Annotated in this window: 49 protein-coding genes and 1 pseudogene (2 of these 50 running past the window's edge); 31 read left to right on the forward strand and 19 right to left on the reverse strand. The window is 70.9% G+C overall.

Annotated elements, in window-relative coordinates; genetic code table 11:
• The 3 genes from AB0G52_RS20765 to AB0G52_RS20775 form a co-directional block, all read left to right on the forward strand.
• A protein-coding gene (locus tag AB0G52_RS20765; protein WP_361337750.1) for a radical SAM protein crosses the window boundary here: on the forward strand, nt 1–1,013 show its 3' portion. It extends 148 nt beyond the left edge of the window; 1,013 of the gene's 1,161 nt are visible here — the last part of the coding sequence; the start codon falls outside the window, past its left edge; it ends in the stop codon at nt 1,011–1,013.
• On the forward strand, nt 1,010–1,222 hold the full coding sequence (locus AB0G52_RS20770) for a hypothetical protein (protein ID WP_361337752.1): 213 nt from the start codon (nt 1,010–1,012) through the stop codon (nt 1,220–1,222). The genes AB0G52_RS20765 and AB0G52_RS20770 overlap by 4 nt, the downstream gene beginning before the upstream one ends.
• Nucleotides 1,223–1,345: 123 nt before the next feature.
• The gene (locus AB0G52_RS20775; protein ID WP_361337753.1) at nt 1,346–2,155 is read left to right on the forward strand and encodes an aminoglycoside phosphotransferase; all 810 of its coding nucleotides are present in this window, start codon (nt 1,346–1,348) and stop codon (nt 2,153–2,155) included.
• 120 nt (nt 2,156–2,275) lie between these two features.
• On the opposite strand, the gene AB0G52_RS20780 is transcribed toward AB0G52_RS20775, so the two are convergent.
• The 6 genes from AB0G52_RS20780 to AB0G52_RS20805 form a co-directional block, all read right to left on the reverse strand.
• Nucleotides 2,276–3,235 carry a hypothetical protein gene (locus AB0G52_RS20780; protein WP_361337755.1) on the reverse strand — a complete coding sequence of 320 codons (960 nt, stop codon included), beginning with the start codon at nt 3,233–3,235 and terminating at the stop codon, nt 2,276–2,278.
• Between the two features lies 1 nt (nt 3,236).
• A complete protein-coding gene (locus tag AB0G52_RS20785; RefSeq protein ID WP_361337757.1) occupies nt 3,237–7,409 on the reverse strand; it encodes an AAA domain-containing protein in 4,173 nt (1,390 codons plus the stop codon).
• Between the two features lie 533 nt (nt 7,410–7,942).
• Entirely contained in the window at nt 7,943–8,710 is a 768-nt protein-coding gene (locus AB0G52_RS20790; RefSeq protein ID WP_361337759.1) for a nuclease-related domain-containing protein, read from the reverse strand.
• A gap of 468 nt (nt 8,711–9,178) precedes the next feature.
• Nucleotides 9,179–10,588: an MFS transporter gene (locus AB0G52_RS20795; protein ID WP_361337813.1), complete on the reverse strand. Its 1,410-nt coding sequence runs from the start codon at nt 10,586–10,588 to the stop codon at nt 9,179–9,181.
• Nucleotides 10,585–11,193, reverse strand: coding sequence for a helix-turn-helix domain-containing protein (locus AB0G52_RS20800; RefSeq protein WP_361337761.1), 609 nt, complete (start codon nt 11,191–11,193; stop codon nt 10,585–10,587). Before AB0G52_RS20800 ends, AB0G52_RS20795 begins: the two co-directional genes overlap by 4 nt.
• A 174-nt stretch (nt 11,194–11,367) precedes the next feature.
• Complete coding sequence (locus AB0G52_RS20805) at nt 11,368–12,372, reverse strand: cytochrome c oxidase assembly protein (protein WP_132890460.1); 1,005 nt, start codon at nt 12,370–12,372, stop codon at nt 11,368–11,370.
• A gap of 372 nt (nt 12,373–12,744) precedes the next feature.
• Between AB0G52_RS20805 and AB0G52_RS20810 the strand changes: the two genes are divergently transcribed.
• The 10 genes from AB0G52_RS20810 (at nt 12,745) to AB0G52_RS20855 (ending at nt 26,861) form a co-directional block, all read left to right on the forward strand.
• Complete coding sequence (locus AB0G52_RS20810; protein WP_132890382.1) at nt 12,745–13,407, forward strand: hypothetical protein; 663 nt, start codon at nt 12,745–12,747, stop codon at nt 13,405–13,407.
• Nucleotides 13,408–13,656: 249 nt separating this feature from the next.
• Nucleotides 13,657–14,631 (forward strand): phosphate ABC transporter permease subunit PstC, encoded by a 975-nt coding sequence (gene pstC, locus AB0G52_RS20815; protein WP_361337763.1) that lies wholly within the window; start codon nt 13,657–13,659, stop codon nt 14,629–14,631.
• Between the two features lie 2 nt (nt 14,632–14,633).
• Entirely contained in the window at nt 14,634–16,106 is a 1,473-nt protein-coding gene (pstA, locus tag AB0G52_RS20820) for a phosphate ABC transporter permease PstA (RefSeq protein WP_132890384.1), read from the forward strand.
• Entirely contained in the window at nt 16,106–17,803 is a 1,698-nt protein-coding gene (locus AB0G52_RS20825; protein ID WP_132890385.1) for a substrate-binding domain-containing protein, read from the forward strand. The genes pstA and AB0G52_RS20825 overlap by 1 nt, the downstream gene beginning before the upstream one ends.
• Nucleotides 17,800–20,397: a hypothetical protein gene (locus AB0G52_RS20830; RefSeq protein ID WP_165939425.1), complete on the forward strand. Its 2,598-nt coding sequence runs from the start codon at nt 17,800–17,802 to the stop codon at nt 20,395–20,397. The genes AB0G52_RS20825 and AB0G52_RS20830 overlap by 4 nt, the downstream gene beginning before the upstream one ends.
• A gap of 158 nt (nt 20,398–20,555) precedes the next feature.
• Nucleotides 20,556–22,553, forward strand: a complete 1,998-nt coding sequence (locus AB0G52_RS20835; protein ID WP_132890386.1) for an Ig-like domain repeat protein — start codon at nt 20,556–20,558, stop codon at nt 22,551–22,553.
• 75 nt (nt 22,554–22,628) lie between these two features.
• Nucleotides 22,629–23,543 (forward strand): sortase, encoded by a 915-nt coding sequence (locus AB0G52_RS20840; RefSeq protein ID WP_132890387.1) that lies wholly within the window; start codon nt 22,629–22,631, stop codon nt 23,541–23,543.
• A gap of 104 nt (nt 23,544–23,647) precedes the next feature.
• A complete protein-coding gene (gene pstB / locus AB0G52_RS20845) occupies nt 23,648–24,451 on the forward strand; it encodes a phosphate ABC transporter ATP-binding protein PstB (protein ID WP_132890461.1) in 804 nt (267 codons plus the stop codon).
• Between the two features lie 218 nt (nt 24,452–24,669).
• Complete coding sequence (locus AB0G52_RS20850; RefSeq protein ID WP_132890388.1) at nt 24,670–24,933, forward strand: hypothetical protein; 264 nt, start codon at nt 24,670–24,672, stop codon at nt 24,931–24,933.
• 131 nt (nt 24,934–25,064) lie between these two features.
• Nucleotides 25,065–26,861, forward strand: a complete 1,797-nt coding sequence (locus AB0G52_RS20855) for a phosphatidylglycerol lysyltransferase domain-containing protein (protein ID WP_132890389.1) — start codon at nt 25,065–25,067, stop codon at nt 26,859–26,861.
• A 240-nt stretch (nt 26,862–27,101) separates the two neighbouring features.
• On the opposite strand, the gene AB0G52_RS20860 is transcribed toward AB0G52_RS20855, so the two are convergent.
• From AB0G52_RS20860 to AB0G52_RS20875, 4 genes are all read right to left on the reverse strand, one after another.
• Complete coding sequence (locus AB0G52_RS20860; RefSeq protein ID WP_132890462.1) at nt 27,102–28,520, reverse strand: HAMP domain-containing sensor histidine kinase; 1,419 nt, start codon at nt 28,518–28,520, stop codon at nt 27,102–27,104.
• A 36-nt stretch (nt 28,521–28,556) separates the two neighbouring features.
• Nucleotides 28,557–29,300, reverse strand: a complete 744-nt coding sequence (locus tag AB0G52_RS20865) for a response regulator transcription factor (RefSeq protein WP_207921796.1) — start codon at nt 29,298–29,300, stop codon at nt 28,557–28,559.
• 157 nt (nt 29,301–29,457) lie between these two features.
• Entirely contained in the window at nt 29,458–30,060 is a 603-nt protein-coding gene (locus AB0G52_RS20870; RefSeq protein WP_132890390.1) for an FMN reductase, read from the reverse strand.
• A complete protein-coding gene (locus tag AB0G52_RS20875) occupies nt 30,057–31,163 on the reverse strand; it encodes an LLM class flavin-dependent oxidoreductase (protein ID WP_132890391.1) in 1,107 nt (368 codons plus the stop codon). Before AB0G52_RS20875 ends, AB0G52_RS20870 begins: the two co-directional genes overlap by 4 nt.
• Before the next feature lie 185 nt (nt 31,164–31,348).
• On the opposite strand from AB0G52_RS20875, the gene AB0G52_RS20880 reads away from it, so the two are divergent.
• From AB0G52_RS20880 to AB0G52_RS20895, 4 genes are all read left to right on the forward strand, one after another.
• On the forward strand, nt 31,349–32,782 hold the full coding sequence (locus tag AB0G52_RS20880; RefSeq protein ID WP_132890392.1) for a DUF4157 domain-containing protein: 1,434 nt from the start codon (nt 31,349–31,351) through the stop codon (nt 32,780–32,782).
• 110 nt (nt 32,783–32,892) lie between these two features.
• The gene (locus AB0G52_RS20885) at nt 32,893–33,228 is read left to right on the forward strand and encodes a YnfA family protein (protein WP_132890393.1); all 336 of its coding nucleotides are present in this window, start codon (nt 32,893–32,895) and stop codon (nt 33,226–33,228) included.
• Nucleotides 33,229–33,370: 142 nt separating this feature from the next.
• Nucleotides 33,371–34,129 (forward strand): SDR family oxidoreductase, encoded by a 759-nt coding sequence (locus AB0G52_RS20890; RefSeq protein WP_132890394.1) that lies wholly within the window; start codon nt 33,371–33,373, stop codon nt 34,127–34,129.
• Complete coding sequence (locus AB0G52_RS20895; protein ID WP_132890395.1) at nt 34,126–34,320, forward strand: hypothetical protein; 195 nt, start codon at nt 34,126–34,128, stop codon at nt 34,318–34,320. The genes AB0G52_RS20890 and AB0G52_RS20895 overlap by 4 nt, the downstream gene beginning before the upstream one ends.
• 12 nt (nt 34,321–34,332) lie before the next feature.
• Here the strand turns inward: AB0G52_RS20895 and AB0G52_RS20900 are convergent, their stop codons facing one another.
• On the reverse strand, nt 34,333–35,526 hold the full coding sequence (locus AB0G52_RS20900) for an RtcB family protein (protein ID WP_132890396.1): 1,194 nt from the start codon (nt 35,524–35,526) through the stop codon (nt 34,333–34,335).
• Nucleotides 35,527–35,754: 228 nt separating this feature from the next.
• On the opposite strand from AB0G52_RS20900, the gene AB0G52_RS20905 reads away from it, so the two are divergent.
• The 3 genes from AB0G52_RS20905 (at nt 35,755) to AB0G52_RS20915 (ending at nt 39,099) form a co-directional block, all read left to right on the forward strand.
• A complete protein-coding gene (locus AB0G52_RS20905) occupies nt 35,755–36,609 on the forward strand; it encodes a DUF3558 domain-containing protein (protein ID WP_361337768.1) in 855 nt (284 codons plus the stop codon).
• Between the two features lie 132 nt (nt 36,610–36,741).
• Entirely contained in the window at nt 36,742–37,644 is a 903-nt protein-coding gene (locus tag AB0G52_RS20910; RefSeq protein ID WP_361337769.1) for a DUF3558 domain-containing protein, read from the forward strand.
• 99 nt (nt 37,645–37,743) lie between these two features.
• On the forward strand, nt 37,744–39,099 hold the full coding sequence (locus AB0G52_RS20915) for a DUF2637 domain-containing protein (protein ID WP_361337816.1): 1,356 nt from the start codon (nt 37,744–37,746) through the stop codon (nt 39,097–39,099).
• A gap of 61 nt (nt 39,100–39,160) precedes the next feature.
• Here the strand turns inward: AB0G52_RS20915 and lysS are convergent, their stop codons facing one another.
• Nucleotides 39,161–40,903, reverse strand: a complete 1,743-nt coding sequence (gene lysS / locus AB0G52_RS20920) for a lysine--tRNA ligase (RefSeq protein ID WP_361337770.1) — start codon at nt 40,901–40,903, stop codon at nt 39,161–39,163.
• 311 nt (nt 40,904–41,214) lie between these two features.
• On the opposite strand from lysS, the gene argS reads away from it, so the two are divergent.
• Nucleotides 41,215–42,975, forward strand: coding sequence for an arginine--tRNA ligase (gene argS / locus AB0G52_RS20925; RefSeq protein ID WP_361337772.1), 1,761 nt, complete (start codon nt 41,215–41,217; stop codon nt 42,973–42,975).
• Between the two features lie 66 nt (nt 42,976–43,041).
• Here argS and AB0G52_RS20930 read toward each other — a convergent pair whose 3' ends face one another.
• A complete protein-coding gene (locus AB0G52_RS20930) occupies nt 43,042–43,482 on the reverse strand; it encodes a peptidoglycan-binding domain-containing protein (protein WP_132890402.1) in 441 nt (146 codons plus the stop codon).
• 261 nt (nt 43,483–43,743) lie between these two features.
• Between AB0G52_RS20930 and AB0G52_RS20935 the strand changes: the two genes are divergently transcribed.
• The 6 genes from AB0G52_RS20935 (at nt 43,744) to AB0G52_RS20960 (ending at nt 50,201) form a co-directional block, all read left to right on the forward strand.
• The gene (locus AB0G52_RS20935; protein WP_361337774.1) at nt 43,744–44,574 is read left to right on the forward strand and encodes a peptidoglycan-binding protein; all 831 of its coding nucleotides are present in this window, start codon (nt 43,744–43,746) and stop codon (nt 44,572–44,574) included.
• Nucleotides 44,571–45,434 (forward strand): XRE family transcriptional regulator, encoded by an 864-nt coding sequence (locus tag AB0G52_RS20940; RefSeq protein WP_132890404.1) that lies wholly within the window; start codon nt 44,571–44,573, stop codon nt 45,432–45,434. Before AB0G52_RS20935 ends, AB0G52_RS20940 begins: the two co-directional genes overlap by 4 nt.
• 76 nt (nt 45,435–45,510) lie before the next feature.
• Entirely contained in the window at nt 45,511–46,035 is a 525-nt protein-coding gene (locus AB0G52_RS20945; RefSeq protein WP_132890405.1) for a PadR family transcriptional regulator, read from the forward strand.
• Nucleotides 46,032–46,718, forward strand: a complete 687-nt coding sequence (locus AB0G52_RS20950) for an ABC transporter ATP-binding protein (RefSeq protein WP_132890406.1) — start codon at nt 46,032–46,034, stop codon at nt 46,716–46,718. The genes AB0G52_RS20945 and AB0G52_RS20950 overlap by 4 nt, the downstream gene beginning before the upstream one ends.
• The gene (locus AB0G52_RS20955; protein WP_361337777.1) at nt 46,715–48,967 is read left to right on the forward strand and encodes an FtsX-like permease family protein; all 2,253 of its coding nucleotides are present in this window, start codon (nt 46,715–46,717) and stop codon (nt 48,965–48,967) included. The genes AB0G52_RS20950 and AB0G52_RS20955 overlap by 4 nt, the downstream gene beginning before the upstream one ends.
• A gap of 31 nt (nt 48,968–48,998) precedes the next feature.
• Nucleotides 48,999–50,201 carry an acetylhydrolase gene (locus AB0G52_RS20960; RefSeq protein WP_361337779.1) on the forward strand — a complete coding sequence of 401 codons (1,203 nt, stop codon included), beginning with the start codon at nt 48,999–49,001 and terminating at the stop codon, nt 50,199–50,201.
• A gap of 50 nt (nt 50,202–50,251) precedes the next feature.
• Here AB0G52_RS20960 and AB0G52_RS20965 read toward each other — a convergent pair whose 3' ends face one another.
• A complete protein-coding gene (locus tag AB0G52_RS20965) occupies nt 50,252–50,479 on the reverse strand; it encodes a hypothetical protein (RefSeq protein WP_132890409.1) in 228 nt (75 codons plus the stop codon).
• Nucleotides 50,480–50,604: 125 nt separating this feature from the next.
• Nucleotides 50,605–51,003, reverse strand: a pseudogene (locus AB0G52_RS20970) (ATP-binding protein); the annotation flags it as partial.
• Nucleotides 51,004–51,115: 112 nt separating this feature from the next.
• Here AB0G52_RS20970 and AB0G52_RS20975 point away from each other — a divergent pair.
• The 3 genes from AB0G52_RS20975 to AB0G52_RS20985 are packed head-to-tail and all read left to right on the forward strand — an operon-like array spanning nt 51,116 to nt 53,005.
• On the forward strand, nt 51,116–51,943 hold the full coding sequence (locus AB0G52_RS20975) for a helix-turn-helix transcriptional regulator (RefSeq protein WP_361337781.1): 828 nt from the start codon (nt 51,116–51,118) through the stop codon (nt 51,941–51,943).
• Nucleotides 51,940–52,185, forward strand: a complete 246-nt coding sequence (locus AB0G52_RS20980; protein WP_361337783.1) for a DUF397 domain-containing protein — start codon at nt 51,940–51,942, stop codon at nt 52,183–52,185. Before AB0G52_RS20975 ends, AB0G52_RS20980 begins: the two co-directional genes overlap by 4 nt.
• A gap of 46 nt (nt 52,186–52,231) precedes the next feature.
• Nucleotides 52,232–53,005, forward strand: coding sequence for a DUF4253 domain-containing protein (locus AB0G52_RS20985; protein WP_361337785.1), 774 nt, complete (start codon nt 52,232–52,234; stop codon nt 53,003–53,005).
• Nucleotides 53,006–53,017: 12 nt separating this feature from the next.
• On the opposite strand, the gene AB0G52_RS20990 is transcribed toward AB0G52_RS20985, so the two are convergent.
• The 3 genes from AB0G52_RS20990 to AB0G52_RS21000 form a co-directional block, all read right to left on the reverse strand.
• Nucleotides 53,018–54,223 carry a hypothetical protein gene (locus tag AB0G52_RS20990; RefSeq protein ID WP_132890414.1) on the reverse strand — a complete coding sequence of 402 codons (1,206 nt, stop codon included), beginning with the start codon at nt 54,221–54,223 and terminating at the stop codon, nt 53,018–53,020.
• 147 nt (nt 54,224–54,370) lie between these two features.
• Nucleotides 54,371–55,177, reverse strand: a complete 807-nt coding sequence (locus tag AB0G52_RS20995; RefSeq protein WP_361337787.1) for an ATP-binding cassette domain-containing protein — start codon at nt 55,175–55,177, stop codon at nt 54,371–54,373.
• Between the two features lie 30 nt (nt 55,178–55,207).
• Nucleotides 55,208–56,425 carry a PLP-dependent aminotransferase family protein gene (locus AB0G52_RS21000; RefSeq protein ID WP_361337789.1) on the reverse strand — a complete coding sequence of 406 codons (1,218 nt, stop codon included), beginning with the start codon at nt 56,423–56,425 and terminating at the stop codon, nt 55,208–55,210.
• 263 nt (nt 56,426–56,688) lie between these two features.
• Between AB0G52_RS21000 and AB0G52_RS21005 the strand changes: the two genes are divergently transcribed.
• A complete protein-coding gene (locus tag AB0G52_RS21005; RefSeq protein ID WP_132890417.1) occupies nt 56,689–56,943 on the forward strand; it encodes a hypothetical protein in 255 nt (84 codons plus the stop codon).
• 159 nt (nt 56,944–57,102) lie between these two features.
• Here the strand turns inward: AB0G52_RS21005 and AB0G52_RS21010 are convergent, their stop codons facing one another.
• Nucleotides 57,103–57,671, reverse strand: partial view of an SAM-dependent methyltransferase gene (locus AB0G52_RS21010; protein WP_132890418.1) — the 3' portion only. 334 nt of this gene lie beyond the right edge of the window; only the last 569 of its 903 coding nucleotides appear in the window; its start codon lies off the right edge, out of view — the gene reads right to left on this strand; it ends in the stop codon at nt 57,103–57,105.

Here is a 57,671-nt window from a genome sequence, read left to right on the forward strand (position 1 = left end):
GGGCCGCCGGCGCGGAAGGCCGATCCGTCCCGGACTGGCTGGCCGACGCGGCGCGGGAAGCGTGGGGGACCGAGCTGCCCGCGTCGCCGGTCGGGAACGTCGTGCTCGTCCGCGAGCGGTCCCGGTACGGGTACGGCAAGGCGTCGTGGGAGATCAACCTCGGCTGTGATTACGACTGCGAATTCTGCTACCTCGGGGAGAAGCGATTCGAGGGCCTGGACTGGGCCGGTAAGCAGGCGCTACTGCAGACGCTGAGGGACGCCGGGGTCTTGTGGTTGCAGATCACCGGCGGTGAGGCGCTGATCGACCGCGAGTTCGGCGCGGCGTACGAGTACGCCCACCGGCTCGGGATGATGGTCCAGGTCTCATCCAATGGCTCCTCGCTGCGGAAGGAGCCAATCCGGGACCTGTTCGCCCGCCACCGGCCATACCGACTGACCCTGAGCGTCTACGGTGCCACCGCCGAGACGTATGACAAGGTGACGCGGAACCGCGGGGCGTTCGGCCGGTTCCTGATGGGCCTGGACGCCGCCCGCGAGGACAGGCTGCCGGTCCGCCTGAACGTGATCGTCTCGGACGACAATGCGCACGAGACAGAAGCGATGGTGCACCTCGCGAAGTCGTATGGCTTCCCGCACCAGGTCTTCACGAACATGTCGCCCACCATCGACGGTGAGGCGAACCCCCTGGCGACGCAGGCACTGGGGCATCTCAAGGCCCGGAGCGTCTTCACCGGCTGCAACGCCGGCCACACGTTCTTCCACGTCAACCCGCACGGCATCGCGTCGATCTGCAAGGTCGGCCGCGACCCGAGCGTGAACCTCATCACCGAGGGCGTCGAAGCCCTCCCCCGACTCGGCGCGGTCGCCGAGTCCCTACAGCTCCGCACCGGTGGATGCTCCGGCTGCACGAAGGTCAGCACATGTCGCACGTGCCGACCGCTGGCCAGGCTCTACCAGGAGGCGGGGGACCGACGAGAGCTCTACTGCCAGCATGGAGGTTACGGATCATGACTCCGCCCACCGCAACCCTGACCTCGCCCAGCGAGCCGGTGCTGCTCACCATCGGCCGCCGCCCGACGGACGGCCCGACCGGTGTTCTGCCGGTGCCGCTGACCACCGCGTTGATCAAGGACGACGAATTCGAGATCGTCTCCGACCTGGACGAGGCTGCCGAGGGCGCCGAGTGCAGCTGCTCGGCCGGTGACGACCAGCCCTACTAGATCGACCACGGGTGGCGCCCGTACCGCCATCCTGTTCCACCCCTTGAGTGCCGCCCCGGCCGTACTCTGGACGGGGCGGCACTCCCCCGCGCCTGAGCACCCCATGAGGAACCGCGCGTGTCCATGTCCCGCATCCCCTTCGAGCAGCTCCCCGCCGGCATCCGCCAGGCCATCGCCGACAAAACCGGCGCCGTCCACCAGACGGCCACCGCGCAGGGCGGCATGAACTCCGGCATCGCCTCCGTCCTGGAGACCGAAAGCGGCAGGGTCTTCGTGAAGGGCATCCCGACCGACAACCCCCAGGTCGGTGCACAGCGCCGCGAGGCGGCGATCGCCCCGCATCTTCCGGCGTCCTGCCCACGCCTGTACTGGCACCTGGAGTTCGATGGCTGGAGCATTCTCGGTTACGAGGTGGTCGACGGCCGCCACGCCGACTACGCGCCCGGCTCACCCGACCTGCCGCTCGTGGAAGCCGCGCTCACCGAACTACAAGCAGTCACGGCCCCGGCCGACGTCGGGATCAAGGACGCTGTCGACCGATGGGCGGACTACGCCCCGCCGGGCTCCCTGCACTATTTCGAGGGCAACGCTCTCCTACACACCGATTTCGCCCCAGACAACGTTCTGATCACCGGTGACCGTGCGCGGCTCATCGACTGGGCCTGGCCGACCCGAGGGGCGGCCTGGATCGACCCCAGCGCCCTTCTCCTCCAGCTCATGGACGCCGGGCATTCCGTGGAGGAGGCGCTCACCTTCGCTAGTCGGTTTCCGTCCTGGCGGGACGCAAAGGCCGAAGCACTCGCAGCGTTCAGCTCCGCCACGGCGGCACTGTGGCAGGAGATTGCTGAAGTAGACCCGGCGCCCTGGAAGTTGCGAATGGCGGAGCAGGCGACGACGCTCGCGTCATCCGGGGCAGTATGCCGTAGACGCTAGGTGCTGGTATCGGGGACGGTTCAGGCGGACGCGCCAAGCCACGACACGGGTATCGTGCACGCGGCATCAGCCGTTGTTACTCCGCGCTTCTCCGCCCACGCTGGATTGGGCACCCATGGTTCAAGTGCCTGCCGTTGTTCCCCCACCCGGACGGCGACGAGCGACAGAGGCAGGCGTTGGTCGTTGCGCGGCGGTATTGGGATTGCGACCACGAGCTTGGTCTGCCGACGCACGTGGAGAAGGAGGAGCAGGAGGCGTTGCCGCCGTTGCCGCGAGATCGTTCAGCGTGGCATTCACGACCGGCCAGCACATGTCGAGCGTGTCGCGGTTTGGGCTGTGTCCGTTCTGTTTTTCCGCCAGGGGATGCACGAGATTCCTACACTGCCGGATAAGCTCCGAGGCCAGTTTGGCATCATGCTCGATCCATTCGTTGTCGTACGCGAAGTCCAGGAAGTCTTTCAGCCCCATGTTCCGCATCGGCTTCGGCATGCGTACGCCAGCGGCGCGGGTCTGCGCGGCATGCGCGAGCACCCCCTCCAGCAGGCTGCCCAGCATGATGACTGCCGACGTGTAGGCGCCGTGGTGGTAGCAGATGCGTGCCTCATCCAACCGGAGTTGCACGGTGGCGGCGAGTTCCGGGTCGCTCACCACCTCCGTCACAGAGACCTTCAGCTCGACTTGCCGCAGCTGACGTACCTCGTCCTCGAAACCGGCTTCGCAGCGGACGAGGACCGGTTGGCCTCCGTCCTCACCGACGCGGCGACCATCGAGCACGAGTATCTCGTTGAGCCGCTTCAGCATGGCCTGGTACTCCTGCTGCTGGTTGTAGTACTCAAGGCGATTCGCCAGGCGAAGGACGGCTCGCCTGGCGTCATCCGTACCGTCCTCCTGTCGCTCCCTGAGGAGATCCAAGGTCCACTTGTGCCTCGGTGTGCCGTCGTACTCCGGAACGTCGTCCCAACCCGCCCGCTGGAAGAACGCGGCTATCTCGTACCCCTTCCGATAGAGCAGCGGCGTCTCGTCTCCACAGATCAGGTGGGCGATCTCCGTCAGCGTGCTGTCGTCGAAGATCTCGTTCACATCAGGCTCCTTCGAGAGAGACGGACGCATCCTCATCGAGCATGGCGTCGAGTTCATCGCTGGTGAGGTCGGCATCGTCCATCTCTACTGGGGACCAAGTGCTCCCCGAGTCGCCCTGGACCTCCTCGGTGACTCCAGGCCGGATTCCCAGAGCGTCAAGGCGCTTCCACAACGGAGTCAGCGAATCCTCCGGAGATAGGGCGAACTCGCTGCTGCGTATCCGCCAGAACTGCCATCCGGCCCGGCGCAGTTCGCGCTCCCGCTCGTAGTCCTCGCGGATCTGGTCGGGGGTGGAGTGATACGGACTGCCGTCGCCCTCCACGGCGAGGCGGCCCGTCTCTCCGACGACGACGAGGTCGATGCGTTTGCCGCTGACCTTCCACTGGGGGACGACGTGGTAGCCACGTGCCTTGATCCTGCGGAAGACCCGCTGCTCGAAGAGGGACTCGAACGGATCGCACGGCTCGTCGGGCGAGACGGCGGACAGGCCGGGAGAGGTGCCCTGGAGTTCCGGCGGCGCCTGCATGTAGGTGAGGAGGGAGTGGCGCAGGTCCCTGCTGTTCAGCTGATCCGGTGTGACGGAGGTGAACAGCCACATCTGGTCGCGGGCCCGGCTGGCGGCCACGTTGAACCGCCTTCCGTCACCTGGGCCGTTCACGAGCCGTATGTTGTGGGCGTCGACGACTAGCGAGAGCAGGATGACGTCCCGTTCGTCTCCCTGGAACTGTTCGGCCGTGCCGACACGGATGTTGTGCCGGTCCCGGATCGGGGAGTCGATCCGCGTGTCGATGAGGTTCTCCAACAGCCTTGTCTGGAGTCCGGAACGGAGCACGATGACTCCGAAACTCCGTTTCGCGTACGCCTCGTCCTCCGCGAGTTCCAGCAGCTTGGCGACGATGCGTTCGGCCTCGGGCCGGTTGACCAGAGTCTCTCGCCGTCCCTCGCAGTGGCCTTCCTGGACATGGACGACTTCGAGGGGTCGCAGCCGGTCCGCTCCGTACTGGCGCAGCGGCACGAGTTCGTTGTCGGGATAGAACTGGGCGGAGGACCATTTGATGATCTCCGGCATGCACCGGAAGTGCTCGGTGAGCCGGATCGTCTCGCTGAAGCGCGCCGACAGCAGGTCGTAGAGGTTGGACTTGGGGCTGAGCCCGTCCCGCTGCCAGTCGGTGAGATGCGGCAGGAGCGAGTCGAGAAGTTCGTTGAGCCGCTCGTGCTTGCCACCCGTGTAGAACGGGACACACTGTTTGTCGTCGCCCACGACGATGATCCTCGGAGCGAGCCACAGCAGCATCAGCCCGTCCAGACCGACCTGGCTCGCCTCGTCCACGATGACGACGTCGAAGGCGTCCGGCTCGGGATCAATCATTTCGGCCACCTGCTTGATCGGCATGACCCATGCCGGGACCGCGCCACGCGCGTCACGCATCGCGGAGCGGGCGGCCTTCAGGTGCCGTTTGCCGAGTGCCGTCATTCCCCTGCCCGCGTTCGCCGTGGCCGACGCGTAGGCGCTCAGTGCCTGTTTCTGTCCGGCCGTCATCCGGTCCAGGCAGTGGTACAGCGCCCGGTCGGCCGCCAGTTGGGTCACGGTCCTCCGCAACTGCGCCTCGGTTGCTTGCAGTTCTCCTTCCAGCTTGGCTTCCCTGCCAGGTGCCAGCATCGTGTCCTGGAAGGTGCGCGCTCGCCGCCACGCCCAGGCTCCGTTCAGGTCCATGAGGCGGGTCTCCCAAGCCGTCTCCGCCGGGGACTCGGCGAAACGCCGGGCCAGTTCGGGATGGTCCTCGGACAGCCGGTCCAGGAGTTTGCGGGCCTGACGGCGATCGGCCTCCCGGTGGAACGCCTCGGACAGCGCGTCGATCGCGGACGTGTACGCCCGCGGATCACGGGCGGTGACGGCCCGGTGCACCTCCGCCAGTTCGGCCACTCCGCGGGCATCAGGCCGCGGCAGCTGCTCGGCGATGGAACGCAGCCTCTCCTCTGCCGCACGGGCGCGGAGCAGTTGTTCCGCACCGTTCGCCGAGGTACGGACATCGTCCCACTGCTGTGCCGTGCGTACGGTGGCCTTGATCCGGGCCCTGAGCAGGACGTCGTGCAGCTCACGTACGGAGTGGGTGAACCTGTCGACCGCGCGGAGCGTCGGCACCCGGTCCATCAGCTGCGACAGAGCCACCTCCGTGGAGCCGTCGGCCCCGGGCACGCCGACGCTCTGCCAGCGCTCGTTCAGTTGCCGGACGCACTGGCGAGCCGCAAGATGGGCCACCAGAGCGGAGATCTCCTCCGGCGTGCTGGGCTGCCGTCCGTCCACCCGGCAGTCCCGCAAAAGGACTTCGGCTTCCTTCTGCACCGGCTTCAGAGCCAGCTTGCGCAGCTTTCCGCCGCCGCGCAGGTACTGTGCGAGGTCCTTCCCAGCGGCGATCAGACGCGCTTCCTCGGCAAGCGCCACATCGGGTATGTCGAGCACGGTGAAGGGCAGGTGCTGAAACACGCTCTGCACCTCTGCGGCACGGGCGGACGACTGGCGTACTCCCTCCCACAACTGCTGTCGCCGACCTGCCATCCCGTCCTGCAAGGCGGTCGTGGTCCACTCCTCGGGCGGCCAGGCGGCCGGGTCTCCCGGCAGGCCCTCGCTCTGCAGCGCGTGTTCCGCCGCGTCCAGCAGTTCGACCAGCGTCGTAATCAATTCGCTTCCCTGATCGGCGAGTTCGAGGGCGAGCGGGTCGGACGACAGTCCGGTACAGGCGCGCAGAGCGGCGTCCAGGGCGTTGACCGCCTCTTCGAACAACACGGGGGCGACGAAGTCTGCGGGGTCTGGGCAACGGGCGGCATACTCATCAAGCACTCCGGCTCCGTGCCGGGACACCAGACCCAGCAGACGTTGTGCCTCGTCCTGGCTCAGCGAAGGTTCTCGGGGTGCCGAAGCGGGCAAGGCGGGCATCCAGTCGTACTTTGGTGCACCGGCAGTGACGGTCTCCACGATCCCCGCGAGCCGCCCCCGGTAACCGGGTGCCACGTCAGGGTGTTCGTACCACTCCGCCTCACGAACAGCGCGGAGTTCGTCACGGAGCCGCGCGCAGGTGTCCGACAGATCCGAGCGCAGCGCCTCATGGTTCTTGATCCTCGCGTCGAGACGCTCCTTCGACTGGGTGGCACTGAGCTGGGAGAGCGCACGCACGGATTGTTCCAGGTCGTCGCTGCCGTCCTGACGCCGGTCGCCCTGGAGGACACAAAGGCTGCGCAGTTCGGCCGGCAGTTGCTGTCGGAGGACCTTCAGCGCTTGGCCCTTCTCGCTCGTCACGAGCACCCGCTTGCCGTCTGCCAGCAAGGCACACACCAGGTTGGCGATGGTGTGTGTCTTTCCGGTGCCGGGCGGTCCCTGGACGACGACGCCCGTATCGGTCTGAAGGCGCCTCAGTACATCCCGTTGGGCTTCGTTCGACAGCAGCGGAAACAGCGGGTCGGGGCCGAGCGCGGGCGGCACGTCACGCCCCCCCGCCGTACCCCACAGCCTGCGGTCCTCCGCTTCCAGCTGGTACAGCAACTGGGCCAGACCCAGGGGAGCGACGGCACCGGGCTGGGCGAGGCGGTTCGCGATGCCGTCGTAAAAGTTCACGAGGGCGCCCTGGCCGCGCTGGCGGAGAATGATCGCCGGCGCGAACCCGAGCGTGGGCACCGGCAGCATCGGGTCGACGGACGGGCGGCCACAGCCACGGTGGAACGCCGCCGCGCGATCGGTGCCGAACGCCCTCTCCGACCAGTCGGCGAGCATGTCCTGGCAGTCACGGGACAGCGGATGAAATCCGTCCGCATCGACACGGTCCCGCAGCGGGCTCAGCAGACGGGTGCTGTAGCCCTCGTCCGCGCCGAGGAACTCGCCGTCTTCTAGCCGCGCGGGGTCTCCGGGTGCGAGTGCGACGGTGATGGACATGTCCGCCGAATTCACGGTGAGAACCAGCGGCGCCGTCAGAATGTGCCGGGCGATACGCGCGGACGGGCGTGCGGCCCCGATGGTCAGGAATCCGGCTCCCAGTACCGCCTCGTATTCCTCGCCGTCCTGCTGAATCCTGGTCGCCATTCGGTACAGCTGCTGATGGAGTTCCCGGTACGGCCGGTCGACGAGCTCTTTTTCCGACCACTTGCGCCACGCGTCGAGCCATCGCCCGTAGGCGCGCAGCACGTCGTGCGCGTCCTCCCGGCGGATCTCGAAGACCTCGAACAGGTCTCCGTTCTCGTCCTCCTGCCAGCCCTGGCCCGGTCCCGACTCGGCCAGCGGCGGGGCTTCTGGCGTCGCAGTGGCGGCGGCCTCAGGGTCGACCCACCCCGCCAGCACCTCGGGCAGGACAGGAGCCGGGCGCGGCGGGCGGTGGGCCACCTTGAGCAGCGTCTGGTCGCTGTCGGGGCGTTGCCGGAGCTTGTCGTCCGGCAGCCCGGAGAGCCAGAGAACCTCCGGATATTTCTGCCAGTCCCGCACCGGCTTGTACGACCCGCGAACAATTTCGCGCATGTATTCGATGAGTTGGCGCGTTCGGTGGACCGCCTCCGGATCATTCGCACGGAGTGCAGAGTGAAGAGACATCTATCCCCCCAGATCATGGCTCGACAGAAAGCCTTCCAGGATGCAGGAGAGAAGCGGCGCCCTCAACAGGGACCGGCGAGTAATGACGCGAACAGGCCACATTCCGCGAAAGTTGGCTGTAACTCGGCCAACCGTCAAGAGCGAATCCACGTACGGCGATCACGTGCCGCCTCGTACACCGCCTCGACCTGGTCCGGTCGCCAGGCGGTCTTGAGGTGCCTGAACGCAGCTATGTCGCGCTCCTGAAGGACACGCACGTCCCGGAGCGACGGCACCACCTGGAGCCGCGCCGCCGCGACGAAGGCGAGCACCGGCTGAACCTCGACGGGAAAGCCGCACGCAGTCGTCAGCGCGGCAGCGGCCCGTCGCGCCTCGGCTCGGCTCTTTCGCACGTAGGGGTACGACCGGCCGCCTATGCGGACAGCATCGTCGCCCACCCAGACGCTCGCTCCACGATGGCGCTTGGTGTTGAAACAGAAGGCTCCGCCCGGACCGATCAGGACGTGGTCGATGTCGACGTCACCGCCCAGGGGTATGGAATGCAGCGCTCGCCAGTCTCCTCGCCGCGCCAGCCGCTCCAGCTCCGCTCCCACTCGGCGCTCGCCCGCCAGTCCTGCGCGCCAGCTGTCCACCTCCAGACGCCGACCGGACAGCCTGGCCAACGCCCACCGCCAGAAGCCGGGCGTTAGCTCGTCCACCTTCATCTGCAGCGCGTCTCCCGGGCTGTTCCCGGCAAGGTCGTCTTCAGAACGCAGCGCCTTGTGCACTACTGGCGAAGAAGAAGCAGTGAGATAGGGCGCAAGGACATCAAGTACCGCGTCCCGCTGTTCCTCAACCAGAAGCTCCAGATACCCCGTGCGGCGATCGAAGCATGCGACCTTCTTGCCGTCCGACTGATTCACGTAGAGACGGTCATGTCCGTAGCGCTTCCATACGGAGACCTGTAAGCCGCTCACGCGCCCCCCGTTTCGCATCCCATCAAAGGCCAATGACCATGTGACCAGGATCAGAAACAGCGAGCAAGACAGCCTCACGTCTGCGCTGAGCAGGCTGGTGGCCGAGATCGGCGCTTGCCTGCCGGTTCTGCAGACAGGGCGAGGGCACATCCAGGGCACATGAGCCTGGGAAACGGCGTTGACCTATGAGAACTACCGAGAGGAGTTTCCCCAGGTCAACGCACATCCCCCCGCGAAACCCCAGGTCAGCCCCCTCCTGCCCCCAATCGCTGCACGAGTGGCAGGACTTCTCGCACCGGCTGCATGAGGCGGGGCACCAGCCGTACTGCCTGGTGTGGCCGTGAGCTGAGTTTTCTTCCGAGGTGGGCGGGCGAGGTCTTCGGACCTCGCCCTTTTTGGGTACGGGCCGCGGTGCTATCCGTGGGGGTCGGGCAGCGGTGCCTGCGCGAGGGTGGGGGTCGGGGCGGTCGCCGGGGTCTCCGGGGTGTTGCGGGCGCCCAGTACGAGCAGGGCCATCAGGCCGGCGGCCAGGTAGAGCACGGCCTGCGCGTTCAGCAGCGGCACCGGGCCCAGGTGGTCGGCGAGCAGGCCCGCGAGGGCCATGCCGATGGCCTGCGCACCGTTGGACACGGTGGAGAAGAAGCCGAGGGCCCGGCCCAGGTGGTCGGCGGGGACCCGCTGCTGGACCATCCCGAGCACCCCGGCGTAGTAGACGCCACCGGGCAGGCCGACCACGGCGAACAGTGCGACGTACACGCCGAACGCGGTCGTGACCATCGGGGCGTTCCAGATCAGCAGCGCCAGTCCGGAGAAGGACAGCGCTCCCCAGGTGATCAGCGGCCTCGGGTGCACGCGGGTGCCCAGGAAGCCCAGCGCCAGGCCGCCCGCGACGCCGCCGATGCCCTGGATGCTGCGCAGCAGGCCGATCTCGGCGTCGGTGCCGTGCAGGGTGGTCGCGACGAAGACGACGAACAGGACGACGAACAGGCCCTGTCCTATGGCGCAGAGGATGGCCGCGAGGAAGGACACACGCAGGCGGCGGTCGTCGGTGATCACCGCGACGCCTTCGCGCCAGTGCCGGAACATCCGGCCGGGGCCCCCGGCAGCCGCGGGGTCGGCCGCCTCGGCGCGCTGGGCCCTCTCGTCGGCCGCCGAGCCCGCGGACGCCGACGTGGCCATCGGTCCGGCCGGCGCGCTCCCGGTCGCGGCCGCCTCCGGCCCGGGCCGGACCGGCGCGCGTTCGGGCCGGCGGATCCGGCTGACCACGCCGGCCGTCAGGAGCAGGCCGACGACCGAGCCCGCCGCCACCGGGCGCAGTCCCCCGGCGACCACGATGCCGCCGAGCAGACTGCCGCCCAGGCGGCCGAGGTTGGAGTTCAGGACGACCAGGTTGCTGGCCGCCGCGCTCTGCCCGGGCTCCACGAGGTCGGGCAGCAGCGCGTTCTTCGACGTCAGGACGGACTGCGCGCACACCGCGCGCCCCGCGATCACCGCGTAGACGAGCCACAGCTGGCCGCCGGAGGTGACCGGAAGGAGCAGGGCCGCCAGGGCCGCGTGCAGCAGCGTGCAGACGAGCAGCAGCTTCTTGCGGTCGTACCGGTCCGCGGCGATCCCGGCGAGGGAGCCGACGAGGACGCCCGGGGCGAGTTCGATCAGGAAGGCGAGGGACGTCGTCATCGCCGACTCGGTCATGCGGTAGACGAAGATCGGGATGGCGGTGACCAGCATCCAGTCGATCGTGTCGTCGAGCAGCCCGGCCGCCCATAAGGTGCGGAAGCGCGGGTTGCGTATCGGGGAGTTCGCGGAGTTCCGGACGGGGGTCAGCTCTGCTCCTTGGGCCGGCGGAACGCCTGGACGCTGAAGCTGATCTCGGCCGCGTCGGGCGGCACGTCACGGCGGTTGGCGATGATGTACGGGCGTACCAGCAGGTCGATCACCGAGGTCAGGTGGAGGAGTTCGTCCGGCGTGAGGGCGAGCGCGTAGGAGTCGAACACCGCCGCCCGCTGCCACGGCTCCTCCAGTGAGCCGAAGTCGGCAAGGAAGTGCCGCACGAGTCGGGTGAGTTCGCCCAGCTCGGCCCCGACGACCGCCGAGTGGGCGGCGAGCGACTCGGGGCCCTGGCCGTCCGGCAGGAAGTCGAAACCGGTGGCGACCGCGCGCCACGGCCGGTCACGGGCGTCGGAGCCGTCCTCCGCCTCGACGCGCTCCACCAGTCCGTACCGGTGGAGCAGGCGGAGGTGGTAGCTGCAGTTGGAGGCCGAGTCGTCGACCGCCTCCGCGCAGCGGCTCGCGGTGTCCGGTCCCTTCCGCATGAGGTGGTGCAGCAGGCGGAGGCGCAGGGGGTGCGCGAAGGCGCCCAGGACGCGCACATCGGTGATCGGGACCCGTCCGGGGCCGGCGACGGAGTCCGCTCGGGACGTGAAAGACATCTTTCAATACTGCGTCGGGACACCACCGGGCACAAGGCAGCACCCTCGGGACACGGTCGCATGAGCGTCGCTATGGGGCGATGTGCGCCTACCTGCTCGCGTCGGGATCAGGACTTTCGGCCGACCTGAAATATATGTTTCAGGTCCCGGGATTTTTCCCAGCCTGCCGCGCCCTCACCGGTCGCCGTGCTGGCGGCGGATTCGGGAGGCGACCTCGTTCTCCTCCGTCTCCCACCAGGGGCGGACCCGGTCGGTGACGGGGGCGGGGGCGGTGGGGGCGGCCGGCTCCGATGCGGTCGGGGCGGGGACGGCCGCGGCCGCCGCCAGTTGCTGCTCGTCCAGGCGGCGGTCCAGGGCCGCCGTCTGCACCCGTTCCGCCCGCGCCCACTGGAACAGGATCGTCAGCAGGAACGGCAGCGCGACCAGCTCGGCGATGCTCAGCATCGCGCCGCCGCCGATCTGCTGGTCGTGCAGGACGTCGGGGGCCCAGGCCGGATGGTGGTGGAGGTACCACGCGCCCGCGATCAGCGTCCCGTGGGTCATCACGACGACCCCGGGGATCGCGTCGATCACCCCGTCCAGGAAGACCAGGCCCGCCCGCACCGGGTGGCTGCACCACGCCGGCAGCGTCTCCTCACGGGTCAGCACCGGTACGACGAAGAGGCAGCCCGCCACCAGCAGGTGCAGGTACATCAGCTCGTGCAGCCAGCCCACCCGCAGCGCGGTCGCGAAGTACGGCGTGAAGTAGACCGTCAGCTCGGTGGCGAGCACCAGCGCCGTGCTGACCAGGGGGAAGGTGAGCAGGCGGAGCACGCGGCCGGTCATCGCCCGGCGGACCCCGGCCGCCGCCTCCGCCGGCAGCGCCTCCACCGCGAGCCGGAGCGGGTCGCCCAGGGCGAGGCCGAGCGGGGCCACCAGGTCGAGCAGGATGTTCTGCACGGCCGCGGGCCAGAACAGCACGTGGTCGTAGACGGCGAGGCTCGACATCGTCGCCACGACCAGCGCGCCCAGTCCGAGGAACGCGAAGGCGGCGGTCCGGGCCGGGGACCAGACTCCGCCCCGGCCGCGCACCCGCAGCACGCCCCAGCCGTACAGCCCGCCCAGGGCCACGACCAGCAGCAGCGCGGGTACGTCCAGCTGCCACGACGTCAGCAGCCGACCGGCGGTCAGCTCGGCCATCCGGCTCACGGGTCCACGCTCCTTCACTCCGGGACGAAACGGGTCAGGTCAGGCCAGGCCCACTGCGCGACGCTATACCTGGGCCGCCCGGAGCCGGCACCGGGGTGCGTGCTCGGCCGACACGATCACCGGAACGGGTTGCCGGGCCGCCGTCCGCGTCACCGTTTCCGTGCCGCGTCACAGTTCTGTGCCGGGCCGAGGTGATTCTTGTTCACTTTCGTTCGGGTGTACCTAAGGTGATCGACACGGCCTGGAGATCCGACCGTCTCCGCCGTCCCGGGGGCCGCACCGGCACCCCGGGGACGCACGTCCGGGGACACGGGGACACAGGAAACACGGGGGTCTTTCTTCACCATGGGGGAACGTTTCGTCATGCCACGACGACTGTCTGCGTGGCCCATCGCCGCTCTGCTCGCCGCCGTCGGGATCGCCGCGGGGGTGGTGGTCGGCGCACCGGGGCTGGAGACGGTGGTGGGGTGCGGGACCTCGGGGGACCTGTATCCGTCGCAGACCGCGAAGGACTGGGTGACGTACGCCGACCATGTCGTCGTCGCCAGCCCGACCGCGGAGCGGGAGACGAACCGGCGGACCTACGCCAAGGGGGCCGTGGCGTCCGCGACGGACCGGCTGGTGAGCTTCCGTACCGACAGCAGGCTGTGGTCGCGCAGCTCGCCCCGGCACGCCCTCGGCGCCGCATTCGACATGGTCGCCCCCGGCTGGGAGGTCTATCGGTCCAGCGGCGCCCGCGTGGCCGAGACGGCCACCGACGCACCCCGTCTCCAGGTCGGCCACACCTACCTGCTCGCCCTGCGCTGGCACGAGGGCGGCTGGGCCGTCCTCGGCGAGGGCGCGGCCGTGCCCTTCGACGACCACACCGCCGACCGGGGCGAGTGGTGCGGGCGGGTACTGAGCGAGCAGGACGTCGCCGAGGGCGAACGCTTCTCCCGAAAGGACGACCACAGCCTGGAGAAGGCACTGCTGGGCCAGGGAGAACAGTCCGCCAGAGACGCCCTGACCCGCGCAGCCGACGACTGAACCCCGGCGTTTCCCGGGTCTCGCCCCGGGCGGTCCCCCCGTGCACGGACACCCACATCTCCCCCACCTAAATGGCATGGACTGTTCACACGTTCTCCACTTCTGACGGGCTGGAGCGCAAGGAACCGGCCATTGACTCTGCGGCGCGGCTCCCGGATTCGGAGCCGCTTGGGGAGAACCGTTTCCGTTTAGGGGGGCACAGTGGTGTCCGCGCTCGAGGGTTCCGCAGGGGCGGAATCCGAAAGACCCGTGCCCAGGCGGCTGTCCGCCGCCCGGGGGCTCGGGGACCGGATGTTCCGGGTCCAGTTGACGGCCGCCGGCGTCGTCGTCCTCGCCATCATGGCCGCGGTGGGCCTGTTCCTGCTGCTCCGCGCCGGGCAGGCACTGCGGACCCGGGGCGTCTGGGCCTTCCTCAGCACCGCCCAGTGGCAGCCGGACGTCCACCGGTTCGGCATCGCGGCCGTGCTCACCGGCACCCTGCTGATCGCCACCGTCGCCGTCACGATCAGCGTGCCGCTGGCCATCGGGACCGCCCTGTTCATCTCGGACATCGCGCCCCGCCCGCTGCGCCGCACGCTCGTCTCCCTGGTCGACCTGATGGCCGCGGTGCCGTCCGTGGTCTACGGCCTGTGGGGGCTGTTCTTCCTCCAGAGCCACGTGATCGGCCTGTCCAGGTGGCTGTCGGACTGGCTCGGGTGGATCCCGTTCCTGCACGTCGACGGCGCCCGGCCCGGCGAACCGCTGGCCTCCGAGAGCGTCTACACGGCGTCCACGTTCGTCGCCGGGATCGTCGTCGCGCTGATGGTCGCGCCCATCCAGTGCTCGGTGATGCGCGAGGTGTTCACGCAGGCGCCGGCCGGTGAACGGGAGGGCGCCTACGCGCTCGGCGCCACCCGCTGGGGCGTGATCCGCGCGGTCGTGCTGCCGTACGGCATGGGCGGGATCATCGGCGGCACCATGCTGGGCCTGGGCCGCGCGCTCGGCGAGACCATCGCGGTCTACCTGATCATCTCCCCGGTCTTCACCATCCAGCCGCACATCCTGCAGACCGGTTCGAACTCCGTCTCCTCCCTCATCGCCCTGCACTACGGCGATGCCTCCACGTTCGGCATGTCGGCGCTGATGGCCGCGGGCCTCGCGCTGTTCCTGCTCACCCTGGCGGTCAACTTCACCGCCTCCTCGATCGTGGCCCGGTCACGGTCCGGCGCACAGAGCGAGGCGTGACGATGACCGTCGTAGACCTTGAGAAGGGCGCTCCCCAGGACGTCCCGCGAGACACGTCCGGGACGGCCACCGGGGACACCCACGCGGACACCTCCGCAGACACCACCGCGAACACCTCCGCAGGCACCCCGCTCGCCCCGCCCATCGCGTTCCCCGACGTCCCGCGCCGGATCGGCGGGCTGACCCGCTCCGGTGTGCTGTCCCTGCTCGGCGCCGCCGCCTCCGGGCTGTGCGTCGCCGTCCTGCTTTTCGGCGAACTCGCGCCGTTCTCCGGCGCGTTGGGCTTCTTCGTCACCGCATACCTGTCCTTCCTCGCTGTCTACGCGGTGCTGACCGGACTTGAGGAGGACGGCCAGGCGGTCCGGGACCGGGTGATGACCGTCGTGCTGTGGACGGCGGGCGGGCTGATGTTCTGCGCGCTCGCGCTGGTCGTCGGCTTCACCGCGTGGCGCGGCCGCGAGGCCCTGCCGCACGGCAACTTCTTCACCCAGGACATGCAGGCGGCGGGCCCCCTCGACCCGCTGAGCCACGGCGGTGTCGCGCACGCCATGCTCGGCACGCTCATCATGATCACCATCGCGCTGACGATCACCGTGCCGCTGGGCCTGGCCTGCGCGGTGTACCTGAACCAGATCCCGGGCCGCTTCTCGCGGTTCGTCCGCACGATCGTCGAGGCGATGACCGCGTTGCCGTCGATCGTGGCCGGTCTCATGGTGTACGCGGTGTGGATCCTCGGCCTCGGCATGCAGAAGTCGGGGCTGGCGGCGGGCTTCGCGATCAGCGTGATGATGCTGCCGATCGTGATCCGCGCGGCGGACGTGGTGCTGCGGCTGGTCCCCGGCACGCTCACCGAGGCGTCCGAGGCGCTCGGCGCGCCGCGCTGGCGGACGGTCTGGCACGTGGTCCTGCCCACGGCCCGCTCCGGCCTCGCGACCGCCGTGATCCTCGGTACGGCCCGGGGCATCGGCGAGACCTCGCCGGTCCTGCTCACCGCAGGGTTCACGGCGGCGCTCAACGCCGATCCGACGAACGGCCCGATGGTCTCCCTCCCGCTGGCCGTCTTCAACTTCGTCAAGTCCCCCGAACCGACCATGATCGCCCGCGGTTTCGGCTCGGCGGCGGTCCTGATGGCCCTGGTCCTGATCCTCTTCGCGATCGCCCGCGTGATCGGCGGCCGCGGCCCCGGCCACCAGAACAAGCGCCAGGCGCGGCGGGCGGCGCGGGCGTCCCGCCGGGACGCGACGAGGTTCGCCGAGCTCCACACCCCGGGACTGGAGCTGTTCGGGACCGGGGCCGGTGAAGCGCCCGCCCCCGGCGCACCCGCGGCCGACACCGGCAAGCAGTCCCCCGAAGACAACGCACCCGCGGCCGCCGACGGCGGCCCCGCCCCCCAGGGGCCACCCGCACCTGCCCACGAAACCCGCACGGGTGGTGCGGGTGGGAACACAGACCCTGCCACAGGAGACGCGCACTGATGTCCAGCCTTGTCATCAACGCCCTGAGACGGCTGGGCATCCTGGCCGCACTCATCACCGTCCTCAGCACAGCCACCCCCGCCTCGGCCGACAGCTACACCCCCATCGCCGGCGCCGGCTCCACCTGGGCCGAGAACGCCGTCGACGAATGGCGGCGCGCCGTCAACCAGTACGGCATGCGCATCAGCTACGCCGGCACCGGCTCCTCCGACGGCCGCCGCCAGTTCCTCTCCGGGACCGTCGACTTCGCCGTCTCCGACATCCCGTTCCAGACGCACCCCACCGACGGCAGCGCCGCCGAACGCCCCGCGGCCGGCTCCTACGCCTACATGCCGATCGTGGCCGGCGGCACGGTGTTCATGTACCACCTCACCGTCAACGGTCAGCGGGTCACCAACCTCCGCCTCTCCGGCGACGTGGTCACCAAGATCTTCACCGGGGCCGTCAAGACCTGGGACGACCCGGTGATCAAGGCGGACAACCCGGGGCTCCAGCTCCCGCACCGCACGATCGTCCCGGTGGTCCGCTCCGACGGCTCCGGCTCCACCGCCCAGTTCACGCTGTGGATGGCGAACCAGCACCGGGCGCTGTGGAACGCCTACTGCGCGAAGGTCGGCCGCTCGGGGGCGTGCGGGGAGACGTCGTACTACCCCACCGTCTCCGGCATGATCGCGCAGTCCGGTGACCTCGGTGTCGCGGGTTACGTCGCCCAGGGCTACGGCGAGGGCGCGATCGGGTACGTCAACTACTCGTACGCGCTCAACGCGCACTACCCGGTCGCCAAGGTCCTGAACCACGCGGGCTACTACACCGAGCCCACCCCGCAGAACGTGGCGGTCTCGCTGCTCAAGGCGAGGATCAACACCGACAGGAACTCCGCGGACTACCTCACCCAGCAGCTCGACGGCGTGTACAACGACAGCGACCGGCGCAACTACCCGCTGTCCAGCTACTCGTACATGATCCTGCCGCTGAAGGTGCAGGGCACCTTCACCGAGGCCAAGGGCAAGACGCTCGGCGCGTTCTCCTACTACTTCATGTGCCAGGGCCAGCAACAGGCGCCGAAGCTGGGCTACTCCCCCCTGCCGATCAACCTCGTGCAGGCCGGTTTCGACCAGATCCGCCGGATCCCGGGCGTGCGGGCACAGAACATCAACATCAAGAACTGCAACAACCCGACCTTCACCGCCGACGGCGAGAACCGGCTCGCGCAGACCGCGCCCTACCCGGCCGCCTGCGACAAGAAGGGCGCGGCGCCCTGCACCAGCGGCAGCGGCGGCGCCAAGTCGGGCTCGGGCAGCGGCGGCTCCGGGACCGGGACGGCGACCGGCGGCACCTCGGGCGGCACCGGCGGCACGGACGCCCCGACCGGCGGCGCCGGAGGCACCGGCGGCTCCGGCGGGAGCGCCCAGCCCTCCGTCGACCCCGACACCGGCCAGACCATCAGCCCCGGCGGCGGTACGGGCACCGGTACGAGCGCCGGCGGCACCGGCACCGGCGCCGGTGGCACCGTCGCCCTCGCCCAGCCCGTCGCCGTGGCCACCGCGCACGGCTGGACCGGCACCCAGACGCTGATGCTGCTGGCCGCGGTCCTGGTCCTCGGCCTGCTCCTGCTGCCCTCGGTGGTCTCCCGCCTGGTCGGCAGCAGGGCCGGCGGGAGCGACAACTCCCTTGCGGAAGAGCGGGGTTCGCGATGAGAAGCACCCGGGTACGCAACGCGCTGATACGCCTGCTCGCGGGCGCCACCGTCGGCGCTCTCGCCGGACTCGCGGTCGCCCAGAGCGCCCCCACGGCCGCCGCGGCCACCGGCTCCGCCGTGACCGTCTCCGGGCGCGGCGAGTTCAAGGACATGAAGTTCACGGTCTCCCAGACCAGGAACCTCACCAGCCAGGCCGTCACGGTCAGCTGGACCGGCGGCACCCCGACCACCTTCGCGGGCACCCAGTTCAACACGGACTTCGTGCAGATCATGCAGTGCTGGGGCGACGACGACGGCACGGTCCCGTCCGACCCGGGCCCGGCGCGCACCCAGTGCCAGTACGGCGGCTCTCCGACCACCGACCGCACCAGCTGGCCCGGCAACGCCTACGACGACACCCGCCAGGTCTTCTACAGCGCCGACCCCACCAACTACGGCCAGGACAACCGGTACGGCGCCGCCAACCCGAACGCGCCGGGCGAGGTGCCCTTCAAGTCGGTCGACGGCACCACCGTCACCACCCACACGCAGAACAACCAGTTCTTCAACTACAACACCAGCAACGAGATCGACTTCGCCCGCACCAGCGCCAACGGCACCGGGCAGGAGTACTTCGAGGTGCAGACCGCCAACGAGGCGCCCCACCTCGGCTGCGGCGAACCCGTCACCACCGACGGTGTGACCAGGCCCCGCTCGTGCTGGCTGGTGATCGTCCCGCAGGGGCACCTGGACCTGGACGGCAAGCCGTACGCGGACAAGAGCCAGGTGAACGCGGGCTCCCCGGTCTCCTCCACCAACTGGGCGAACCGGATCGCCGTCAGACTGGACTTCAACAGCGTGGGCACCAACTGCGCCCTCGGCGCCGACGAACGTCCCACCACCGGCAGCGAACTGGCGGCCGACGCGATGACCAGCTGGCAGGCCCGGCTGTGCGCGGCCGGCAAGGTCTACAGCTACACCGAACTCGGCGAGCCCGACGCCCGGTCCCGGCTCGGCAACGACGGCTCCTCCGGACTCGCCTTCACCACCCGCGCCCTGGGGGCCGACGCGAGCTCGGCCGCCCCGTCGGACACCACGACGTACGCGCCGGTCGCCCTCTCCGGAGCCGTGATCGGCTTCACCATCGAGCGCAGACCGAGGGCCGGCGCACCGGAGTCGATCGAGGGACTCGCGGGCACCAAGGTCGAGTCGATCAAGCTGACCCCCCGTCTGGTCGCCAAGCTGCTCACCGAGTCGTACCGCAGCTCGCCCTGGGGAGCCGTGATCGGCGGCACCGCCGCCAAGGGCTACGGCTGGGCGAGGAACAACCCGGCGGGCCTGGCGAACGACCCCGAGTTCGTCGCGCTCAACCCCGAGTTCGCGTACTTCTCGGTCTCCGAGACGCCGTCCACCGACACCGACCTGATGACCGCGCTCGGCCACTCCGACTCGGCCCGCGCCGTCTGGCAGTGGATCTTCGCCGACAAGGACGCCCGGCAGTTCCTGGCCGGCGTCCCCGACGACGACGGGATGCGGGTCAACCCGTACTACAGCACCAACGCCGACCTGAACCCGACGGGCTTCGCCTTCGACCCGTCGCACCTCGACGAGTACCCGAAGAGCGACCCGTGGTGCACGATCCCGCCGGGCAGCGGCGCCACGCAGAAGCAGTGCATGACCGACTTCCACCCGTACGTCCAGGACATGCACGCCGGCGCCCTGCACGCCCGGCGTGCCGACACCCTGTGGAAGTCGAGCTGGGACTCGCTCGCCAGCCCGCCGGCCTTCAAGAGCACCGGCCCGCAGACGGTCGGTTCCCGCTTCGTCATCACGATCACCGACGCGGCCTCGGCGGCCCGTTACGGCCTGCAGACGGCCAGTCTCCGCAACGCCGCGGGGAATTTCGTGGCGCCGACCACCGCCTCCCTGACCGCCGCCGCGAACAGCGCCGCCGGCAAGGACGTCGCCGAGATCACCCCGTCCGGCGCGACGGCGAAGGACGCCTACCCGCTGGCGCAGCTGGTCTACGCGGCCGTCCGGCCGGCCAAGATCACGTCCGCCGCCCGCAAGGACTACGCGGCCCTGCTGCAGTACGCGGCCGGCACCGGGCAGGTCAGCGGCGCCGACCCGGGCCGCCTGCCGGCCGGTTACGCGCCGCTGTCCGAGACGCTCCGCACCCGGACCCTCAAGGCGGTCCAGGCGCTGCTGCACTACACCGGGCCGACCGCCGACGGCTCCCACGCTCCGGCCGGCGGAGGCGGCACCGGCACCTCGGCCGGTGGCCCGCCCTCCGCCGCCGCCGGGGCCGACGGCGGCACGGCCGGCGGCACCCGTACGGGTGCCGGAGGCAACGGCGGCGCGAGCGCCTCGCCCAGCGCGTCGGCGTCGTTCGACGGCGGCAAGGCCCTGCAGACCACCGCGGCCGGCAACACCCCGGCCGACCCGGCCAATCCGCTGCGGTACGCCGTCCCGGTCGGGGCCGCGCTCGGGGCGGTCGCCGGGGTGGGGGCGCCCTTCGCGGGCGGGCGTCGGTTGTCGATGGCTTCCGTGACGACGGCCGTGCGTCGGCTGCGGGTGCGTCGTGGCTGGTCGCGCAGTTCCCCGCGCCCCTGACGGGGCGCTGCACACGGGGCGTTGAAAGCCTCACGGAGCCAAGTGCTCCCCCACAGACGACCGTCCGCCCCGAAAGGCAGTCGGGGCGGACGGCCGGTACCACCCTGCCAGATCCTCTGGCAACACCCAGCCAGCTAGCTCTCGTCAGGAGACTCTCGATGCGCAATCTGCGCTCTTCGGCGGCGTTCGTCGCCGCGGCCGTGGTGGCCGGCGGCCTCGCCCTCGCCACCCCGGCGGTCGCGGACCCGGACGCCGGCGCCTTCCGCCAGCTGGTCGGCGTCGGCTCGGACACCACCCAGGACGTCCTCAACGCCCTCGCCGGCGACACCGTCAACGGCATCAGCTACGCCTCCACCGCCGTGAAGGCGACCTCCGGTGCCCGCATCGCCTCCTACGACGCGATCGAGCCCGGCACCGGCTCCACGGCGTCGAAGATCACCACCCGCACGGGCGGCCCCTCCTTCGCGCGCCCGAACGGCTCCGGCGCCGGCCGCAAGGCCCTGACCAAGTCGCTGACCGGCGAGCAGTGGCCGGACGGCACCGGCGTCGCCATCAAGAACCAGGTCGACTTCGGCCGCTCTTCCGGCGCCCCCTCCAGCTCGGGCACCGCGCTCACCTTCATCCCCATGGCGCGGGACGCCGTCGGCGTGGCGGTGCGCGGGCCGGGGCTGGACACGCTGACGGTGAAGCAGCTGCACGACATCTACAACGGCCAGCTGACCACGGTGAACGGCCAGACGGTGCACCCGAAGCTCCCGCAGCTGAACTCGGGCACCCGCAACTTCTTCCTCAACGCGATCGGCCTGAAGGACGACCAGCTCACCTCGAGCGTCCAGATCGTCCAGGAGAACCAGGGCAACGCCGCGCTCACCGAGGACGGCGCCCTCGTCCCGTTCTCGGTCGGCAGCTGGATCGCCCAGAACAACGGCGTCTCCCCCGACTACACCAAGACCTCCGTGGCCAACGGCGGTCACCTGGCCGCGATCCAGTTCGACGGCGACACCGGTGGCACCAGCCCGGTGACGACGGTCAACGGCAAGCTCAAGCCCGTCACCGACTACTACGAGAACGCCACCTTCGGCCGGGACGTCTACAACGTCGTCCCGACCCGCGAGGTCGACACCACCAGCATCTTCTTCGACCAGGACCTGTACGACATCTTCGTCACCAGCGGCAGCCACACCGCCGCCCTGGCCTCCGACGACGCCGAGAAGGTCATCGCCTCCTTCGGCTTCGTCAACGAGCCCTACAACGGCTTCATCAACCTCGCCAACAAGCACGTCAGGCAGGGTGGCCTGGAGGGTTCGGGCATCGACACGAGCGTGTCCGCCGCGCCCACCCTGAAGACGACCGCGGGTGACGCGAGCCTGAAGCTGAGCTGGACCCCCAGCACCATCGTCCCGGCCCTGCCGGTCACCGACTACCGCGTCACGCTGAAGGACGCGGACGGCGCCGTCGTCGCCTCCAAGGACCTCACGGCCTCCACCACGTCGTACTCCTTCACCGGCCTGGCCAACGGCACCTACACCGCCGCCGTCACCGCCGACAACCTCAGCGGCACGGGCGTGGAGGCCGCCTCGACCGTCGCCGTCAAGTACACCAGCACCACGACCGCCACCGCCGCCACCACCGCCTACGGCAAGACCCCGAAGGTCGCCGTCACCGTCGCCGGCTCGCACGGCGTGAAGCCGACCGGCAAGGTCACGGTGAAGGAGGGCTCCACCACCCTCGGCACCGGCACCCTCGACGCGTCCGGCAAGGTCACCATCGGCCTGTCGAACCACCTCAAGGTCGCCACGCACGCGCTGTCGGTGTCCTACGCGGGCAGCGCCGGCCTGAACGCGTCCTCGACGACCGCCTCCCTGAAGATCACCGAGGCCACGGCGTCGGTCGCCACCTCCGCCCCGGCCTCGGTGAGCCACACCGCCAAGGCCAGGGTCACCGTCAAGGTCACCGCCACCGGCACCACCCCGACCGGCACCGTCCGGATCTACGAGGGCTCCAAGGTCATCGCGACCGGCACCCTGAGCGGCGGCAAGGTCACCGTCACGCTGCCCAGGCTGGCCAGGGGCAAGCACACCCTGCACGCCTTCTACGCCGGTTCCTCGAGCGTGAACTCGAAGTCCGGCGCCAACTTCACCATCAAGTCCACCTGACCGGTTGACGGGCCCGCCGGGAGCCTCGTACGGCTCCCGGCGGCCCGCACGCACCTCTGAAGGAGGCGGGCCGCCGTGACGGTCGCCGTACCGACACCGAAAGCTCTGGCTCCGGCCGTGCCCCGCAGGCCCGTCGCCGGCCTCACCTACGTCCGCCACCTCTCGCGCGGCGGACTGCTCAGCCTCGCGGCCCTGCTGCTCGGCATCACCGCCCAGCTGCTGGTGTTCAGCGGCGCCCAGGAACACTCCGCGCAGCACGCCGGCTTCGACCGGCTGCGCGAACAACTCGCCCTCGGGACCGCGCCGGTGGCGCAGACCGGCCAGGACGGCAGGCTGCTGGCGCCGGGCACGCCGGTCGCGCTCGTCGAGATACCGAAGCTGGGCCTGAGCCAGGTGGTCCTGGAGGGCACCGACTCGTCCGTCACGACCGACGGCCCGGGGCACCGCCGGGACACCCCGATGCCCGGCCAGGCCGGCACCAGCGTGCTGATGGGACGGGCGGCGGCGTACGGCGGCCCGTTCGGCGGGCTCTCCCGGCTCGCCCCCGGTGACCCGGTCACCGTCACCACCGGCCAGGGCAGGGCGAGGTTCCAGGTCGTCGACGTACGGCGGGCCGGGGACCCGGCGCCGACGGCGCTCGCCGCCGGAAAGAGCCGGATCGTCCTCATCACCGCGACGGGACCGAGGTTCATGCCCTCGGGTGTCCTGCGCGTCGACGCGGACCTGGTCTCCGCGCCGTTCCAGACCCCGCCGGCCGTGATCCGGGCCGGCACCCTGCCCGGCTCCGAGGAGCCGCTGGCCCGGCCCTCCGGGGTGCCGTGGCCGCTGGTGATGTGGCTGCAGGCGCTGCTGCTCGCCGCGGTCGCCGCCGTCTGGACCTGGCACCGCTGGGGCCGCCACCAGACCTGGATCGTCTTCGCCCCGGTCGTCGCGGTGCTCGGCCTCCAGGTCGCGACGCGGACCACCGAACTGCTGCCGAACCTGTTGTGACCGAGGTGAGTGAAGTGAGCGAAGTGACCGAACTGACGCAAGCGACCGAAGCGACCGACGTGGCCGCCGCATCCCACGCGACCCACGCGACCGACACCGTCGTCCTGCCCGTCCCCGCGGTCGACGGCCCCGCGCCCGCCACCCTCGAAGCCCGGGCCGTCTCCGCCTGGTTCGGCTCGCACCAGGTGCTCAGCCGGGTGTCGCTGACCATGCCCTCCGGCGAGGTGACCGCGCTGATCGGCCCGTCCGGCTGCGGCAAGTCGACGTTCCTGCGCACCCTGAACCGGATGCACGAGCTGATCCCGTCCGCGCAGTTCGGCGGCGAGGTGCTCTTCGAGGGCGAGGACATCTACGACCCGTCCTGGCGGCTGACCGACGCCCGCCGCAGGATCGGCATGGTCTTCCAGAAGCCGAACCCGTTCCCGGCGATGTCGATCTACGACAACGTGGTGGCGGGTCTGCGGCTGACCGGCACCAAGGCGAACCGCCGGGAGAAGGACGAGCTGGTCGAGGAGTCCCTGACCCGCGCCGGCCTGTGGAAGGAGGTCCGTGACCGGCTCCGCCGGCCCGGCGGCGCGCTGTCCGGCGGTCAGCAGCAGCGCCTGTGCATCGCGCGGGCCCTGGCGGTCCGCCCCCGGGTCCTCCTCATGGACGAGCCCTGCTCGGCGCTGGACCCCACCTCCACCCGTCGCGTCGAGGAGACCATCCAGGACCTGGCCGGTCAGGTGACGATCGTCATCGTGACCCACAACATGCAGCAGGCGGCCCGCGTCTCCCAGCAGTGCGCGTTCTTCCTGGCGGAGCAGGGCACCCCCGGCGGCATCGTCGAGCACGGCGACACGGAGGCCGTCTTCAACTCCCCGCGGGACCGGCGCACGGCGGACTACGTGGCGGGCCGCTTCGGCTGAGCCGCGGTGCCGGCCGGTCCGCCGTACCGTCACCCCGCCGCACCCCGGCGTATCACCCGTGCGGGGCACGCCGGCCGCGGCGGCCACCGGCCGGACGGCCGGGCGATGTCCTCGATGTCCGGACTGGTGCGGATCCGCACGTCCGGAGGCGCCGCGGACCCTACGTATTGTAGGTTCCCCATCGGTCACGGCGGCCCGTCAGCTCATCGGGGGTACTCATGCACGGCTCGGACACGCAGGAGGCGCGGCGCCCGCTGACCCCCACGGTCGCGGTGCTGGTGGCGAGCCTGCTGGTCGCGGCGGTGGGCGTGTACGAGCTGTCCGGCTTCGGCCTGCACAGTCTCGACCGGCGCCCGCACCTGTTCAGCGACGGGCTGGCGACGGGCGGGGTGATCGTGGCGGCGGTGGCGGCCGGGGCGGCCATCGGCAACCTGGCGTGGATGCTGGCGGCCCGGCGGCGGGCGGAACGGGAGCACCGGTAAGGGTCACTCCGTCGTTTCACACCGTTTTCCCTACCGACGCGGATCATTCCCCTGCCGCCCACAGCTAACCTACAGAATGTAGGGTCGTCCCTCCGTCATCCCGTTCCCCGTCCCCAAGGCGATCGGTCACCATGCCCCCAGAGTTGTCGGCGCTGATCCCCGAGCGCGCGTCCGCCGCCCGCCGTGCCCCCACCACCGAGCCCGGCGGCGCACTGAGCAGACGAGCCGCCGACTTCACGGTCTGGTACCTGCGCGTGATCGCCGTGCTGAACATAGCGGCGGTACTGTCGCTGCCGTTCCGCCAGGAGGTGGACGAGCACAACAACGGCCGTATCACCCTGCACCTGCACCGGCAGCACGCCCACCACTCCGGGCAGTTCTTCACGCCGTACCTGGCGACCGCGGGCCTGGTCTCCGCCGCCCTCGCCATCTTCTTCGTCCTGGTGATGCGCCGCCGCAAGCGCGCGGCCTGGGTGGTCAACCTGGTGCTGTCCACCCCCCTGTTCGCGCTCTACGTCCTCGCGCTCACCCAGCACGAGTACCGCGCCCACGTCTTCAACTGGGTCTCCGCCGCCGTCACCGGCCTCTTCGTGGCCGCGCTGCTGGTCGGCCGCCGGGAGTTCATCGCGGTCGGCGACCCGTCGAACCCGAAGACGGCCGCGGCGGTGGCCGCGGGCGGCGTCCTGGTCACCGGCGGCCTGGGCACCCTCCTCGTGCACGCGACGAACAAGCTCCCCGGCGCCACCCTGCCCGACGAGATCGCCTACACCCTGCTCCGGGGCGTCAGCGTCGGCCCGCTCGCCGACCACGTGACGGCGGTCCACGCCCCCCGCTGGACCGACATCATCATCAACATCCTGCTCGCGGCCGCCTTCTGCCTGGTCCTGTGGGCAGGCTTCCGCTCGCCCCGCGGCCGTCGGCTGCTCAGCGCGGAGGACGAGGAGCGGCTGCGCGGCCTGCTGGAGAAGCAGGGCGCCCGTGACTCCCTCGGCTACTTCGCGCTGCGCCGCGACAAGGCGGCGATCTTCTCCCCGACCGGGAAGGCCGCGGTCACCTACCGCGTCGTCGGCGGCGTCAGCCTCGCCTCCGGCGATCCGATCGGTGACCCGGAGGCCTGGCCGGGCGCGATCGACGCGTGGCTGACGGAGGCCCGCCGGCACGCGTGGACGCCCGCCGTCATGGGCGCGAGCGAGGAGGCGGGCACCGTCTACGCCCGGCACGGCCTGGACGCCCTCGAACTGGGTGATGAGGCGATCGTCGACATCGCCGACTTCACGCTCGAAGGCCGCGCGATGCGGGTCGTCCGGCAGGCCCACAACCGGGTCCGCCGGGCCGGCTACACGGTCCGCATCCGCCGCCACGAGGACATCCCCGCGGACGAGCTGGCGCTGCTCATCGACCGGGCCGACCACTGGCGCGACGGCGCCACCGAACGCGGCTTCTCGATGGCCCTCGGGCGCCTCGGCGACCCGGCGGACGGCCGCTGCGTGATGCTGGAGTGCCGGGACGCCGACGACACCCCGCGCGCCCTCCTCAGCTTCGTCCCCTGGGGCGAGCACGGCCTCTCCCTCGACCTGATGCGCCGCGACCGCAACTCCGAGAACGGCCTGATGGAGTTCATGGTGGTCGAACTGCTCCTGCGCGCGTCCGAGCTGAAGGTCGACCGGGTCTCCCTGAACTTCGCGATGTTCCGCTCGGTCTTCGAACGCGGCTCCCGCCTCGGCGCGGGCCCGGTCCTGCGCCTGTGGCACGCGACCCTCACCTTCTTCTCCCGCTGGTGGCAGATCGAGTCCCTGTATCGCGCGAACGCGAAGTACCGCCCGGTGTGGGAGCCCCGCTACCTGCTCTTCGCCCGCAGCAGCGACATCCCCCGCATCGGCCTGGCGAGCGCCCGCGCGGAGGGGTTCCTCACCCTTCCCTGGGGGTGACCCGCGGGACCCCGGACCAGCGGCTGAGGGCATCGGCCACCTCCCAGGCATCCGCCGGGACGTGCGCCGACGCCCGCCGCGCCGGCCCCGTCGGCAGACGTCGAAGGCGTCCTCGCCCGCCCGCACCGCCGGTTCGGACAGGCCCTGGCGCCCCGGACCGGTGGGCACTGCCGGGCTCCGGCACCGCCGCCAGGTCCGTTCCGGTACCCGGGCCGGGATGCGCAGGGCCGGGCCCCGCGGTCAGACGCGGGGCTCGCCGCTCGTGAAGCCCCCGCCCACCGTGAACCCGATCACCGCGCCGCCGCCCTCCCGGCGGGAGGCGAAGGGGGCGCCGCCGTGGGCCATGGCCACCTCGCGGACGATGGACAGGCCGAGGCCGGAGCCAGGCAGGGAGCGGGCGTCGGCGGCGCGGTAGAAGCGGTCGAAGATGCGGATCAGGTCGCCCTCGGCGATGCCGGGACCGCGGTCCAGGACCTCCACGCGGACCGCGCCCGGCCGGGCGGGGCCGGTGATCCTGAGCTCGATGGGGGCCTTGCCGTCCCGGTCGAACTTGGCCGCGTTCTCCACCAGGTTGGACATGGCCCGCTGCAGCATCCCGGGGCGGCCGTCGGTGGTCGTGTCCCCGCTGTAGCGGAGCAGGATCTCCCGGCCGGTACGGCGCCTGGCCAGCACGGCCACCTCCTCCGCGATGTCGACGAGGTCCACCTGCTGCGGCGGCTCCGTGTCCGACTGCCCGGCCGCCAGGTCGACCAGCTCGTTGACCAGGTCGGTCAGCTCACGCGCCTCCTGGCCCAGGTCGGCGACGAGTTCGTCACGGGTGGCGGGCGGGAGTTCGTCGATACGGCGGAGCAGGGAGATGTTCGTGCGCAGGGAGGTCAGGGGCGTGCGGAGTTCGTGCCCGGCGTCCTGGACCAGCCGCCGCTGGTCCTCCTCGGACTGGGCGAGGCGGCCCAGCATCCGGTCGAAGGCGCGGCCGAGCCGCCCCACCTCGTCCAGACCGGTCACCGGCACCTGGATGCCGAGCTGCCGGGTGCGGGCCACGTCCTCCGCGGCCGAGGTCAGGATCACCAGCCGGCGGGTGATCCGCCGGGCCAGCCACCAGCCGATCAGCCCGGCGGCGACCACGACCGCCGCCATCAGCGCCAGCGTCCGCTGCTGGAGCGCCCGCAGCAGGTCCTCGGTGTCGCTGAACTCCTGCGCCACCTGGACCGCGCCCCGCCCGTCGCCGAGCGCGACCGTGGCGATCCGGAACAGGTCCTCACCGACCCGGACGTCCTTGTGCTCGACCGTCTTCCCGGCGGCCCTGGCGGTGGCCGCGGCCCGGTCCCGGGCGGTGACCGGCAGCACCGGGCTGCCGTGGTCGACGATCTCGCCCTGCGCGCCGAGCACCTGGACGTCGGTGCGGGCCGGCCGGACCAGGTCGTGTCCGGGCCGGGAGGAGGAGAAGTCGTCCGGCATCATCCGGTGCTGCTTGACCTCGCCCTGGACGTCGGAGACGACCTGCGTGAACACCGACTGCTGGTCGACGCGGACCAGCCGGGCGGCGGCGTTGTACGACAGGATGCCGACGACGATCGTGACGGCCGCGGTGACCGCCGCGAAGGAGACGACGAAGGTGGTGCGCAGGGAGACGAGTCCCGGCCGTCGGCGGGCCAGCATCCGTCCGATCCGCTCCGGCCGCCCGAGGCGGCCCACTCAGTCCTCCCGCAGCACGTAACCCACGCCCCGCACGGTGTGGATCAGCTGCGGGGCGCCGGGCTCGTCGAGCTTGCGGCGCAGGTAGCCGACATAGACGGCGAGGTTCTTGGAGCCGGGCCCGAAGTCGTAGCCCCAGATGCGGTCGTAGATCGTGGAGTGGTCGAGGACGATCCCGGCGTTGCGGGCGAGCAGTTCGAGGAGTTCGAACTCGGTGCGGGTCAGCTCCAGCTCGCGGCGGCCGCGCCAGGCCCGGCGGGCCTGGAGGTCCATGCGCAGGCCGGCCGCCTCGATCTGCCGGTCGGAGATCTGCGGCTCACGCCCGGAGTCGGCGCCGACGGACACCCCGCCACCACCGCCACCGCCGGCCGGCACCGGGGAGGTGCGGCGCAGCAGCGCGCGCAGCCGGGCGAAGACCTCCTCGACGTCGAAGGGCTTGACCACGTAGTCGTCGGCGCCGGCGTCCAGGCCCGCGATCCGGTCGGCGGTCTCGACCAGCGCGGTCAGCATGAGGATCGGGGTGCGGTCGCCCTCCGCGCGCAGGACCCGGCAGACCTGGAGACCGTCGATGCCGGGCATCATCACGTCGAGGAGGAGGACGTCGGGGCGGGTGCGGTGGGCGTGCGCCAAGGCTTCCACGCCGTCCGCGACCGCGGTCACCTCGTAACCCTCCAGGGTGAGGGCACGCTCCAGGGCGTGGCGGATGGCGCGGTCGTCTTCGGCGAGCAGCACAGTCTGGGGCACGTCCCCAGTCTGCCAAGGCCATCGGGGGTTGGCCGGGGTGAGCGGGTCTACGATCACCCTTTTTACCTGCCTCTCACCGTCACAACGGAACCCGCGTGGCGTTTCCGCTTCGGGCGCGTGGGGGCCGGTCACGCGGGCCCCCGCGCCCCTGGCCCCGTCAGCCGGCGGCCAGCCTCGCCAGCTGCTCCGCGAACGGCACCACCGGCAGGCCGGCGTCCGGCTTGCGGGGCGTGACCCCCGACAGCCCGGACATCAGCGCCGCCAGCTCCCCCGCCGCCCGCTCGACCCGGCCCTCCAGGCCCTCCGCGCCCCAGTCCTCGGACGCCGCGTAGACGCCCGTCGGCACGACCACGGCCCGCAGGTAGGCGAACATCGGCCGCAGCGCGTGCTCCAGGACCAGCGAGTGCCGGGCCGTGCCGCCGGTCGCCGCGATCAGCACCGGCTTGCCGACCAGCGCCTCCTTGTCGAGCACGTCGAAGAACGACTTGAACAGTCCGCTGTACGACGCCGTGAACACCGGGGTCACGGCGATCAGGCCGTCCGCCTCGGTCACCGCCGCCAGGGCGGCCGCCAGCTTGCGCCCCGGGAACCCGTTGGTGAAGTTGTGCGCGATCTCCACCGCGAGGTCGCGCAGCTCCACGAGCTCGACCTCCACTCCGGCGCCGGCCGGGGCCCGGCCCACCGCGGCGGCCAGCCGGTCGGCCAGCAGCCGGGTGGACGAGGGCACGCTCAGCCCCGCCGAGACGACGACGAGCTTCATGCCTGGACCTCCTCCTTCTCCGCGACCGCCGTGGTGGCGGCGGCGACGAGCGACGCGTGGGTGGGTGCCTCGGGGACGTCCGCCGGGCGGCCCTTCGCGAACTCCTCGCGCAGGACCGGGACGACCTCCTCGCCGAGCATGTCGAGCTGCTCCAGGACCGTCTTGAGCGGCAGTCCCGCGTGGTCCATCAGGAACAGCTGGCGCTGGTAGTCGCCGGCGTACTCGCGGAAGGCCAGCGTCTTCTCGATCACCTGCTGCGGCGAGCCCACCGTGAGCGGGGTCTGGTCGGTGAAGTCCTCCAGGGAGGGCCCGTGGCCGTAGACCGGCGCGTTGTCGAAGTACGGCCGGAACTCGCGCACCGCGTCCTGCGAGTTCTTCCGCATGAACACCTGGCCGCCGAGGCCGACGATCGCCTGCTCGGGCGTGCCGTGCCCGTAGTGCGCGAACCGCGTCCGGTAGAACTCGACCATCCGCTTGGTGTGGTCGGCGGGCCAGAAGATGTTGTTGTGGAAGAAGCCGTCGCCGTAGTACGCGGCCTGCTCGGCTATCTCGGGCGAGCGGATCGAGCCGTGCCAGACGAACGGCGGCACGTCGTCCATCGGCCGCGGGGTGGAGGTGAAGCCCTGCAGCGGCGTGCGGAACTTGCCCTCCCAGTCGACGACGTCCTCGCGCCACAGCCGGCGCAGCAGGGCGTAGTTCTCGATGGCGAGGTTGATGCCCTCGCGGATGTCCTGCCCGAACCAGGGGTAGACCGGCCCGGTGTTGCCGCGGCCCATCATCAGGTCCACCCGGCCGTCGGCCAGGTGCTGGAGCATCGCGAAGTCCTCGGCGATCTTCACCGGGTCGTTGGTGGTGATGAGGGTGGTGGAGGTGGAGAGGACCAGCTTCTCCGTGCGCGCGGCGATGTAACCGAGCATGGTGGTCGGCGACGACGGCACGAACGGCGGGTTGTGGTGCTCACCGGTCGCGAAGACGTCGAGCCCGACCTCCTCGGCCTTCAGCGCGATCGCGACCATCGCCTTGATGCGCTCCCGCTCGGTCGGCGCCCGTCCCGTGGTGGGGTCCGGCGTGACGTCGCCGACCGTGAAGATCCCGAACTGCATGCTCGCTCACCCTCCAGGTTGTTTACGATTCAACTATACCCGGAGAACGAGACCCCATCGCCACCTATTCCCCACGCCCTCTGCCCGATAGGGCCGCAAGTCTGCCCCCGCATCCCTGGGAACGCGGACCTTCCTCGTGTGAGGGTGAGGGTTTGATTCGCCTTGACCGCCGGAGGAAGGAACACATGGGACTCGCCCGCGACGAGAACACCACGACCGGGCAACGGCGGGCACCGCAACGACCGAGAGCGATCCCGACGACCGCCGGAACGACGGTGCAGCGGATGCTCGCCGAGCAGAGCCGCGCCGGTAACCAGGCGGTCGTCGAGATGCTGCGGCGGTCCGGACACCCGGGCGCACAGGACCGGCACCAGCACGGCCCGGCATGCGGGCACCGGTCGTCGCAGCCGCCGGTCCAGCGCTCCGCACCGGGCAGCACCGTCGCGCGCACCGAGGACGAGCACGGCCACAGCGAGGTGCACGACACCAGCCCGGAAGGGCAGAGCGCCCTGCTGGCCGCTGCCATGAGCTCGTCGAGCGAGTCACTGCCCTCGTCGGTCGTGGCGAAGGCCGGGGCCTTCTACCAGAACGACCGGCTCTCCTCGACCCGCGTCCACCGCGACGCGGTCGCCCAGCGTGCCACGGCCGCGATGGGCGCCCAGGCCATGACCGTCGGCAACCACATCTTCCTCTCCGCCGGCACCGCGGGCGACGACAAGCTGATCGGCCACGAACTCAGCCACGTCGACAAGAACCTCAAGGGGCTGCCCGAGACCGGCAACAGCAACGGCGCCGGCGTCACCATCACCGACCCGAGGCAGGACTCCGAACAGGCGGCCGAGCGGGACGGCAGCGCCTACGCCGCGGGCCAGGCGACCGCCCCCTCCCTCGCCGCCCCGCGTGCGGCGGCGAACGACTCGCACGGACCCGTCCAGCGGATGCCGGAGGAAGGGGAGTCCTCGGAGGCGCCCCAGGGCGGACGGCGGCTCGCGCTGGAGAGCAAGGCGGCGGACGCCAGCATCGAGGATCACATCGCGCAGCTGCCCGAGGACAGCGAAGAGGAAGTCATCCTGAAGCGCGGCGTGACGCCCACGCAGCGGATGCATCTCCAGAAGGAGATCATCCGCGGCTCGTTCGTCAGCTTCCCGGCGATTCTCAGGCAGCCCGACGAGAACGCCACCCGCCCCGACCCGACGCACGTCTACGAGTACACGAGCCAGCATCGCAACGACAACACCGCACAGCTGATCGAGTTCTCCACGAATCCCACGACGGCCCTCCAGTTCGCGACGGAAGCCCGGTTCGGCTACCTGCTCACCATCCGGATCAAGCGGAAGTACCTGATGAAGGGGTCCCAGAGCGAGTTCGGCTGGATCTCGAGACAGGGCGCGCCCTACGACATCGTCGCGGTCGAGCGCAGGGACTCCACGGCGGAGGGAATCGTCGCGCTGACCGAGGCAGAGTTCCGCGAAGTGGTCAGGAACGAGGAGATGGCCGAGTTCCTGCTCTCGGTCCAGGACCCGATCGCGATGGCCGCCCACCTGAGCAGGTTCCAGGGAGCGGAGAAGCTGGCGGAGGCCCGGCGGATCACGAGCCTCAGGAACCAGATGTACAGCTGAGCGGCCGGGTCAGAACGCGTACGGGTCCCCGGTCGCCGGCACCGGCACCCGGCCCCCGCCGCAGGCGCCCTCCATGAGGTGACAGGGCCGCGAAGTGGCAGGCTGCTGCCATGCTGATCCTCCGCTCCGCCGCCCTGTTCGTCGTCGCCGCCGTCTTCGAGATCGGCGGCGCCTGGCTGGTCTGGCAGGGCGTACGGGAACACCGCGGCTGGCTCTGGATCGCCGGCGGCATCATCTCCCTGGGCGCCTACGGCTTCGTCGCCACGTTCCAGCCGGACGCCCACTTCGGCCGCATCCTGGCGGCGTACGGCGGAATCTTCGTCGCGGGCTCGATCCTGTGGGGCATGGCGGCGGACGGCTACCGCCCGGACCGCTGGGACATCACGGGAGCGGCGATCTGCCTGACCGGAATGGCGGTCATCATGTGGGCCCCACGAGGCCACTGACGCCAGCTGAGCGCCCCTTCAGGGGCGCGGGGAACTGCGCGAACGGCCCCCACCGACCCGCATCCGCCCGCTGCCTCGATCTGCACGGCGCCTAGACTCACCCCCAACAACCCGCACACGCACCCTCGCCGAGGAGCACCCCATGGCCCCGTCCCGCATCGCGGTAGTCACCGGCGCGAGCAGCGGAATCGGCGCCGCGACCGCCCGCAGCCTCGCCGCCGCCGGCTACCGCGTCGTCCTCACCGCCCGCCGCGAGGACCGCATCGAGGCCCTGGCCAAGGAGCTCACGGAGGCGGGGCACGAGGCCACGGCCTACCCCCTGGACGTGACGGACCGCGCGGCCGTCGACGAGTTCGCCACCGCGTTCACGTCGATCGCCGTCCTCGTGAACAACGCCGGCGGCGCCCTCGGCGCCGACCCGGTGGCCACCGGCGACCCGGCCGACTGGCGCACGATGTACGAGACGAACGTCATCGGCACGCTCAACGTCACCCAGGCCCTGCTGCCCAAGCTGGAGGCGAGCGGCGACGGCACGGTGGTGATCGTCTCCTCCACCGCGGGCCACGGCACCTACGAGGGCGGCGGCGGTTACGTCGCCGCCAAGCACGGCGCCCACGTCCTCGCGGAGACGCTCCGGCTGGAGATCGTCGGCAAGCCGGTCCGGGTCATCGAGATCGCTCCGGGCATGGTCAAGACGGACGAGTTCGCGCTGACCCGCTTCGGCGGCGACGCGGAGAAGGCGGCGAAGGTCTACCAGGGCGTCGCCGAGCCCCTGACCGCGGACGACGTGGCCGACACCATCGCCTGGACGGTGACCCGCCCGAGCCACGTCAACGTGGACCTCCTGGTCCTGCGCCCCCGCGCCCAGGCCTCGAACACCAAGGTCCACCGAGAGCTGTGACCCCGGAAGCCACGCCCCCGGAGGACGCCCCCGCGCAGGCCCTGGAGAACCTGGAGAAGTCCCTGGAACAGGCCCGCCTGGCCCAGGAGACGAAGGACGAACGCCAGGTCTGGTACTTCCTGGCCTACTTCCTCTTCGGCATCCACTTCCTCGCGTTCGTCATGATCTACGCGGTCCGCCACGCGAAGTGACGGACCGCGCGGTCAGCCCTTCACGCAGACGACCTGCTTGAGCTTGGCCACGACCTCCACCAGGTCCCGCTGCTGGTCGATGACCTGGTCGATCGACTTGTAGGCGCCCGGGATCTCGTCCACGACGCCGGAGTCCTTGCGGCACTCCACGCCCCGGGTCTGCTCCTCCAGGTCCCTCGTCGAGAAGCGCCGCTTGGCCGCGTTCCGGCTCATGCGCCGACCGGCCCCGTGCGAGGCGGAGTTGAAGGACAGTTCGTTCCCGAGCCCCTTCACGATGTACGAACCCGTGCCCATCGAGCCCGGGATGATCCCGTACTCGCCGGATCCGGCCCGGATCGCCCCCTTACGGGTCACGAGCAGGTCCACGCCGTCGTACCGCTCGCGGCTCACGTAGTTGTGATGGCAGCTCACCTCGGGTTCGAAGGTGACCCTGGCCTTCTTGAACTCCTTGCGGACCACGTCCTTGAGGAGGGCCATCATGATCGACCGGTTGTGCTTCGCGTACTCCTGGGCCCAGTAGAGATCGTGCTCGTACGCGGTCATCTGCGGGGTGTCCGCGACGAAGACGGCGAGGTCGCGGTCGACCAGGCCCTGGTTGTGCGGAAGTTTCTGGGCCACACCGATGTGGTGCTCGGCGAGCTCCTTGCCGATGTTGCGGGAACCGGAGTGCAGCATGAGCCACACAGAACCGGCCGAATCAGTGCAAACCTCGATGAAATGATTTCCGCCGCCCAGCGTTCCCATCTGCTGACGCGCCCGCTCCGCACGGAACTTGACCGCGTCCGCCACCCCGCCGAACCGCCCCCAGAACTCCCCCCACCCGGTCGTCGCCAGACCGTGGAACTCCCCCGGCTCCACCGGATCCGCATGCATCCCCCGGCCCACCGGAATCGCCTGCTCGATCTTCGAGCGCAGCCGGGACAGGTCGCCCGGCAGGTCGTTCGCCGTGAGGGACGTCCGGACCGCCGACATGCCGCAGCCGATGTCGACGCCGACCGCCGCCGGGCACACCGCCCCGCGCATCGCGATGACCGACCCGACCGTCGCGCCCTTCCCGTAGTGGACGTCCGGCATCACCGCGAGGCCCTTGATCCACGGCAGGGTCGCGACGTTGCGCAGCTGCTGGAGCGCCACCTCCTCGACGGTCGCCGGGTCGGTCCACATCCGGATCGGCACCTTCGCGCCCGGCATCTCCACGTACGACATGACTTCCTCATTCCCCCGCGAACAGCACAACAAAAAGGACAGAACGAATAAATGACTTGAAACGCAAATGCATCGCCTAGGTCGCTGAAATCGGACAAGGGACCGGCGTTCACGGCAGTGCGTGCGATACACATTGTCTTCAGGGGCCGCCCCACTGCGGCAAGCGATTAACCGGTGGGGGCACGGGTGCAGGACCGAGCGACCCAGTGAACGGAAAGGAGCCTGACCGTGCAGCGGAAGGCGTACGTAACCGGCACCGCCGCCCTTCTCGCGGCGCTGCTGGCCGGCTGCACGAGCGGTTCCGGCGGCGGGGACGACACCACCGACAAGAACGCGGACACGGGCACCTCCACCGTCGCCGCCCAGCCGGGCAAGTACCGCACCCTGCCCGAGCCCTGCGGCGCGGTCAGCCACGACACCCTGGACTCCCTGCTCCCCGGCATCACCCAGATCGCCGACGCGGACCAGCGCGACAAGGCGTACCAGGGTGACGCCACCCTCACCTACGACACCGACCGCAAGGTCGGCTGCCGCTGGAAGGTCGAGTCCGCCGACGCCACGGACCGGCTGTCCGTCGACTTCGAGCGCGTGGTGTCGTACGACAACGCGGTCAGCGACGACAACGAGGCGCAGACCATCTACACGCAGCTGGAGACGGCGGCCGACATCCCCGAGTCGGCGCCCCCGACCGCGTCGGAGTCGCCGTCCCCGTCCGACTCGACGTCCGCGTCCCCCGCCCCTTCTTCGTCCGCCCCGTCGTCGTCGGCCCCGTCGTCCTCCGCCTCCGTCGACCCCGCGAGCGCCACCTCGGCGTCCGCCTCCGCGTCCACGGCCTCGGCCGACATCCAGCCCCGCGTCCTCACCGACCTCGGCGACCAGGCGTACCTCGACGACCAGCTCAGCGGCTCCGGTTCGACGGCCGAACAGCGGACGGTGACTGTGGTGTTCCGCACGTCCAACGTCGTGGTGACCATCGAGTACGAGGAGCAGCCGATGGCCACCGGAACGGTCCCGGACAGCAAGGAAATGCAGGACAGGGCGCAGAAACTGGCCGCGCAACTGGCCGAGGCCCTCAACGGCTGACGCCCCGGACACGCCCCGCGCACCGCGCCCGCAAAGCCCGTGAACCAAAACCGCACAGCTTCCTCACCGCGTACCGTGGCCCCTCGGACCCGATCCGACCGCAGGAACCCCGAACGTAAGAGTGAAGGAACCATGCAGCGAGTAGCAGTCCCGCGAGACGACCAGCGCGCCCGGAACGAACGGAACGCAGAGCGACGGGCCGGGCGCCTGCGCCGCTCCCTCGTCTGCGCGGCCGCCGTCCCCGCCGTGGCGCTGTTCGCGTCGGCCTGCTCCTCCTCCGGCTCGGGCGACGCGGCACAGGGCACCGGCGGCGGCTCCACGAACACCGCCACCGCGCCCGCCGGTGCCACGGCCGCCTCGCCGACCGTCCAGGCGGCCAAGTACCAGAAGCTGCCCGAGCCGTGCGCGGTGCTGTCGAAGCAGACGCTCACCTCGCTCGTGCCGCAGGGCGTGAAGTCGGGCAAGGAAGGCGCCTCGGACGACGTGGCCACGCGCGGCAGTTGCTCCTGGAGCAGCCTGGACAACAACGGCGTGAAGGGCTCCCAGTTCCGCTGGCTGAACGTCTCCTTCCTGCGCTTCGACTCGGACGCCGGCCGGGGCAGCGGCGACCAGCAGGCGGAGGCCTACTACACCAGCCAGGTGCGGGAGGCCCAGTCCGTGGCGGGCGCCAAGAACACCAAGTCGGAGCCGGTGAGCGGGGCCGGCGACCAGGCCACCGCGGTCCGATACGACCTGAAGAAGAAGGAAGGCGCCTTCAAGCAGCAGACGGTCGTGGCACGCGTCGCGAACGTGGTCGTCACCGTCGACTACAACGGCGCGGGTCTCGCCGGTGAGAAGACACCGGACGCCGACACGCTCACGAAGGCCGCGGTGCAGGCCGCGAAGGACGCGGTGGCGTCGGTTTCGACCGCCAACGGCGGTTCCGCGCCCGCGAGTTCGCCCTCCGCGACCCCCTCGGGGAAGGCCTCCGCGACACCCTCGAAGTCCCCCTCCGCCTCCGCCTCGCCCTCCAAGTCGTCAGCCAAGAAGAGCTGACCGGCACCACGTTCGCCGCACACATGTGCCACCCTGTTGCGCGCACCAACACGCAAGGGGAGGGGAGTACCGGTGGCCGCGCCAATGCAGCTGACCCGGATGCACCGCGTTCTCATCGGCGTGGTCGTGACCGGCGCGATGATCATCGCCGGCATCGGCTTCGCCGGTTCGTACGCCGCCGTCCGTGAGCTGGCCATCAAGAAGGGCTTCGGGAACTTCGCGTATGTCTTCCCGATCGGCATCGACGCGGGCATCTGCGTCCTGCTCGCCCTGGACCTGTTGCTGACCTGGATCCGCATCCCCTTCCCGCTGCTGCGGCAGACGGCCTGGCTGCTGACCATCGCGACGATCGCCTTCAACGGCGCGGCGGCCTGGCCGGACCCGCTGGGCGTGGGCATGCACGCGGTCATCCCGATCCTGTTCGTGGTGGCCGTCGAGGCGGCCCGGCACGCGATCGGCCGGATCGCCGACATCACCGCGGACAAGCACATGGAGGGGGTCCGCCTCACCCGCTGGCTGCTCTCCCCGGTCCCCACGTTCCTGCTGTGGCGCCGCATGAAGCTGTGGGAGCTGCGCTCCTACGACCAGGTCATCAAGCTGGAGCAGGAACGTCTCGTCTACCAGGCGAGGCTCCGCTCCCGCTTCGGCCGCGCCTGGCGCCGCAAGGCCCCGGTGGAGTCCCTGATGCCGCTGCGCCTGGCCCGCTACGGCGTCCCCCTGGCGGACACCGCCCCGGAGGGCCTGGCCGCGGCGGGCATCGAGATCCCGGTGCTCCTCCCGGCCCCGGCGACGGCCCCCGCCCCCACCCGGGCCCAGGGCCAGGCCCCGGAGGCACCCCAGGGCCGGCAGCGCGCCGCGCTGGTCCCGGCACCGGCACCCGCGCCGGAACAGGCGCCGGAACCGGAGCCGGAGCCCGATCCCGAGGTGAACCCCTGGCTGCACGCCAGGGATCCCCAGCAGATCGAGTACCACGGCGGCTACGACCCGACGTACGAGCCGCCCTACGAGCCGCAGTACACCGAGGAGGAGTACGCCGCCTGGCAGTACGAACAGCAGCAGCACCAGCAGGACCGGTACCAGCAGGACCAGTACCGGCAGGAGCAGTACCAGCAGGAGCAGCTCGCCCAGGAACGGTTCCGCCAGGAGCAGCAGCCCCAGGAGCAGCGGCCCGGCCCCGAGGAGTCGCCCTCGGAGACGACCGGAAGCTTCCCCATCCCCTCCGGCCCGGGCCGCACCCGTGAGCTCGGCGAGGGCGGCGGCACCGAGCCGACCGAGGAGGACTACTACCTGGTCTTCAAGAAGTCGATCGACGGCGGCTACCCCAGCTCCAGCCAGTTCAGGGGCGACGTGGAGGCCACCTTCGGCACCACGCTCCCGCAGCGCGAGGCCGACCGCATGGTCAACCGCTTCACGAACCGCCACACGGCGGAACTGCAGGACGACCACATCGCGTAGGCCGCACCACGGCATGAGGAAGGGGCCCTCCCCGGCGGGAGGGCCCCTTCCTCATGCCGGCCTAGGCTCCGAGCAGGTGCCGTACCCGGTCCTGCCCGACCGCGAGCAGCAGGGTGGGCAGCCGCGGCCCGGTGTCACGCCCCACCAGCAGGTGGTACAGCAGCGCGAAGAACGAACGCTGGGCGGTCTTGATCTCCGGGGGCAGTTCCTTCGGCGTCGCGTCCGCGGAGAACCCGGCCTGCACCTTGGGCACGCCGTACACGAGGTGGGTGAGCCCGTCGAGCGACCAGTGCTCGGCGAGCCCGTCGAGCAGCAGGCGTACGGACTGCTGGGAGGCCTCGTCGAGGGACTTCAGGAGCTCGGTGTCCGGCTCCTCGCGGACGATGGTCCGCTGGTCGGCCGGTACCTGGGTGTTGATCCAGGCCTCGGCCTTGTCGAGCCGGGGCCGCACCTCGTCCAGCGAGTCCAGCGGCTGATCCGGGTCCAGCTCGCCGAGGATGCGCAGCGCCTGGTCCTCGTGCCCGGCGGTGATGTCGGCGACGGAGGCGAGCGTCCGGTACGGCAGCGGCCTGGGCGTCCGCGGCAGCTCGCCCCCGGCCGTCCGCACGGCGCGCGAGTGCGCGGCGATGTCACCGGGCAGCGCGGACCCGTCGGCGACCTTCGCGTCCAGCTTGTCCCACTCGTCGTAGAGCCGCTGGATCTCCTGGTCGAAGGCGATCTTGAAGGACTGGTTGGGCCGGCGGCGGGCGTAGAGCCAGCGCAGGATCTGCGGCTCCATGATCTTCAGGGCGTCGGCCGGGGTGGGCACCCCGCCGCGGGACGAGGACATCTTCGCCATGCCGCTGATGCCGACGAAGGCGTACATGGGCCCGATGGGCTGCTGCCCGCCGAAGATCCCGACGATCTGGCCGCCCACCTGGAAGCTGGACCCGGGCGACGAGTGGTCGACGCCGCTCGGCTCGAAGACGACGCCCTCGTAGGCCCAGCGCATCGGCCAGTCGACCTTCCAGACCAGCTTGCCGCGGTTGAACTCGCTGAGCCGGACGGTCTCGGAGAAGCCGCACGCGGTGCAGGTGTAGGTCAGCTCGGTGGTGTCGTCGTCGTAGGCGGTGACGGTGGTCAGGTCCTTGCCGCAGCCGCCGCAGTACGGCTTGTACGGGAAGTACCCGGCGGAGCCGGAGGAGCCGTCGTCCTCGGCGGCCGCGCCCGAGCCCTCCTCGGCCTCCAGCTCGGCCTCGTCGACGGCCTTCTGCTGGGGCTTCTTGCCGGTCTTCGGCTTGGTCCGGTACTGCGCGAGGATCGCGTCGATGTCACCGCGGTGCTTCATGGCGTGCAGGATCTGCTCGCGGTAGACGCCCGAGGTGTACTGCGCCGTCTGGCTGATCCCGTCGAACTCCACGCCCAGCTCGGCCAGCGACTCGATCATCGCGGCCTTGAAGTGCTCGGCCCAGTTCGGGTACGCGGACCCCTGCGGGGCGGGCACGGAGGTGAGTGGCTTGCCGATGTGCTCGGCCCAGCTCTCGTCGACCCCGGCGATGCCGGCCGGCACCTTGCGGTAGCGGTCGTAGTCGTCCCAGGAGATCAGGTGCCGCACCTGGTACCCGCGCCGCCTGACCTCGTCGGCGACGAGGTGCGGGGTCATGACCTCGCGGAGGTTCCCGAGGTGGATCGGTCCCGACGGGGACAGCCCGGACGCGACGACGACCGGTTTGCCCGGGGCCCGACGCTCCGACTCCTCGATGACCTCATCCGCGAAACGGGAGACCCAGTCGGTGGTCTCGGTGCTCTGAGCCACGATCGGCACGTCCTTCTTTCAGACACGGCACAGCCGGTACGGTCGCACGGCTGACGGCCCCCATTGTCCCAGGGACCACGCCTTCCATGAAAACGCCATAATCCAAGAGCCCCGTAAGGACCACGGGGTTGCCTCACCCCCGGCCCCCTCGGCGGCGCAGCCGCTGCTTGGGGGCGCGGGGAACTGCGCGACCGGCCCCGACGCACCCGCACCCGGCCGCGCACCGCCCCCGCCCTCCCCGTAGCCGCAAAAACCCCTTTACCCCCCGTGAAATACTGGACCCGTCTACCCGCACCCACGAGGAGAACGGCTCCTACCCCATGGCCTCGGTCACGTCCCTCAGCGACTCCGTCAACCAGCAGCTCACCGACGCGCTCGCTTCCGCCCTCCCGGAAGCCGACGCAGTCGACCCCCTGCTGCGACGCAGCGACCGGGCCGACTACCAGGCGAACGGCATCCTCGCCCTCGCCAAGAAGGCCAAGGCCAACCCCCGCGACCTGGCCGCACAGGTCGTCTCCCGCATCCCCACCGGTGCGGCCCTGATCCAGGACGTCGAGGTCTCCGGCCCCGGCTTCCTGAACATCACCCTCTCCGACCGGGCGATCACCGAGAACCTCGCCGCCCGGTACGCGGACGGCGACCGCCTCGGCGTCCCGCCGAAGGCGGCCCCCGGCGTCACGGTCATCGACTACGCCCAGCCGAACGTCGCCAAGGAGATGCACGTCGGCCACCTGCGGTCCGCGGTGATCGGCGACGCCCTGCGCGGCATGCTCGACTTCACCGGCGAGAAGACGATCGGCCGGCACCACATCGGCGACTGGGGCACCCAGTTCGGCATGCTCATCCAGTACCTGATCGAGAACCCGGACCAGCTGTCCGCGGAGACCGACACGGACGGCGAGCAGGCCATGTCGAACCTGAACAGGGTCTACAAGGCGTCCCGGGCGGTCTTCGACACGGACGAGGAGTTCAAGGAGCGGGCCCGCAAGCGGGTGGTCGCCCTCCAGTCCGGCGACAAGGAGACCCTCGACCTGTGGCAGCGGTTCGTGGACGAGTCGAAGGTCTACTTCTACTCGGTCTTCGAGAAGCTGGACATGGAGGTCCGGGACGACGAGATCGTCGGCGAGTCGGCGTACAACGACGGCATGCCCGAGACGGCCCGGCTCCTGGAGGAGATGGGCGTGGCGGTCCGTTCCGAGGGCGCGCTGGTCGTCTTCTTCGACGACATCCGGGGCAAGGACGACCAGCCGGTCCCGCTGATCGTGCAGAAGGCGGACGGCGGCTTCGGCTACGCGGCCTCGGACCTGACGGCGATCCGCAACCGGGTCCAGGACCTGCACGCCACGTCCCTCATCTACGTCGTGGACGTGCGGCAGTCCCTGCACTTCAAGATGGTCTTCGAGACGGCCCGGCGGGCGGGCTGGCTCACCGACGACGTCACCGCGCACAACATGGGCTACGGCACGGTGCTGGGCGCGGACGGCAAGCCGTTCAAGACCCGTGCGGGTGAGACCGTACGGCTGGAGGACCTGCTGGACGAGGCGGTGCAGCGGGCCGCCCAGGTCGTCCGGGAGAAGGCGCAGGACCTCACCGAGGACGAGATCCAGGAGCGGGCGCAGCAGGTCGGCATCGGCGCGGTGAAGTACGCCGACCTGTCGACCTCCGCCAACCGGGACTACAAGTTCGACCTGGACCAGATGGTCTCGCTGAACGGCGACACGTCCGTCTACCTCCAGTACGCGTACGCCCGGATCCAGTCGATCCTCCGCAAGGCCGGGGAGGTCCGCCCCGCCGCCCACCCGGAGCTGGCGCTGCACGCGGCGGAGCGGGCGCTGGGCCTGCACGTGGACGCGTTCGGCGACACGGTCTTCGAGGCGGCGGCGGAGTACGCCCCGCACAAGCTGGCCGCGTACCTGTACCAACTGGCCTCGCTGTACACGTCGTTCTACGACAAGTGCCCGGTCCTCAAGGCCGACACCCCCGCGCAGGTGGAGAACCGCCTCTTCCTGTGCGACATGACGGCCCGCACCCTCCACCAGGGCATGTCCCTGCTGGGCATCCGGACGCCCGAGCGGCTCTGAGCGCGCGCCCCACCACGCCCCACCCCCGCACCGTCCGCGCGACGGATGGTGCGGGGGTGACGGCTGTCAGGCGGCGAAGCGCTTGAAGGCGGCGCGGGTGCCCGAGCCGGCGACGCCGTCGATGTCACCGGTGTAGCCGTAGTCGGCCTTCAGCAGGCGCTGGAGCGCCTTGATCGTGTTGGTGCCGGGGTCGCCGTCGATGGCACCCGTGTAGCCCCAGTACTGCTTGAGGCAGCGCTGGAACGCCTTCCAGCTGTTGGGGCCGAGCTGGCCGTCGATGCTGTCGGTGTAGCCCCAGTACTCCGCCAGGAAGTTCTGCACGTTCTTGGCCTCGGCGGTGGTCAGGCCGAAGTTCTCGTAGGAGGCCAGGGTGGCGGCCCGCGCGCTCACCGCGGGCTGCGAGACCGGCGCGGCGAAGCTGGTGCCGGCGGTCGCCAGGGATCCGGCGGCGAGGCCGGCGACGGCGGTGACGCCGACGAGGGTCCGGGTCAGAACGTTCGGTCGCATGCGTTCCTCTTTCAGGTCGTGGTCGGCATCCGATCCGTTCGGCGGGCCGGTGCCGCCACCACGGTGCGGGCCGCCCGGCCGGCCCCGCCACGGCCGCCGGCGAAGTGGCGGCCTGCTGGGACGTCACCCCCTCTGAGCTGCGCCGACACCCTCCCCCGGGACGGAGTGGCGGGACGGCCTTACAGGGGTGGCCATGCTCATGCAGAATGCGTCGGAAGCGGGGGCCGCTGACCACGGTTCGGGACCGCATCCGGGGGGGACATGTCGCGCTGGAAAGAACTGCCCGCTGAACTGGATCCGCGCGTGCGGCAGTTGGTGGTGCGTCTGCGCCGGCTGAAGGACCACAGCGGGCTGAGCGTACGGCAGCTCGCCGCGCGGACGGGGTACAGCGCCAAGTCGTGGGAACGGTATCTGGGCGGACGGTCCCTGCCGCCCGCGGAGGCCGTGGCGGCACTGGCCCGGATCGGCGGGGACGATCCGACCCGCCTGCTGACCCTGCGCGAGGTGGCGGCGGAGGTCTGGGAGCACGGCAAGGACCGCGGGCGCCCCGCCGCACCGGCCGCCGGAACACCGGCACCAGCACCGCCACCCGAGGCCCAGCCCGAATCCGATGCCGGGCCCGAGGCGGAGCCGCGTCCCGCCGCTGAGATACGGCTCTCCGTGCGGTCGTTGCGGATCGCGCTCGCGGCCGGGGTGGTGGCCCTGGTGCTCGCGGTGTCGACGGCCCTCCTGGTGACGTCGTGGTTCACCGGCCGCTCCGGCGCCGACACCGACCGGACGGCGCGGACGGCTCCGCTCGCCGCGTCGGCACCGGCCTCGCCACCCTCGTACAGCTGCCGTCTGCAACGGGTCGACGGCGCCTGGTACGCGGGCAACAGCCGGACCCTGGACGCCACCGTGGGGTACGGCCAGTCGGGGCCGGACGTCGTGGAGGTGCAGTGTCTGCTGCGCCGGGCGGGTGTCTCGCCGGGCGGCATCGACGGCATGTTCGGCCCGCTGACGCGGGGCGCGGTGGTGCGGTTCCAGAAACGGGCGGGGCTGATCGGCGACGGCATCGTGGGCCCGCGTACCTGGAAGGCGCTGCGGGGATGACCCCGGAGCGGACCCGGCTGGCCGCCTCGCTGAGGGAGCTGAGAGCCCGCACCGGCCTGAGCCTGGCGGCCCTGGCGACCAAGACGGCGTTCAGCAAGTCGTCCTGGGAGCGCTATCTCAACGGCAAGTCCCTGCCCCCGCGCGAGGCGGTCCGGGAACTGTGCCGACTGGCCGGCGAACCGGACGGGCGCTGTCTGGCGCTGTGGGAGATCGCCGAGTCGGAGTGGAGCGGCCGGGCGAAGGAGGCGGCTGCGCCTGCTCCTGCGGCGACACCACGGCCCCCGGCCACGGGCGCGTCGCCCACCGCGTCGCCCACCGCGGCGCCTGCCCCCGCCGCCCGGCTCGCCGGACACCGCAGTGTCGTCACCGTGGCGGTACTGGCGTCCGTGTGTGCCGTGGCGGTCGGCGCGGTGGCGGTGGCGGCCGCGCTGCTGCGGCCGGGCGCCGACGGCACCTCGCGCGCCTCCGCCGAGGCGCCCCCGCACCAGGACCCCGCGTCGTCCGCCCCGCGCTGCCGGGCCGCGACCTGCGAGGGCCGGAACCCGATGGCCATGCGATGCGCGGCCTCCCCCGTCACGCTGGCCACCCGTCACACGGCCGGCGACGCCTGGCTGGAGGTGCGCTACAGCAAGGAGTGCGGGACGAGTTGGGCGCGGATGTGGGGAACGCGGGTCGGTGACCGGCTGGAGGTGACGGCGACCGGCCGGGTGCACGGCGCCGAGATCAGAACGGCCGCCGACGCGGACGCGTTCGTCTACACCCCGATGACGGCGACCACCCCCGGAACCACGATCCACACCTGCTTCCGCCCGGCGGGGGACACCAAGGGGGAGGAGTGCGTCACCTCAGTGGCGCGGTGACGCCGAGGCGCACGGAGGACCAGAAAACTCTCAGCAGATATACACTCAGAGTATATCCCCGGTGTATGTTCCTCGCATGAGTGTTCCTCTCACCCTGTTGGGGCTGTTGGAGCGAGAGCCGAGCCACGGCTACGACCTCAAGCGCGACTACGACACCTTCTTCAACCGCGGCAAGCCGCTGCCGTACGGGCAGGTCTACACAACGCTCGGCCGGCTGGCGCGGGACGGGAAGATCATGGCCGGCGAGGCGGAGCCCGGGGTCGGCCCCGAGCGCAAGCGCTACGTGATCACCGAGGCCGGGGCGACGGAGTTCGAGACCTGGCTCACCGAGCCGGTCGCCCCCGAGCCCAATCTGCAGACCGTGCTGTTCACCAAGGTGGTGCTGGCCCTGATGCTCGGCCGGGACGCCCAGCAGTACCTCGACACCCAGCGGGCCGCCCACCTGGAGCGGATGCACGAACTGACCCAGCTGCGCCGCACCGGCACGCTCGTGGACGCCCTGCTCGCCGACCACGGCCTGTTCCACCTGGAGGCCGACCTGCACTGGATCGAGGTGACCGCGGCCCGGATGGACGCGCTCGCCGAGGAGGTGCGTCCATGACCGCCCTCATAGAGGCCCGCGCTCTCACCCTGTCCTTCGGCGAGACCCCCGCGCTGCGCGGTGCCGACCTGGCCGTGGAGGCCGGCGAGGTGTTCGCCGTGATGGGCCCGAGCGGCTCGGGGAAGTCCACCCTGCTGCACTGTCTGGCAGGCATCCTCACCCCGGACTCCGGCGAGGTGCACTTCGACGGACGCCGCATCGACACCATGAACGAGGCGGATCGCAGCGCGCTGCGCCGCGACGTCTTCGGGTTCGTCTTCCAGTTCGGTCAGCTCGTCCCCGAGCTGACCGCCGAGGAGAACGTCGCCCTGCCGCTGCTGTTCTCCGGCAAGCGCCGGGCGGCTGCCCTCGCCGAGGCCCGGCCCTGGTTCGCCCGGCTGGGCCTGGACGGCCTGGAGCGGCGCCGCTCCGGGGAGTTGTCGGGAGGTCAGGCGCAGCGGGTGGCGCTGGCCCGCGGCCTGGTGTCCCGGCCGAAGGTGCTGTTCGCCGACGAGCCGACCGGGGCGCTGGACTCGCTGACCGGCGAGCAGGTGATGGAGCTGATGGTGGACGCGGCCCACGAGGAGGGCACCGCCGTCGTCCTGGTGACCCACGAACCCCGCGTCGCCGCGTACGCCGACCAGAAGGCCATGGTCCGGGACGGCAGGTCCAGCCTGCTCACGACCGGACGGATGGCCTCGTGATCGCCTTCGCCGTCCGCCTCGCGGTCAGCGGCGGCCGAGAGGCGCTCGCCCGGCTGGCCATGATCGCCGCCGCGGTCGCCATCGGCGTCGGGCTGCTGCTGTCGACCTTCGCCAGCATGAACGCCGTCGAGCGGACGAACCAGCGGCAGGTCTGGCTCGACACCGGCGCCGCGAGCCGTACCGAGCGGGCCTCGGCGGACCCGCTGTGGTGGCGGCCGCACGGCGACTACTACGACGGGAAGTCCCTCACCGAGGTCGACGTCGCCGCGACCGGCCCGACCTCGCCTGTCCCGCCCGGTCTGACGCACCTTCCCGCGCCCGGCGAGTACTACGCCTCTCCCGCACTGGCCAGGCTGATCCGCGCCACCCCGGCCGACCAGCTGGGCGACCGCTTCCCCGGCCGGCTCACCGGCACGATCGGCGACGCCGCTCTGGCCTCCCCGGACTCGCTGATCGCCGTCATCGGCCGTACCCCCGCCCAGATCAAGGGCGCCCCAGGAGCGAGAGCGGTCACCACCATCGCCACCAGCCGGCCCTCCCCCTGTGACACCGCGTGCTGGGACCACGCGGTGCGCGGCGACGCGCTGACGCTCATCTCCTCCGTGGTGGCCGGGGCACTGATCTTCCCGGTGGTGATCTTCATCGCCACCGCGACCCGGCTGTCCGCCGCCACGCGCGAACAGCGGTACGCGGCGATGCGGCTGGTCGGCGCCACCCCCCGGCAGGTGTCGCTGCTCTCGGCGGTCGAGTCCGCGCTGGCGGCGGCCGCCGGGACGGTGGTCGGCTTCGGGCTCTACGCCGCGCTGCGCCCGCTGGTCGCCACCCTTCCGCTCACCGGGCAGCAGCGGTTCTTCCTGTCGGATCTGACGCTCAGCGCCCCGCAGGCCCTCGGCGTCGTCGTCGGCGTGCCGGTCGCGGCGGCGATCGCGGCGCGCCTCGCCCTGCGCCGGGTCACCGTCTCCCCGCTCGGCGTGACCCGCCGGGTGACTCCGCGGCCGCCGCGCGCCTGGCGGCTGATCCCGCTGCTGGCGGGACTGGCCGAACTGGCGTACTTCGTCTTCGTCGGTCATCGCCCGGCGACCGGGAACGGCCAGACGGCGGCCTACCTTCCCGGCTTCCTGGTCGTGATGCTGGGCCTGGTGATCGCCGGGCCGTGGCTGACCATGACCGCTGCCCGGGTCGTCGCCCGGCGCACCCGACGCCCGGCGGCCCTGATCGCTGTGCGGCGGCTCGCCGACGACCCGAAGGCCGGCTTCCGCGCGGTCAGCGGCCTCGTCCTGGCCCTGTTCGTGACCACCGCGACCGTCAGCATCATCGGCACCATCAACGACTACCGCGGCACGCTGGGCGGCGACCGGCAGACCCGGACCGTGGTGGAGGCCGGCGGCGACGGCGAGGCGCCACTGGCCGGGGCCATCCCGACACGGCTGCTCACCGAGGTCCGGGCGATCCCGGGCGTGCGAGGCGTGGCCGTCGTCCACGCCAACCCCGACGGCATCGGCAAGGTGGTGCATCGGAGAGTCCACCCGGGCGATCCGCCCCTGGACGCGCCGGCCCTGGTGACCTGCTCCGACCTGGCGGGGACTCCCATGGTGGGCCGCTGCCCGGCCGGCGCGAGCGTCACGGCCGTCGACTTCTACGCCTTCGTCAGCCTGCAGTCGCACCCGAGCCTGCCGTGGCCCGCCGCCGCAATCAGTACCGCAGCCGTCGCCAAGCTGCCCGTACAACTGGTCTACGTGGCCACCGACGGGTCGACAGCCGCCATGGAACGCGTTCGGACGCTGCTCACCACCGCCTATCCGCACCACCAGGCCCAAACGGTGGGCGACTGGGGCACCGACTTGCAGCAGGAGCTGGCCGGTTGGCGGCAACTGGCCGACGTGGTGCTGCTGACCACGCTGCCGATCGCAGGGTGCAGCCTGGCGGTGAGCGTGGTGGCGGGCCTGTCGGATCGCCGACGCCCGTTCGCACTGCTGCGGCTCACCGGTGCGCCGCTGGGAGTGCTGCAACGGGTGATCGGCCTGGAGAGCACACTGCCGCTGCTGGCCGTGGCCGCGATCTCGATCGGTACGGCCTTCGCCGCCTCTGCCCTGTTCCTGAAATCGCAGATGCGCTACGACCTGGTGTCACCGGGCGCGGCGTACTACGCGCTCGTCACTCTCGGCCTCGTCGCCTCGCTGGGCATCATCGCCTCGACTCTACCCCTGCTCAGACGCGTCACCGGCCCAGAGACCGCCCGCAACGGCTGACACGCCAGGAAACCCAGACTCTGGAGGATTCATGACCGTCACGGCTTCCGACAGCCGACAACCCATGACGCGCCGGCGCATGCTCCGGGCGGCGCTGACCGCTGGAATCGGGACCGCCGTACCGCTCGGCGCCGCGTCCCACGCGTGGGCGGCTCCGACCGCCTCCGGCCCGGCGCGACTCACCCTGCCCCCGCCCACCGGGCCTCATCCGGTGGGCACGGTGCCGCTGCACCTCGTCGACACCTCACGCCCGGATCCCGTGGCCGGCCCGGGGCGTCACCGCGAGTTGATGGCCAGCGTCTGGTACCCCGCCCGCGGGACGGTGGACCTGCCGCGCGCCCCCTGGATGACCGAGGGTGCGTGGCAGGCGTTCGTGACAGACGCCGGCTTCCCCCTCGACCCCGCCCTCGGCCCGCTCACCGCCGGGCACGTGGGTGCTCCCGTGCACCGTACGGGCCACCGCCTGCCCGTCATCGTGTACTCGCACGGCTCGGGCAGCCACCGCGGCGACCACACCGTCATGGTCCAGGAACTCGCCAGCCACGGGTATGTGGTGGTCACCGTCGACCACACCTACGACACGTTCACCGAGTTCCCCGACGGCCGAGTGGTCACCCCGGGCGACGTCCCGATGTTTCCTAGGGACTTCGCGGCGGACCTCCGGTTCCTGCTCGACTGCGTGGAGGGGGTCGCAGCCGGCCGCAACCCCGACGTCGACGGCAAGCCACTGCCCCAGGGTCTGCTCGGCGCCCTCGACCCCCGGCGCATCGGCGCGTTCGGCTGGTCGAAGGGGGGCACCGCCACCGCACTCACCATGCTCGTCGACCGGCGCGTCCGAGCCGGACTCAGCATCGACGGCCCGATGCAGCCGACCATCACCACCGATCTGGACCGGCCGTTCATGATGATGACCGCCGTGTTCACCCGGGCCGCCATGCCGGACGTCGCCGAGTTCTGGACGCACCTTCGCGGCTGGCGGCTCGACATCCAGGCCGACGGGGCCATCCACCACTCATACGGCGACAACGCGACGCTGATCCCGCAGGCGGGCAAGATCCTCGGCATGACCGACCAGCAGATCCAGGACTGGATCGGCACCCTCGACCCGGTCCGGTCGATACGGATCCAACAGGCCTATCCGCCGGCCTTCTTCGACCAGCACTTGCGGCACCGCGGGAGGCATCTCCTCGACGGCCCGAGCCCGGCCTTCCCCGAGGTGAAGTTCCTTCCATGACGCGTGCGCCACCGGGAGCCGGGCCGACCAACTGCTCACGGTGGCAAGCGTCAGAGACTGAGCACCACCCGCAACGCGACGTCCACGCGTTCCATCTGCTCGCCGGGAACGCCCCCGTGGGGAGCCAGGACCACGCCCCTGAGCGGAGTCGTCACCCGCACCGTCACCATCGATTCCCTCCGCTCTCCCGACGTGTCGAGCAGCGCGCAGAGGACCGCGCCGGGGCGCAGCTCGGCCACGTGGTCGGTCCACACCTGGCCACGCTTCAGATGCCGCACAGGTCGTCTCCGATACGGGCGCTGTCCTCGGCGTGCAGCGCCATCGCGTCTCGCAGCAACTGATCCCTTATGGCCCGGGCGACGGAGGCCGAGAGATTGCCGTCCGCCGCCTCACGCGCGGACTCGAACTCGGCCCACACCACCTTGCCGAGCTCCCGCTCCGCCACCCCCCACTTGTCGGCGAGGGCCCCGACCAGCAGCAGCCCGCGGCCGCCCTCGTCCGCGTCGTCCGACGGCTCTGGGGGCGTCGGCAGGCCCGGCCCGCTGTCGTGCACCTCGACGCGGACGGCCTCGCCGTCGTACCGCAGCCGCAGCAGGAAGCCGCGGCCGGGCGGTACCCCGTGCAGGAGGGCGTTCGTGGCCAACTCGCTCACGCACAGCGACATGTCGGCGGCGCGGGCCCAGTCCGCCAGACCCCAGCACCTGAGCGACTGTGCGGCGAACCGCCTGGCCGCGGGCACGGATCGGCGCTCCCGGGCGTAGAACTGTTCCCGGGGGTAGAGGAGTTCGTTTGCGTCGTTCACGAGACGAATGTCGCGCAGAGTCACTAACCTGATGCAGGGAGTGGACCCGTACGAAATTTTTGTACGGCTCCGAGCCGGTGACGTACGCGTGCCCCAGGGGATTGAGACCGACATGAGCGCGAAGAAGCCGCCGCGGCCGAAGAACCAGACGTCGTTGAAGATGCTCGGCAAGCAGCTGGGCACGGCCCGCCGGGCGGCCGGTCTGACCCAGGCCGAACTGGGCCTGCGGGTGGGCCTCGACGACCAGACGATCGCGTCCATCGAACAGGGCCGCCGGGCACTGCAACCGGACACGGCGGCACGGCTCGACGAAGTGCTGGACACCAAGGGGGTGCTGACGGCGGGGGTGGCCAACTTGCCCGACGTCGACCAGTTCCCGATGTGGGCCGAGCTGTACATGGAGCACGAACGCGAGGCGATCGCCCTGTCCTCGTACGCGAACCAGGTGCTGCCCGGACTCCTCCAGACCAGGGCCTACGCCGAAGCCGTCCTGCGCGAACGGGTTCCGGCCTACGACGAGGACGAGATCGAGCCGAAGACGACGGCGCGTATCGAGCGCCAGGACATCCTGCGCCGCAGGAATCCGCCGACCGTCAGCTTCGTCGTCTGGGAGCCGGTGCTGCATCTCGCCTTCGGCGGAACGGAGGTACGTATGGGGCAGCTCCGTCATCTTCGCGCCGCGGCCGAACTTCCATGCGTGTCATTGCAGTTCATGCCGACTTCCGCCGCCTCCCACGCGGGGCTAGCTGGCCCCTTCGTCCTCCTGGAGACGCCGGACCACCAGCACCTGGCCTACATCGAAGGCCAGCGCGGCAGTCAGTGGGTTTCCGACGCGGACGAGGTGTCCAGGCTGGCGCGCAAGTATGCGATGCTGCGAGCACAGGCCCTGTCCCCTCTGGAGTCGTACGGCCTGCTGGGCCGTCTGCTAGGAGACCCATGAGCACCGCACTTCAGTGGTTCAAGTCGAGCTACAGCAGTGACGAAGGCGGCGAGTGCATCGAAGTCGCCCTCGCCTGGCGGAAGTCGAGCTACAGCGGCAGCGAGGGCGGCGCGTGCGTCGAGGTCGCCGCCTGCCCCGACGTCGTCCACGTCCGTGACTCCAAGAACGTGCCCTCCCCCGACGCCCCGGCCCTCGCGGTCGGCCCCGCCCCTTGGGCCGCCTTCACCGCCGCCCTCAAGTGACCGTGTCCGGGGGCGTTGTCAGTGGCGGGCTCTACAGTTCACTGCCATGGCGACTCTTCCCAACCCGCTGCCCAAGCTGGCGACCGACCCGAGTGGTCGGTCCCTGGGGTTGCGGCTCCCGCCCGGGAGACTGATCGACGCGACGCTCTGCGGGCCCTGGCACGAACCTCTGTTGTGGTACGCCGGGCAGCCCGCGGGCCCCGGGACGTGGACGGCGCTCGGTGCGCAGGCCGGACGGGCGGGCCTGCTGCCGGTCCTCGTCGACGTGTCCGAGCTGGACGACTGGGACTTCGCGCCCGGCGAGACGTCGTACCCCGGGGACCACGACGCCGAGGACGTGCTGGAGGACTCCTGGGAGGAGGACCCGCCGGAGGGTGAGGAGTGGCCGGGGCTGGCCCCCGCCACCGCGCTGGTCGCCGCCCCGGACGCGCGGGCCGCCGAGGTCGCCGACGCGCTCAGCCAGGGGCGGCCCTGGCTGAAGGAGCCGCATCTGGCGCTGGTGCCGGCGCGGCGCAGCGCGGACATACCGGCGGCGATCGGCTGGAGCGGGCCGGTGAATTACGAGGAGGACGTGGCCCGGTTGTGCTCGGTGCTGCGTTCCTGGGAGGACCGGTTCGGGATACGGGTGGTGGCTCTCGGCCTGGACCACCTCGCCGTGTCGGTCGCCGCCCCGCCCACCGACCTGGACACGGCGGAGGCGATCGCCGCCGAGCACTTCGCGTTCTGCCCGTACGCCGTGCTGCCCGGCAGCGACGACACCCTCTCGTCGTACGCCGAGCAGCTGGTCGGCGAGCGGGTCTGGCACTTCTGGTGGGACTGAGCCAGGTGATGGCTATCTGACCGGAATGATGTCCACGTGCACCTTCGGACTGGCCGCTGCGCCATCAAGGTACGCGCCGAACTGCACGTCATATCTGTATTCGCTGCCATCGGCAGGAATTCCCCTGTGTTGAGCCATGGTCCTGGGGTCGGACTCGTCCTCCCCGATCGTCCTCGTCCCGCGGGCGAAGGACACCGTTCCCTGGGACCGGGTCCCCCAATCCCAGTTGCCAACAGTTGGGCTCGTCCCCTCCACGCGGTACTTGACCCGGTAGCATTCGTACGTCCTGGAGTCCCCTTGATGCTTCGGAGGCGGACATTGCACTGAGATCCCCGTATTCCACGTGCGATCCCATGGCCACACCGATTCTTTACGAAGCCCGCTGCCCAGCGATGTCACCCTGCTTTCCTGCGGTCCAGAAAAATACCACCGAACGCCGCTTTCTCCCTCGCTTGTCGCCATTCGGTCGGGCGGCCCGGTAGGAGGAGCGTTTTCATCCACTTCAGGGAAAACAGGCGCAGGGACGTTGAGCAGCGTGTCAGCCTGGAAATCGTACTCCACCCCCGCCTCGGGCTTGCTCGGCATCTGCCGCGCGAGCCTCATCCCTCCCCCGGGGGTGGGGCATTCCAGAATCCAACCCATCTTCACCACGACATCCGAGACGACGCTCCCCCTCACCAGCTTCAGGCTTCCCTCGCGCTCTTTCACCCACTCGTCGGAGACGGATTTCACCTTGAAATATACGGGTCGGGCGATGATGGTCTTTCCGATGAGGGGAATAATTTTGACCGTGTCGCTGACGCCGAAGGTGATCGTCTCTTTCTTGCTGACCGAATCGGCACTGCTCGCACCGAACCCGAGCAGGCTGGAGATCGCGCCGTCAGGAAGGGCAGGATACTTGTCCCTCAGGGCATCCTCCGCCGTTTTCACGGCGATTCCCACTACGGATTTGAGTGTGCTACGCCAGTCGTCATCACCACCGCCACCCACGGGGATCGTTTGAGTGGTGGACCGCTCTTCTCCGATCTTCAGCTCATGGGCCCCTCCTTTCACTTCGAGGACTTTACCCGCGTTCTCGACGTAAATGCCGTGCTTCTGGTAGAACGGCAGGGCAACCGCGTAACGGAGGCCGCTGTCAGGGATGTCGTCGGGGCTCGCGAACGAACCCGTGCCCATCCCGCTCACCCCGGGACCGTCGACAGTGTGCGACTCGTTCATTTCTTCGCTCTCTCTGGTGCCGAATGCAGTGCGACGGGAGCAGCACGGGGAAGTGCGCGTCAAGTCGCTGATACTGCAGGTTTTCCGCACGGTCGAGCGGCCGGTAACCGGTATACGAAAGGACCACTCTCCTGGGGGCCGTGTCGCCTAGCGGCCCGAGCGGGCGTACCACCGGCCGTCGTGGCGGCCCACATGGATGGGACGTCCGAAACAGGCCGTCATGTTGTCCGGGGTGAGCACGCCGTCGACCGGGCCGGACGCCAGCTCGCGGCCTTCCTTGAGCAGGAAGGCGTGGGTGGTGCTGGGCGGGAGTTCCTCCAGGTGGTGGGTGACCGTGACGGTGGCGAGGTCGGTGCGGTCTGCCGCCAGCCGGTGCAGGGCGTCCACGAGGTCCTCGCGGGACGGGAGGTCGAGGGCGTTGAACGGCTCGTCGAGCAGGAGCAGCGACGGATCGGCCATCAGGGCGCGGCAGATGAGGATCCGGGCGCGCTGGCCGCCCGAGCAGTCGCCGAACCGGCGGCCGGCGAGCTCCTTGCAGCCCAGCTCGGCGAGCAGGACGTGGGCGCGCTCGCGGGTCGCGGTGTCGTACTCCCGCCACAGCGGCTGCACCGTGCCGGTCGCCCCGGTGAGGACGACGGTGTGGGCGGTGGCGTCCAGCGGGACCTGCTGGGAGGCGGACACCAGGCCGACGCGCGCTCGCAGCTCGCGCACGTCGACCCGGCCGAGTCGGTCACCGAGGACCTCGACGGTGCCGGTGGTGGGGAACATGACCGCCCCGACGAGCCGCAGCAAGGTGGTCTTGCCGGCTCCGTTGGCCCCCAGCAGCGCCCAGTGCTCGCCGGGCCGGACCGTCCAGTCGATCCCGTCGAGGACGATCTCCTGCCCGGTGGTGCGGCGGTGGACGGAGACATCCGTCAGAGCGACGACAGCGCGGGGTTTCTGGGATTCGGTCACGTCGGCAGACTAGTGCTGTGCGTGGTGGTCTCACCGGGCTTTCTCGAGCGCCTGGGCCAGTCTGCGCAGGCCCTCACCGATCTCCTGCGGTGTCTGCGTCACGAAGCACAGGCGCAGGGTGGCGCGGTCGGGGTCGGCGGCGTAGAAGGGTTCGCCGGGGACGTAGGCCACGTGGTGGTCCACCGCCCGGCGGAGCAGCGCGGTGGTGTCGTACGGCTCCGGGAGCCGGGCCCAGAGGAACATGCCGCCCTTTGGCCGGTTCCAGACGGAGCCCGCCGGGAGGGCGTCGGCGAGGCCGGCGAGCATGGCGTCCCGGCGTTCGCCGTACACCGCGCGGACCTTGGCGACGTGACCGTCCAGGACGTCGAGGTAGCGGGCGGCGGCCAGCTGGTTGACCGTCGGGGTGTGCAGGTCGGCCGCCTGTTTGGCGACCGCGCAGGCGCGGCGCAGGGCGTCGGGGGCGCGCAGCCAGCCGAGGCGCAGGCCGGGGGCCATGACCTTGGAGAAGGAGCCGAGCAGGACCGTGCGGTCCGCGGCGGCGGGCAGGGACGCGATCCAGGGGACGTGCTCGCCGTCGTAGCGCAGGTCGCCGTAGGGGTCGTCCTCGACGATCCACAGGCCGTGCCGGGCGGCGGTCTCGGCGAGGTCGGCGCGGCGGGCGGCGGGCATGGTGCGGCCGGTGGGGTTCTGGAAGGTCGGGACGAGGTAGAGGAGTTTGGGGCGTTCGGTGCGGATCAGTTCGGCCAGGGCGGTGGGGTCGACGCCGTCGGCGTCGCAGGGGACGGGCAGGACGCGTGCCCCGGCCAGTCCGAACACCTGGAGTGCCGCCAGGTAGCAGGGGCTTTCGACCAGGACCGTGTCCCCGGGGTCGACGAGCGCGGTCGCCAGCAGGGAGAGGGCCTGCTGGGAGCCGGTGGTGATCAGCAGGTCGTCGGCGTCGGTGGGCAGGCCCCGGGTGCCGAGACGGGCGGCCAGTGCGGCGCGCAGGGTGGGCTCGCCCTCCGTGGTGGAGTACTGCAACGCCCGCTCCGGGGTCTCCTCCAGGACCGCTCGGAAGACGGCCGCTATGCCCTCCCGGTCGAACAGTTCCGGGGCGGGCAGGCCCCCCGCGAAGTTGATGACCTCGGGGCGTGCGGTCACCGCCAGGATGTCCCGCACGGGCGAACCGCCGACACTGCGGCTGCGGGCCGCGAGCGGGGGCAGCGCGGCGGGGGCGGTCGCGGGGGCGGGGGCGGGCGTGACGGTCATGGGCGGCTCCTTGGCTGGTCCTCGTCTTGATCCTCGTCCTGGCGGGAGCGTAGAGAGGTACGTGCCGTCTACACCTGTGATTCCGCGATGCGGACGTCCCGTACCGGCGTCCCAGACGCCGGGAACGTGGCAGGTCAGCGCGGTGGGCCGGGTACGGGCGTCCCGAATCGCCCGCTAAGTCTGGTGATGCGGGCGGGCCGCGCCACAGGCTGAGGATGCTTCGTGACCGTCGACCACGCCGAGAACGTCAAGGGAGCCCTCGCATGTCCGCCACGCACTCCGCCCCGGCCCGCGGCCGCCGCCGTCTCCTCGCGGCGGCCGTCCTGGCGCTGGTCACCGCGAGCGCCCTCACCGGTTGCCGCGACGGACAGGGAGTACGCGACGAAGGCCCGTCCGCCGCCTCCCTCAGCCGGCCCGACAGCCCGACGCCCTCCGCCCCCGCCGACACCGGAACCCGGCGGCCCGCGGACACCGACATCCACTGGGCCACCGACACCGAACCCCACCCACACCCGTAGCCCGGCCGACCCGCAGCCCGGCCATATCCGGGTTCCGCAGCCCCGCGACACGAGCCCGGCGGCCCGCCAACCCCCGAGCCCGGCCGTACCCGTAACCCGGCGGCCCACCGCACCAGGCACCCGGCGCCCGCCGTACCCGTGGCCTCGCCGCCGGTGGTCTCAGCGCTTGGTGCCGACGCCCGCGTAGACGTTGATGTCGGCGTCGGTGACGTCGTTGATGTCGGCGTAGCGGACCTTCTCGATGTCGTCGAGGGTGGCCAGGTAGGCGGGCTCCGGCTGGTCGGGGACGGGGGCCGCGTCGTCGGCGTGCCAGTGGTGGACGGGGACCACGCCGGGGGCGGCGAGCTCCAGGCCGTTCTCCGTGAAGAAGCGCTCGACCTCGGCCCGGGAGCGCAGCACGAAGGTGAAGCCGCGTTCCGTGTAGGTCCGCTGGACCGCGCGGATGTTCTCCGGGTTGAGGTCCTCGGTAAGGTGGCTGAGCACCAGCCGGCTGCCGGACGGCAGGGCGTCCAGGAGCCGGGACACGATCGGGTAGGCCTCCTCGTCCGCCACGAAGTGCAGGATCGCGACCAGGCACAGGGCGATCGGCTGGTCGAAGTCCAGCGTCTTCGCGGCCTGTTCGAGGATCTCCGCCGGGTTCTTGAAGTCGGCGTCGATGTAGTCGGTGCGGCCCTCGGGCCCGCTGGTGAGCAGGGCGCGGGCGTGGGCGAGGACGACCGGGTCGTTGT

The organism is Streptomyces sp. NPDC021562, assembly GCF_040640875.1.
Lineage (GTDB): Bacteria > Actinomycetota > Actinomycetes > Streptomycetales > Streptomycetaceae > Streptomyces.

Coding starts and splice junctions, on each gene's coding strand:
- AB0G52_RS20805 (WP_132890460.1), bottom strand. CDS start 12,372: ATGGCCGAGCTGACCGCCGGTCGGCTGCTGACGTCGTGGCAGCTGGAC.
- pstA (WP_132890384.1), top strand. CDS start 14,634: ATGACCGTCGTAGACCTTGAGAAGGGCGCTCCCCAGGACGTCCCGCGA.
- AB0G52_RS20910 (WP_361337769.1), top strand. CDS start 36,742: ATGCAGCGAGTAGCAGTCCCGCGAGACGACCAGCGCGCCCGGAACGAA.
- AB0G52_RS21000 (WP_361337789.1), bottom strand. CDS start 56,425: ATGACCGTCACGCCCGCCCCCGCCCCCGCGACCGCCCCCGCCGCGCTG.
- AB0G52_RS20880 (WP_132890392.1), top strand. CDS start 31,349: ATGGGACTCGCCCGCGACGAGAACACCACGACCGGGCAACGGCGGGCA.
- AB0G52_RS20935 (WP_361337774.1), top strand. CDS start 43,744: ATGTCGCGCTGGAAAGAACTGCCCGCTGAACTGGATCCGCGCGTGCGG.
- AB0G52_RS20770 (WP_361337752.1), top strand. CDS start 1,010: ATGACTCCGCCCACCGCAACCCTGACCTCGCCCAGCGAGCCGGTGCTG.
- AB0G52_RS20850 (WP_132890388.1), top strand. CDS start 24,670: ATGCACGGCTCGGACACGCAGGAGGCGCGGCGCCCGCTGACCCCCACG.
- AB0G52_RS20940 (WP_132890404.1), top strand. CDS start 44,571: ATGACCCCGGAGCGGACCCGGCTGGCCGCCTCGCTGAGGGAGCTGAGA.
- AB0G52_RS20915 (WP_361337816.1), top strand. CDS start 37,744: ATGCACCGCGTTCTCATCGGCGTGGTCGTGACCGGCGCGATGATCATC.
- AB0G52_RS20860 (WP_132890462.1), bottom strand. CDS start 28,520: ATGCTGGCCCGCCGACGGCCGGGACTCGTCTCCCTGCGCACCACCTTC.
- AB0G52_RS20985 (WP_361337785.1), top strand. CDS start 52,232: ATGGCGACTCTTCCCAACCCGCTGCCCAAGCTGGCGACCGACCCGAGT.
- AB0G52_RS20875 (WP_132890391.1), bottom strand. CDS start 31,163: ATGCAGTTCGGGATCTTCACGGTCGGCGACGTCACGCCGGACCCCACC.
- AB0G52_RS20775 (WP_361337753.1), top strand. CDS start 1,346: ATGTCCCGCATCCCCTTCGAGCAGCTCCCCGCCGGCATCCGCCAGGCC.
- AB0G52_RS21005 (WP_132890417.1), top strand. CDS start 56,689: ATGTCCGCCACGCACTCCGCCCCGGCCCGCGGCCGCCGCCGTCTCCTC.
- AB0G52_RS20835 (WP_132890386.1), top strand. CDS start 20,556: ATGCGCAATCTGCGCTCTTCGGCGGCGTTCGTCGCCGCGGCCGTGGTG.
- AB0G52_RS20975 (WP_361337781.1), top strand. CDS start 51,116: ATGAGCGCGAAGAAGCCGCCGCGGCCGAAGAACCAGACGTCGTTGAAG.
- AB0G52_RS20960 (WP_361337779.1), top strand. CDS start 48,999: ATGACCGTCACGGCTTCCGACAGCCGACAACCCATGACGCGCCGGCGC.
- AB0G52_RS20800 (WP_361337761.1), bottom strand. CDS start 11,193: ATGTCTTTCACGTCCCGAGCGGACTCCGTCGCCGGCCCCGGACGGGTC.
- AB0G52_RS20900 (WP_132890396.1), bottom strand. CDS start 35,526: ATGTCGTACGTGGAGATGCCGGGCGCGAAGGTGCCGATCCGGATGTGG.
- AB0G52_RS20870 (WP_132890390.1), bottom strand. CDS start 30,060: ATGAAGCTCGTCGTCGTCTCGGCGGGGCTGAGCGTGCCCTCGTCCACC.
- AB0G52_RS20890 (WP_132890394.1), top strand. CDS start 33,371: ATGGCCCCGTCCCGCATCGCGGTAGTCACCGGCGCGAGCAGCGGAATC.
- AB0G52_RS20855 (WP_132890389.1), top strand. CDS start 25,065: ATGCCCCCAGAGTTGTCGGCGCTGATCCCCGAGCGCGCGTCCGCCGCC.
- AB0G52_RS20950 (WP_132890406.1), top strand. CDS start 46,032: ATGACCGCCCTCATAGAGGCCCGCGCTCTCACCCTGTCCTTCGGCGAG.
- AB0G52_RS20930 (WP_132890402.1), bottom strand. CDS start 43,482: ATGCGACCGAACGTTCTGACCCGGACCCTCGTCGGCGTCACCGCCGTC.
- AB0G52_RS20825 (WP_132890385.1), top strand. CDS start 16,106: ATGTCCAGCCTTGTCATCAACGCCCTGAGACGGCTGGGCATCCTGGCC.
- AB0G52_RS20945 (WP_132890405.1), top strand. CDS start 45,511: ATGAGTGTTCCTCTCACCCTGTTGGGGCTGTTGGAGCGAGAGCCGAGC.
- argS (WP_361337772.1), top strand. CDS start 41,215: ATGGCCTCGGTCACGTCCCTCAGCGACTCCGTCAACCAGCAGCTCACC.
- AB0G52_RS20830 (WP_165939425.1), top strand. CDS start 17,800: ATGAGAAGCACCCGGGTACGCAACGCGCTGATACGCCTGCTCGCGGGC.
- AB0G52_RS20810 (WP_132890382.1), top strand. CDS start 12,745: ATGCCACGACGACTGTCTGCGTGGCCCATCGCCGCTCTGCTCGCCGCC.
- AB0G52_RS20980 (WP_361337783.1), top strand. CDS start 51,940: ATGAGCACCGCACTTCAGTGGTTCAAGTCGAGCTACAGCAGTGACGAA.
- AB0G52_RS20885 (WP_132890393.1), top strand. CDS start 32,893: ATGCTGATCCTCCGCTCCGCCGCCCTGTTCGTCGTCGCCGCCGTCTTC.
- AB0G52_RS20990 (WP_132890414.1), bottom strand. CDS start 54,223: ATGAACGAGTCGCACACTGTCGACGGTCCCGGGGTGAGCGGGATGGGC.